The organism is Nocardiopsis eucommiae, from assembly GCF_965344335.1.
GTDB classification, from domain to species: domain Bacteria; phylum Actinomycetota; class Actinomycetes; order Streptosporangiales; family Streptosporangiaceae; genus Nocardiopsis; species Nocardiopsis eucommiae.
In genome coordinates this window covers 1-55,936 of sequence record NZ_CBDRIY010000020.1, presented here as the reverse complement: position 1 = coordinate 55,936, position 55,936 = coordinate 1, and the positions used below count along the sequence as shown (strand labels likewise).

General features: G+C 72.2%; 49 protein-coding genes, 1 pseudogene, 1 CRISPR repeat array and 1 riboswitch (1 of these 52 cut by a window edge). Of the genes and pseudogenes, 27 read left to right on the top strand and 23 right to left on the bottom strand.

What is annotated here, in order from left to right; genetic code table 11:
- The 3 genes from ACRWK8_RS14905 to ptsP all read left to right on the top strand — a co-directional run.
- Positions 1–159 carry the final stretch of a PTS mannitol transporter subunit IIA gene (locus ACRWK8_RS14905; protein ID WP_378737817.1) on the top strand. The gene continues 282 nt to the left of window position 1, outside the view, so the window shows 159 of its 441 coding nt (coding positions 283–441); its start codon lies beyond the left edge, outside the window; its stop codon occupies positions 157–159.
- Positions 160–234: 75 nt separating this feature from the next.
- Entirely contained in the window at positions 235–1,275 is a 1,041-nt protein-coding gene (locus tag ACRWK8_RS14900) for a zinc-dependent dehydrogenase (RefSeq protein WP_378737815.1), read from the top strand.
- Positions 1,276–1,365: 90 nt separating this feature from the next.
- Positions 1,366–3,054 carry a phosphoenolpyruvate--protein phosphotransferase gene (gene ptsP / locus ACRWK8_RS14895; protein WP_431870960.1) on the top strand — a complete coding sequence of 563 codons (1,689 nt, stop codon included), beginning with the start codon at positions 1,366–1,368 and terminating at the stop codon, positions 3,052–3,054.
- Positions 3,055–3,170: 116 nt separating this feature from the next.
- On the opposite strand, the gene ACRWK8_RS14890 is transcribed toward ptsP, so the two are convergent.
- Together ACRWK8_RS14890 and ACRWK8_RS14885 are read right to left on the bottom strand one after the other, a co-directional pair.
- On the bottom strand, positions 3,171–3,506 hold the full coding sequence (locus ACRWK8_RS14890; RefSeq protein ID WP_431870958.1) for a glyoxalase superfamily protein: 336 nt from the start codon (positions 3,504–3,506) through the stop codon (positions 3,171–3,173).
- The gene (locus ACRWK8_RS14885; RefSeq protein ID WP_378737809.1) at positions 3,496–4,134 is read right to left on the bottom strand and encodes a TetR/AcrR family transcriptional regulator; all 639 of its coding nucleotides are present in this window, start codon (positions 4,132–4,134) and stop codon (positions 3,496–3,498) included. The genes ACRWK8_RS14890 and ACRWK8_RS14885 overlap by 11 nt, the downstream gene beginning before the upstream one ends.
- A gap of 163 nt (positions 4,135–4,297) precedes the next feature.
- On the opposite strand from ACRWK8_RS14885, the gene ACRWK8_RS14880 reads away from it, so the two are divergent.
- Positions 4,298–5,905 (top strand): MFS transporter, encoded by a 1,608-nt coding sequence (locus ACRWK8_RS14880; protein ID WP_431870956.1) that lies wholly within the window; start codon positions 4,298–4,300, stop codon positions 5,903–5,905.
- An 82-nt stretch (positions 5,906–5,987) separates the two neighbouring features.
- On the opposite strand, the gene argJ is transcribed toward ACRWK8_RS14880, so the two are convergent.
- A complete protein-coding gene (gene argJ, locus ACRWK8_RS14875; RefSeq protein ID WP_378737805.1) occupies positions 5,988–7,148 on the bottom strand; it encodes a bifunctional glutamate N-acetyltransferase/amino-acid acetyltransferase ArgJ in 1,161 nt (386 codons plus the stop codon).
- Between the two features lie 247 nt (positions 7,149–7,395).
- On the opposite strand from argJ, the gene ACRWK8_RS14870 reads away from it, so the two are divergent.
- Positions 7,396–8,427 carry a serine hydrolase domain-containing protein gene (locus tag ACRWK8_RS14870; RefSeq protein ID WP_378737803.1) on the top strand — a complete coding sequence of 344 codons (1,032 nt, stop codon included), beginning with the start codon at positions 7,396–7,398 and terminating at the stop codon, positions 8,425–8,427.
- Here ACRWK8_RS14870 and otsB read toward each other — a convergent pair.
- Entirely contained in the window at positions 8,396–9,241 is an 846-nt protein-coding gene (gene otsB, locus ACRWK8_RS14865) for a trehalose-phosphatase (protein ID WP_378737801.1), read from the bottom strand. The genes ACRWK8_RS14870 and otsB overlap by 32 nt on opposite strands.
- 289 nt (positions 9,242–9,530) lie before the next feature.
- Positions 9,531–9,815 carry a DUF3263 domain-containing protein gene (locus ACRWK8_RS14860; RefSeq protein ID WP_431870953.1) on the bottom strand — a complete coding sequence of 95 codons (285 nt, stop codon included), beginning with the start codon at positions 9,813–9,815 and terminating at the stop codon, positions 9,531–9,533.
- Between the two features lie 228 nt (positions 9,816–10,043).
- Between ACRWK8_RS14860 and ACRWK8_RS14855 the strand changes: the two genes are divergently transcribed.
- The 3 genes from ACRWK8_RS14855 (at position 10,044) to ACRWK8_RS14845 (ending at position 12,875) form a co-directional block, all read left to right on the top strand.
- Positions 10,044–11,207 (top strand): S8 family serine peptidase, encoded by a 1,164-nt coding sequence (locus tag ACRWK8_RS14855; RefSeq protein WP_431870951.1) that lies wholly within the window; start codon positions 10,044–10,046, stop codon positions 11,205–11,207.
- 160 nt (positions 11,208–11,367) lie between these two features.
- Complete coding sequence (locus ACRWK8_RS14850; protein ID WP_431870949.1) at positions 11,368–12,159, top strand: class I SAM-dependent methyltransferase; 792 nt, start codon at positions 11,368–11,370, stop codon at positions 12,157–12,159.
- Between the two features lie 113 nt (positions 12,160–12,272).
- Positions 12,273–12,875, top strand: a complete 603-nt coding sequence (locus tag ACRWK8_RS14845; protein ID WP_431870947.1) for a GrpB family protein — start codon at positions 12,273–12,275, stop codon at positions 12,873–12,875.
- A 402-nt stretch (positions 12,876–13,277) separates the two neighbouring features.
- Here the strand turns inward: ACRWK8_RS14845 and ACRWK8_RS14840 are convergent, their stop codons facing one another.
- A complete protein-coding gene (locus ACRWK8_RS14840) occupies positions 13,278–14,723 on the bottom strand; it encodes an alpha,alpha-trehalose-phosphate synthase (UDP-forming) (RefSeq protein ID WP_378737791.1) in 1,446 nt (481 codons plus the stop codon).
- A 270-nt stretch (positions 14,724–14,993) separates the two neighbouring features.
- Positions 14,994–15,134, top strand: a riboswitch (SAM riboswitch).
- 13 nt (positions 15,135–15,147) lie between these two features.
- Here ACRWK8_RS14840 and thrC point away from each other — a divergent pair.
- The 3 genes from thrC to groL all read left to right on the top strand — a co-directional run bounded on the left by thrC (position 15,148) and on the right by groL (position 19,338).
- Positions 15,148–16,407 (top strand): threonine synthase, encoded by a 1,260-nt coding sequence (gene thrC / locus ACRWK8_RS14835; protein WP_378737789.1) that lies wholly within the window; start codon positions 15,148–15,150, stop codon positions 16,405–16,407.
- Between the two features lie 44 nt (positions 16,408–16,451).
- The gene (locus ACRWK8_RS14830) at positions 16,452–16,730 is read left to right on the top strand and encodes a ubiquitin-like small modifier protein 1 (RefSeq protein WP_378737787.1); all 279 of its coding nucleotides are present in this window, start codon (positions 16,452–16,454) and stop codon (positions 16,728–16,730) included.
- A gap of 247 nt (positions 16,731–16,977) precedes the next feature.
- A CRISPR array of direct repeats spans positions 16,978–17,312; the repeat unit is 29 nt; unit sequence CTGCTCCCCGCGCACGCGGGGATGGTCCC.
- 394 nt (positions 17,313–17,706) lie between these two features.
- The gene (groL, locus tag ACRWK8_RS14825; protein ID WP_378737781.1) at positions 17,707–19,338 is read left to right on the top strand and encodes a chaperonin GroEL; all 1,632 of its coding nucleotides are present in this window, start codon (positions 17,707–17,709) and stop codon (positions 19,336–19,338) included.
- Positions 19,339–19,470: 132 nt separating this feature from the next.
- Here groL and zwf read toward each other — a convergent pair whose 3' ends face one another.
- The 3 genes from zwf to ACRWK8_RS14810 all read right to left on the bottom strand — a co-directional run bounded on the left by zwf (position 19,471) and on the right by ACRWK8_RS14810 (position 22,124).
- Positions 19,471–20,892 carry a glucose-6-phosphate dehydrogenase gene (gene zwf / locus ACRWK8_RS14820; RefSeq protein WP_431870944.1) on the bottom strand — a complete coding sequence of 474 codons (1,422 nt, stop codon included), beginning with the start codon at positions 20,890–20,892 and terminating at the stop codon, positions 19,471–19,473.
- Between the two features lie 338 nt (positions 20,893–21,230).
- A complete protein-coding gene (locus tag ACRWK8_RS14815) occupies positions 21,231–21,725 on the bottom strand; it encodes an NUDIX hydrolase (protein WP_431870942.1) in 495 nt (164 codons plus the stop codon).
- A gap of 75 nt (positions 21,726–21,800) precedes the next feature.
- Complete coding sequence (locus tag ACRWK8_RS14810; protein WP_378737775.1) at positions 21,801–22,124, bottom strand: hypothetical protein; 324 nt, start codon at positions 22,122–22,124, stop codon at positions 21,801–21,803.
- A 502-nt stretch (positions 22,125–22,626) separates the two neighbouring features.
- On the opposite strand from ACRWK8_RS14810, the gene ACRWK8_RS14805 reads away from it, so the two are divergent.
- The gene (locus tag ACRWK8_RS14805; RefSeq protein ID WP_378737773.1) at positions 22,627–22,914 is read left to right on the top strand and encodes a ribbon-helix-helix domain-containing protein; all 288 of its coding nucleotides are present in this window, start codon (positions 22,627–22,629) and stop codon (positions 22,912–22,914) included.
- 196 nt (positions 22,915–23,110) lie between these two features.
- Here the strand turns inward: ACRWK8_RS14805 and ACRWK8_RS14800 are convergent, their stop codons facing one another.
- The 3 genes from ACRWK8_RS14800 to ACRWK8_RS14790 form a co-directional block, all read right to left on the bottom strand.
- Positions 23,111–23,866, bottom strand: coding sequence for an SAM-dependent methyltransferase (locus tag ACRWK8_RS14800; RefSeq protein WP_378737771.1), 756 nt, complete (start codon positions 23,864–23,866; stop codon positions 23,111–23,113).
- 290 nt (positions 23,867–24,156) lie between these two features.
- A complete protein-coding gene (locus ACRWK8_RS14795) occupies positions 24,157–25,995 on the bottom strand; it encodes an ABC transporter ATP-binding protein (RefSeq protein ID WP_431870940.1) in 1,839 nt (612 codons plus the stop codon).
- The gene (locus ACRWK8_RS14790; protein ID WP_378737767.1) at positions 25,992–27,710 is read right to left on the bottom strand and encodes an ABC transporter transmembrane domain-containing protein; all 1,719 of its coding nucleotides are present in this window, start codon (positions 27,708–27,710) and stop codon (positions 25,992–25,994) included. Before ACRWK8_RS14790 ends, ACRWK8_RS14795 begins: the two co-directional genes overlap by 4 nt.
- Before the next feature lie 131 nt (positions 27,711–27,841).
- Here ACRWK8_RS14790 and ACRWK8_RS14785 point away from each other — a divergent pair, with 131 nt between their 5' ends.
- The gene (locus ACRWK8_RS14785) at positions 27,842–28,705 is read left to right on the top strand and encodes a CPBP family intramembrane glutamic endopeptidase (RefSeq protein WP_378737765.1); all 864 of its coding nucleotides are present in this window, start codon (positions 27,842–27,844) and stop codon (positions 28,703–28,705) included.
- Here the strand turns inward: ACRWK8_RS14785 and ACRWK8_RS14780 are convergent.
- Positions 28,702–29,130 carry an NUDIX hydrolase gene (locus tag ACRWK8_RS14780; RefSeq protein WP_378737763.1) on the bottom strand — a complete coding sequence of 143 codons (429 nt, stop codon included), beginning with the start codon at positions 29,128–29,130 and terminating at the stop codon, positions 28,702–28,704. The two genes, ACRWK8_RS14785 and ACRWK8_RS14780, sit on opposite strands and share 4 nt — an antisense overlap.
- 123 nt (positions 29,131–29,253) lie before the next feature.
- Here ACRWK8_RS14780 and ACRWK8_RS14775 point away from each other — a divergent pair, with 123 nt between their 5' ends.
- Both ACRWK8_RS14775 and ACRWK8_RS14770 read left to right on the top strand, forming a co-directional pair.
- Entirely contained in the window at positions 29,254–30,354 is a 1,101-nt protein-coding gene (locus ACRWK8_RS14775; RefSeq protein ID WP_378737761.1) for a zeta toxin family protein, read from the top strand.
- A gap of 11 nt (positions 30,355–30,365) precedes the next feature.
- Positions 30,366–30,953: an LURP-one-related/scramblase family protein gene (locus tag ACRWK8_RS14770; RefSeq protein WP_378737759.1), complete on the top strand. Its 588-nt coding sequence runs from the start codon at positions 30,366–30,368 to the stop codon at positions 30,951–30,953.
- A 10-nt stretch (positions 30,954–30,963) separates the two neighbouring features.
- On the opposite strand, the gene ACRWK8_RS14765 is transcribed toward ACRWK8_RS14770, so the two are convergent.
- A complete protein-coding gene (locus tag ACRWK8_RS14765; protein ID WP_378737757.1) occupies positions 30,964–31,935 on the bottom strand; it encodes a R2-like ligand-binding oxidase in 972 nt (323 codons plus the stop codon).
- A gap of 215 nt (positions 31,936–32,150) precedes the next feature.
- On the opposite strand from ACRWK8_RS14765, the gene ACRWK8_RS14760 reads away from it, so the two are divergent.
- On the top strand, positions 32,151–32,387 hold the full coding sequence (locus tag ACRWK8_RS14760) for a hypothetical protein (RefSeq protein WP_378737755.1): 237 nt from the start codon (positions 32,151–32,153) through the stop codon (positions 32,385–32,387).
- A gap of 18 nt (positions 32,388–32,405) precedes the next feature.
- Here ACRWK8_RS14760 and ACRWK8_RS14755 read toward each other — a convergent pair whose 3' ends face one another.
- The 4 genes from ACRWK8_RS14755 to ACRWK8_RS14740 form a co-directional block, all read right to left on the bottom strand.
- Complete coding sequence (locus tag ACRWK8_RS14755) at positions 32,406–34,052, bottom strand: DNA repair helicase XPB (RefSeq protein WP_378738301.1); 1,647 nt, start codon at positions 34,050–34,052, stop codon at positions 32,406–32,408.
- A gap of 134 nt (positions 34,053–34,186) precedes the next feature.
- Positions 34,187–34,462, bottom strand: a complete 276-nt coding sequence (locus tag ACRWK8_RS14750; protein WP_378737753.1) for a hypothetical protein — start codon at positions 34,460–34,462, stop codon at positions 34,187–34,189.
- A 332-nt stretch (positions 34,463–34,794) separates the two neighbouring features.
- Entirely contained in the window at positions 34,795–35,211 is a 417-nt protein-coding gene (locus tag ACRWK8_RS14745; protein WP_378737751.1) for a hypothetical protein, read from the bottom strand.
- Positions 35,212–35,283: 72 nt separating this feature from the next.
- Entirely contained in the window at positions 35,284–37,740 is a 2,457-nt protein-coding gene (locus ACRWK8_RS14740) for a helicase-associated domain-containing protein (RefSeq protein ID WP_431870935.1), read from the bottom strand.
- A gap of 92 nt (positions 37,741–37,832) precedes the next feature.
- Here ACRWK8_RS14740 and ACRWK8_RS14735 point away from each other — a divergent pair, with 92 nt between their 5' ends.
- The 5 genes from ACRWK8_RS14735 (at position 37,833) to ACRWK8_RS14715 (ending at position 44,232) form a co-directional block, all read left to right on the top strand.
- The gene (locus ACRWK8_RS14735) at positions 37,833–38,165 is read left to right on the top strand and encodes a CPBP family glutamic-type intramembrane protease (RefSeq protein WP_431870933.1); all 333 of its coding nucleotides are present in this window, start codon (positions 37,833–37,835) and stop codon (positions 38,163–38,165) included.
- Entirely contained in the window at positions 38,162–38,923 is a 762-nt protein-coding gene (locus ACRWK8_RS14730) for a hypothetical protein (protein WP_431870931.1), read from the top strand. The genes ACRWK8_RS14735 and ACRWK8_RS14730 overlap by 4 nt, the downstream gene beginning before the upstream one ends.
- Positions 38,924–39,414: 491 nt before the next feature.
- Positions 39,415–39,798, top strand: coding sequence for a cold-shock protein (locus tag ACRWK8_RS14725; RefSeq protein WP_378737743.1), 384 nt, complete (start codon positions 39,415–39,417; stop codon positions 39,796–39,798).
- A 330-nt stretch (positions 39,799–40,128) separates the two neighbouring features.
- Positions 40,129–40,884 carry a DUF3027 domain-containing protein gene (locus tag ACRWK8_RS14720; protein ID WP_378737741.1) on the top strand — a complete coding sequence of 252 codons (756 nt, stop codon included), beginning with the start codon at positions 40,129–40,131 and terminating at the stop codon, positions 40,882–40,884.
- Between the two features lie 225 nt (positions 40,885–41,109).
- Complete coding sequence (locus tag ACRWK8_RS14715) at positions 41,110–44,232, top strand: sacsin N-terminal ATP-binding-like domain-containing protein (RefSeq protein ID WP_431870928.1); 3,123 nt, start codon at positions 41,110–41,112, stop codon at positions 44,230–44,232.
- A gap of 114 nt (positions 44,233–44,346) precedes the next feature.
- Here the strand turns inward: ACRWK8_RS14715 and ACRWK8_RS14710 are convergent, their stop codons facing one another.
- Positions 44,347–45,192: an MOSC domain-containing protein gene (locus ACRWK8_RS14710; RefSeq protein WP_431870926.1), complete on the bottom strand. Its 846-nt coding sequence runs from the start codon at positions 45,190–45,192 to the stop codon at positions 44,347–44,349.
- A 124-nt stretch (positions 45,193–45,316) separates the two neighbouring features.
- On the opposite strand from ACRWK8_RS14710, the gene ACRWK8_RS14705 reads away from it, so the two are divergent.
- Together ACRWK8_RS14705 and ACRWK8_RS14700 are read left to right on the top strand one after the other, a co-directional pair.
- Positions 45,317–45,883: a TetR/AcrR family transcriptional regulator gene (locus ACRWK8_RS14705; RefSeq protein WP_431870924.1), complete on the top strand. Its 567-nt coding sequence runs from the start codon at positions 45,317–45,319 to the stop codon at positions 45,881–45,883.
- Positions 45,880–47,442, top strand: coding sequence for an MFS transporter (locus ACRWK8_RS14700; protein ID WP_378737733.1), 1,563 nt, complete (start codon positions 45,880–45,882; stop codon positions 47,440–47,442). The genes ACRWK8_RS14705 and ACRWK8_RS14700 overlap by 4 nt, the downstream gene beginning before the upstream one ends.
- On the opposite strand, the gene ACRWK8_RS14695 is transcribed toward ACRWK8_RS14700, so the two are convergent.
- The 3 genes from ACRWK8_RS14695 to ACRWK8_RS14685 form a co-directional block, all read right to left on the bottom strand.
- Entirely contained in the window at positions 47,409–48,086 is a 678-nt protein-coding gene (locus ACRWK8_RS14695; protein WP_431870922.1) for a DUF6518 family protein, read from the bottom strand. The genes ACRWK8_RS14700 and ACRWK8_RS14695 overlap by 34 nt on opposite strands.
- A 126-nt stretch (positions 48,087–48,212) precedes the next feature.
- On the bottom strand, positions 48,213–49,709 hold the full coding sequence (locus ACRWK8_RS14690) for a DUF7059 domain-containing protein (protein WP_378737729.1): 1,497 nt from the start codon (positions 49,707–49,709) through the stop codon (positions 48,213–48,215).
- A 52-nt stretch (positions 49,710–49,761) separates the two neighbouring features.
- Positions 49,762–50,049 carry a DUF2530 domain-containing protein gene (locus ACRWK8_RS14685; RefSeq protein ID WP_431870920.1) on the bottom strand — a complete coding sequence of 96 codons (288 nt, stop codon included), beginning with the start codon at positions 50,047–50,049 and terminating at the stop codon, positions 49,762–49,764.
- A gap of 221 nt (positions 50,050–50,270) precedes the next feature.
- Here ACRWK8_RS14685 and ACRWK8_RS14680 point away from each other — a divergent pair, with 221 nt between their 5' ends.
- Both ACRWK8_RS14680 and ACRWK8_RS14675 read left to right on the top strand, forming a co-directional pair.
- The gene (locus ACRWK8_RS14680) at positions 50,271–51,722 is read left to right on the top strand and encodes an NCS2 family permease (protein WP_378737725.1); all 1,452 of its coding nucleotides are present in this window, start codon (positions 50,271–50,273) and stop codon (positions 51,720–51,722) included.
- Positions 51,723–51,931: 209 nt separating this feature from the next.
- Positions 51,932–53,362 carry an MFS transporter gene (locus ACRWK8_RS14675; protein WP_431870917.1) on the top strand — a complete coding sequence of 477 codons (1,431 nt, stop codon included), beginning with the start codon at positions 51,932–51,934 and terminating at the stop codon, positions 53,360–53,362.
- Here ACRWK8_RS14675 and ACRWK8_RS14670 read toward each other — a convergent pair.
- Positions 53,273–53,896 (bottom strand): annotated as a pseudogene (locus ACRWK8_RS14670) (TSUP family transporter); the annotation flags it as partial. The gene ACRWK8_RS14675 and the pseudogene ACRWK8_RS14670 sit on opposite strands and share 90 nt — an antisense overlap.
- Positions 53,897–53,977: 81 nt before the next feature.
- On the opposite strand from ACRWK8_RS14670, the gene thpR reads away from it, so the two are divergent.
- A complete protein-coding gene (gene thpR, locus ACRWK8_RS14665) occupies positions 53,978–54,568 on the top strand; it encodes an RNA 2',3'-cyclic phosphodiesterase (RefSeq protein ID WP_378737721.1) in 591 nt (196 codons plus the stop codon).
- A 141-nt stretch (positions 54,569–54,709) separates the two neighbouring features.
- Positions 54,710–55,906: an MFS transporter gene (locus ACRWK8_RS14660; RefSeq protein WP_431870915.1), complete on the top strand. Its 1,197-nt coding sequence runs from the start codon at positions 54,710–54,712 to the stop codon at positions 55,904–55,906.
- Positions 55,907–55,936 lie beyond the last annotated feature (30 nt).

Below are 55,936 nucleotides of genomic sequence, written 5' to 3'. Positions count from 1 at the left end.
GTGCACGTCGCCATCGGCATCGCCGCCTCCGGTGACGAGCACCTCAAGGTGCTGTCCTCGCTGGCCGGGGTCCTCACCGACCCCGAGCGCGCGGCGCGCCTGCGCTCCGCCACCAGCGTGGACGACGTCCTCGAACTCCTCGCACCCGCCGCGGGCTGAGCCCGCACCACAGCACGCTCCACCGGCCGGGGCGGAGGACCCGCCCCGGCCAAGCCCCACCAGAAAGGCCCGAACATGCTCGTCGCCCGCTTCTACGCCCCAGGTGACATCCGTCTGGAGCAGGCACCCGAGCCCACCCCCGGACCGGGGCAGCTCAAGATCGCCGTCGCCAACTGCTCCACCTGCGGCACCGACGTGAAGATCTCCAAGCACGGCCACCACCACATCCGCCCGCCCCGGGTCATCGGCCACGAGATCGCGGGCCGGATCGTCGAGGTCGGCGAGGGCGTCGACGGCTGGGCCGAGGGCGACCGGGTCCAGGTCATCGCGGCCATCCCGTGCGGGAAGTGCGTGGAGTGCTCCGACGGTCGGTTCACGGTCTGCTCCAACCAGGAGTCCATGGGCTACCACTACGACGGCGGTTTCGCCGAGTACATGATCATCCCCGAGGCCGTCCTCGCGGTGGACGGCGTCAACCGGGTGCCCGACAACGTGGACCTCGCGGAGGCCTCCGTGGCCGAGCCGCTGGCCTGCGTGCTCAACGGCCAGGAGATCGCCGGGGTGGGCGAGGGCGACACGGTCGTGGTCATGGGCGCCGGTCCCATCGGCTGCCTGCACGTCCGGCTGGCCCGGGCCAAGGGCGCGGCCAAGGTGTACCTGGTGGACCTGAACCGGGGCCGCCTGGACATGTCCGCCGCCCTCGTGGAGCCGGACGCCTCGATCTGCGGCGAGGAGACCGACGCGGTCGCGGAGGTGCGCCGCCTCACCGGCGAGCGCGGCGCGGACGTGGTCATCACCGCCGCCGCCTCCGGGAAGGCGCAGGAGGACGCGCTCCAGATGGTGGCGCGCAGCGGACGCATCAGCTTCTTCGGCGGGCTGCCCAAGGACGCGCCCGTCATCCAGCTGGACGCCAACGTCGTGCACTACAAGGAGATCTCGATCTTCGGCGCGAACGGCTCCAGCCCCGAGCACAACAAGCGCGCCCTCGAACTGATCTCCACGGGCGCCGTCCCCGTCTCGGACCTCATCACTGAGCGGATGCCGTTGTCCGACGTCCACAAGGCGATCGAGACCGTGGCCTCGGGCACGGCCGTCAAGGTGACCATCGAGCCCTGACGCTCGTCGCACGGATCCCGGATCGACCCTGGCGTCGCACGCCGTTTCCGGGTTGGCTAGTCGAAAACAGACCCCCTCAGGAGAGCACACATGGAGCAGACGAACCCCACCCGGGCACTGGAAGGCATCGCGGCTGGTCCGGGTGGGGCCGTCGCTCCGGTGGCCAGGATGGCGGCCCCGCCCTCCCTCCCGGACGTCGAGCCCGAGGTGGCCGACGTCGGGGCCGAGCAGGAGGCCGCGCGTGACGCGCTGGAGAGCGTGGCCACCGACCTGGAGGGACGCGCCGCCGGGCTCGACGGTGAGGCCGCCGCGGTGCTCAACGCCCAGGCGCTCATGGCCCGGGACCCGGAGCTGCGGCGCCAGGTCGAGGAGGGTGTCGCGGGCGGCCGCGCCGCCGCCTGGGCGGTGCGGGAGGCCTGCGGCCGCTACCAGGACCTGCTCCTCGCGGCCGGCGGCTACCTGGCCGAGCGCGCCGCCGACCTGGCCGACATCCGGGACCGGGCGGTCTCCGTCCTCCTGGGCCTGCCCATGCCCGGGCTGCCGGACCCCGGTCACCCGCACGTGCTGGTGGCCGAGGACCTGGCGCCCGCCGACACCGTGCGTCTGGACACCGACCAGGTGAAGGCCATCGTCACCCGCCTCGGCGGGCCCACCAGCCACACCGTCATCCTCGCGCGTTCCCTGGGCCTGCCCGCCGTGGTGGGCTGCCCGGGGGCCGCCGACCTGGCCGACGGCACCGTCGTGGCCGTGGACGGGGACCAGGGCACCGTCGAGGTGGACCCGGACCCGGAGGTGGCCGAGCGGGTGCGCCTGCGGGCCGAGCGGCGCCGCGCCGTGCTGGCGGAGAGCTCCGGCCCCGGCCGCACCGCCGACGGTGTCGCCGTGTCCCTGCTGCTCAACGCGGGCGAGGGCGACCCGGACGAGGCCGGTGCGCACGACAGTGAGGGCATCGGCCTGCTGCGCACCGAGTTCCTGTTCCTCGACCGGGCGGAGCCGCCGACGGTCGCCGAGCAGACCGAGTCCTACACCAACCTGTTCCGCGCCTTCGAGGGCCGTACGGTGACCGTGCGGACCCTGGACGCGGGCTCGGACAAGCCGCTGGCCTTCGCTGACACCGGCGAGGAGGACAACCCCGCGCTGGGTGTGCGCGGTTTCCGCACCGCGCGGGTGCACCCGAACCTGCTCTCCGACCAGCTCACCGCCATCGCGGCGGCGACGAAGGCCTGCGAGGGCACCCGGGTGCGGGTGATGGCGCCGATGGTGTCCACGCCCGCCGAGACCGAGGAGTTCGCCACCCTCGCCCGCTCCGCCGGGATCACCGAGGTCGGCGTGATGGTGGAGGTCCCCGCCGCCGCGCTGCTGGCGGACCGTCTGCTGTCCCGGGTGGACTTCGTGTCCATCGGCACCAACGACCTGGCGCAGTACACGATGGCGGCCGACCGCACCCTGGGTTCGCTGCCGGACCTGCTGGACCCCTGGCAGCCCGCGCTCCTGAGCCTGATCGGCCAGGTGGGGTCGGCCGGGCAGCGGGCGGAGCGCTCCGTGGGGGTGTGCGGCGAGGCCGCCGCCGACCCGCTGCTGGCGCTGGTACTGGTGGGTCTGGGCGTGACCAGCCTGTCGGCCGCGCCCCCGGCACTGCCCGCCGTGCGCTTCGCCCTGGCGCGGCACACCGAGGAGGAGTGCCGGGCGCTGGCCAGTCTCGCTCTCAACGCGGAGACCCCCGCGCACGCTCGCGAGTCGGTCCGGAAGGCGGCCCACGCGGAGGTCACCGACCTCTGATCGCGGGAGGTTCAGGGATCGTCCGGATTCCTGAACCGCCGTAGCCCCCGAAGAGGCCCCGGGTTCCCCGGGGCCTCTTCGCGCGTCCGCCGGGGACCGGCGGGCGCGCGGCGTAGCTAGGCCTTCGGGGTGCCCACGCGCAGGCGATTCCCGTCCGGGTCGCGGAGTTCGGTCTCGCGCGCCCAGGGAGCCTCCTCCACGGCGGCGCCGAACTCGGCGGCGACGGCGTCCACGTCCCGCACCCGCAGGTAGACCAGGGTGTCGGGGCGGGCGTCGCCCGTGTGCTCGGACAGGAAGAGCCGGATCGGCCCCCGTCCGATCTCCATGAAGGTCGGAAAGCCCGGCTCGAAGCGGTGCTCCCACTCCAGAGCGAAGCCGAGCCGCTGGTACCAGCGGAGCGCGACGGCGGCGTCGGTTACGCGCAGGACGGGGACGACCTCCTCAGCCACCATCCCGGCCCCAGTTCCCGCAGACGGCCTCGGGGACGAGGTCGAGCTGTTCGAGGAAGCACCGGAGCAGGCCGTCGGTGTTGTCGCCGCACCCCGAGTCCGCCCAGACCTGGAATCCGTTGTTGAGCGTCGCGTAGAAGACCGCCGCCACCAGGGCGGGCCGGTGGTCGGCCGGGTCCACTCCGGCGCGTTCGGCGATGACGCGCGCGAGACGGGACTGGCGGCGGGCGCAGTAGCGCATGTTCACCTCGATGAGCTCGGGGCTCCGTGAGATGAAGTTGGCCGCGCTCCCCTGGAGGTGCAGCTCCTCGCGCTCCAGCACCTCCCAGTGGTCGCGCATCGCGTTGCGCAGCGCGCGGAAGGGCGGCTCGTCGGCGGGACGTTCGCGCACGAACGAGCAGAGGAGTTCGTCGACCTCCTCGATCGCCTCCAGGACCACGTTCTCCTTGGAGGCGAAGTACCGGAAGAACGTCCGCTGGGAGACCCCCGCGCAGGCGGCGATCTCCTCCGTGGTGGTCGCCTCGTACCCCTTCTCGTGGAAGAGGCGCAGCCCGGAGTCGATGAGGGTGGTGCGCAGCTCCGCCTTCTTGCGCTCACGCAGTCCGACGTTCTCGGGGCTCGTCGTGCTCATGGACGTGCCTCCACTCCCGGCTGAGACGCCTGCTTCCTGTCCCTGGAGGATACACGCGGACCGCAGTGATGTCAGTCACTGACAAATGTCAGCGATTGTCTAATGTCAGCGACTGACATAATCTCGCCTGGTACGGGAAGTCGGAAGAGAACACGGGGCGCACATGACCACCCAGGCCGAGCAGAGTCCACGAGACCCGAGGGACCAGCACCCTCCGGTCGCGAACGAGGCGAAGCCCCGCTTCACCGAGAGCCCCTGGGCCACCCTCGTCGCGATCGCCTTCGGCGTCATGATGGTCGCCCTCGACGGCACCATCGTGGCCGTCGCCAACCCCGCGATCGGCGCCAGCCTGGGCGCCTCCCTGGCCGAGCTCCAGTGGGTCACCCACGGCTACCTGCTCGGACTCGCGGTCTTCCTCATCACGGCGGGCAAGATCGGTGACCGCTTCGGCTACCGGAACACCTACCTGGTCGGCGTGATCGGGTTCGTGGTCTCCTCCGTGGCGATCGCCCTGTCGTCCGGTGTCATCATGCTGATCGCGTTCCGGATCGTCCAGGGGATTTTCGGGGCCCTGCTGCTGCCCTCCGCCATGGGGCTCCTGCGGGCCAGCTTCCCTCCCTCCAAGCTCGGCCGCGCCTTCGGCGTGTTCGGCAGCCTGATCGGCGCGGCCACCGCCGGCGGCCCGATCCTGGGCGGGCTCCTCGTCGGCGCCCTCAGCTGGGAGGCCGTGTTCTACATCAACGTCCCGGTGGGCGCCGTCGCTCTGGCCCTGGGCCTGTGGCTGCTCGCCGCCAACCGTCCCACCGACGCCGGGTCCCGCATGGACGTGCCCGGCATCGTCCTGGTGAGCGTCGCGATCTTCGCCCTGGTGTGGGCGCTGGTCGAGGCGCCCAGCATCGGCTGGGCGCACCCCGTCACCCTGGCCTCCCTGGGCGCGGCGGTCCTCTTCTTCGCCGCCTTCCTCGTGTGGGAACGCCGCCCCGAACAGCCGCTCGTCCCGCTGGCCCTCTTCGCGCACCCCTCACTCTCGATCGGTGTGGTCCTGACCGTGGCGATGGCGCTGGGCCTCATGGGCTCGCTGTTCTTCATCACCTTCTACCTCCAGGGCGTGCGCGGCCTCAGCCCCGCCCAGACCGGTCTCCAGCTCATCTCCATGACCGCGATGATGGCGATCACCTCGCCCATCGCGGGGCGCCTCCTGGACCGGGTCGGCGCCCGCCTGCCCACCACGGCGGGCCTGCTGTCCGCGTCGGCGGGCATGTTCCTGCTCTCCCGGCTGGAGGCCGACACCGGCGTCCCCTACGTCTCCGTGGCCTTCGTGCTGCTGGGCGTGGGCCTGAGCCTGGTGATGACCGGGGCCACCGCCGCGATCATCGGCAACGCGCCGGTGCGGTACGCGGGGGTCGCCGCCGCGCTCCAGCAGGCCGCCATGCAGCTCGGCGGCTCGCTGGGCACGGCGGTCCTGGGCGCGGTGATGTCCGCGACCATCGTCTCCACGCTGCCCGGCCACTACGCCGACGCCGGTCTGGCAGAACCCTCCTCCGGCGACCTCTCCGGGATGCAGAGCACCGTCGCGCAGGGTGGGGCGGTCCTGCCCGAGGGCGCGGACGCCGCCACGGCCGCCGCGGTCACCCAGGCCAGCAACCTCGCCTTCCTGGACGGGCTGCACCTGGCGTTCGGGATCGCCGCCGTGGTCATGCTGGTGGCCGCCGGGCTGTCCCTGTTCATGCGGGCGGGGCGGATGACGGACGGCCCCGCCGTGCACATCTGATCCAGTCGCGTGTGTGCCCGTCGGAACGCGTGAAGGCCCTGGTGGAGCTCCCACCAGGGCCTTCGTGTGTCCGGGACGCGACTCAGGTCGTGTAGTCGGCGTTGATCCGGATGTAGCCCTCGGTGAGGTCGCAGCCGTAGACCGTGAAGGCGCCCTCGGAGATGCCCAGGTCGACGCTGATCACCACCTCGTCGCCCTTCATGTGGCGGGCGGCGCGCTCCAGGGTCTCCTCCGTGGCCTGCTTCGGGAAGGTCTCCACGTCCCCGAACACGATCCGCACGTTCTCCGGGAACACGTCGGTCTCGTCCGAGCACTTGCCCACCGCCATGGCGACCCGGCCCCAGTTCGGGTCCGCGCCGTGCACCGCCGTCTTGACCAGGGGCGAGTTCACCACGGCCTTGCCGATCCGCTTCGCCTGGGCGTCGTCGCGCGCACCGGTGATCCGCACCTCGATGAGCTTGCCCGCGCCCTCGCCGTCGGAGGCGATCATCCGCACCAGGCTCAGCGCGACCCCGTACAGGGCCTCCTCGAACTCGGCGACGTCCACCGGTCCGGCCAGCCCGTTGGCGAAGATCGCGGCGGAGTCGCTGGTGGAGGTGTCCGTGTCGATGCTCAGGGCGTTGAAGGTCCGGTCCACCACCCGGCGGAAGACCGCGTCCAGGACCGGCTGCTCCAGTGCGGCGTCGGTGAAGAACCAGGTCAGCATGGTCGCCATGTTGGGCTCGATCATGCCGACACCCTTGGCGATCCCGGTCAGGGTCGCGCCGCCGACCGTCGCGCTGGCGATCTTGGGGTGCGTGTCCGTGGTCATCATGGCCGCGGCGGAGCGGTCCAGGTCGGCCGGGGGGAACTCGGTCGGGAGCTCCTCCAGGTAGGAGCGGACGCGGTCCATGGGGTAGGGGCGGCCGATGACCCCGGTGGAGGCGATCAGGATCTCGTCGGGGTCGACCCCGGCCGCGCGGGCCACGCCCTCCTGCACCTCGCGCGCGTCGGCGGTGCCGATCTGGCCGGTCGCCACGTTGGCGTTGCGGGCGATCACGGTGACGCCTCGGGCCCGGCCGTCGGCGGCGGCCTCGCGGCTGAGCCGCACGCTGGGCCCGGCGAACCGGGACTGCGTGAACACGGCGGAGACCGCCGTGGGGACCTGGGAGACCACCGTGAAGAAGTCGTCCTGGGGGTCCTTGATCCCGATGTTTCCGGCCACGCCGACGAAACCGGCGGGAACGGGGGTCTTGCTGCTCATCGTCCTCCTCGGAACTGCGTGGCGCCAGCCTACTTCGCCCCGCCCGCGGAGCCCGAGGCCGGAGCGGTGCGCGGGGCCCGCTCCGGCCCGTGCGTGTGGCCTGGGACGACGCCACGCCACAGCGGTGTGGTTACGGCCATGACCTGCGGGGGTTTCGTACTGTTCGGAGACGGCACGGGTGTGACAAGCCGGAGTGAACGGGGTATCCGCCGAGAAGTGGGGGAGACCGCTCGGGGGGAGGCGTGTTGTGCGTGATGGTGACTGGCTCACGGAGACTGGGGCGCGGATCCGTGGCGTCCTGAAGGTGATGGTGGACGCGGACTGGTTGCCCGGTGGGGCCGCCGTGGTCGGCACCGGTGGGATGTGGGAGTTCGTGGCGGTCGGCCGGACCGACGGTGAGCACGACACCGCGCCCGACGTCGCGTACGACGTGGCGAGCCTGACGAAGGTGATGGCGACCTGGCCGCTGGTCGGGAGGGCGATCGCGGAGGGGGTTCTGGACATCAACGCCCCGATGTCCGAATACTTTCCCGGCGAGGACCTCCCCGGGGCCTGGGTGACCACCCGGCAGATCCTCACGCACACGAGCCGCCTCAACCAGGTGGCCTGGATGGAACGGTACGTGGGCACCGACCAGGACCTGGCCGAGGCGATCCTGTCGGACCCCCTGGAGGAGCCCGGCTACCAGTACATCGACCGCGGGTTCATCCTGCTCGGCCTGCTCCTGGAGCGCCTGTACGGCAGCACCCTGGACCGGCTGGCCGACGACCTGTGGGCCGACCTCGGCCTGCGCTCCACCACCTACGGACCGCTCGCGAGGTCGCCCAGCGTGGCGCCGACCGAACGGCGCCTCGTCGGCGCGGCGCCCTCCTGGGGCGTGGTGCACGACGAGGCGGCGGCGCTGATGGGCGGGGTCTCCGGGCACGCCGGGGTGTTCAGCAACGCCATCGACCTCGGAGCCTTCGCCCGGGAGGTGCTGCGCCTGCACGACGGCGAGAGCGGGGTCATCCCGGCGTCGTTCGTCCGGGAGAGCTGGTCACCGCAGGTCGACGCGGGGGCGCGGCTGTCCAGGGGGCTCGCCTGGCTGGTCACCCCGGAGGGCGTGGTCTACCACAACGGGTTCACCGGCACGAGCCTGTTCCTGCACCCCGAGAGCGGGCGCTACGTGGGCGTGCTCACCAACGCGGTGCACTACGGGCGGGACCGGACCGGCCTGGTGGACCTGCGCACGGCCGCGCGTTCGGCGCTCACCCCGCAAGCCCACGAATCCTCGTCGTGAGTCGGCCGAGCAGGTCGGTCAACCCGGCGGGTCCGGGGACGACGAGGTCGGCGGCGTCCGCGACCGCGGTCACCTCGTCGGAGGAGGAGCACACGGTGAGTCCGGGGACCCCCTGACCGCGCAGGGCCGCGACGGCGGCGAAGGCGGGCAGGTCGCCCAGGTCGTCACCGGCGAACAGGACACTCCGGGCGGACCTCTCCTCCACCAGGGAGGTGAGCGCCGCGCCCTTGTCCACACCCTGTGGACGGAGCTCGATGACCAGCCGACCGGGCTCCACCTGGAGGTCGGCCCGCTCCGCGAGCGCGGAGAGGGGGCCGGACAGCAGTTCCAGGGCTCGCTCGGGGTCCTCCGCGCGCCGGGTGTGCACGGCCAGGGAACGCCCCTTGTCCTCGATCCACGTGCCCGAGGGCGCGCCTGAGGCGTCGATGAGGGCGGGGAGCTCCTCGCGGACCAGGGCCACGCCGGGTGGCGGGTCGGCGGCGACCACGCGCCCGTCCGTCCAGCGTTCGGCGCCGTAGTGGCCGAGCACGACGATCCCCGGCACCCGCTCCAGGCCGCCGAGCCGCACCACGGTGGCGGCTGGGCGGCCGGTGATCACCGCGACGGTCCCCAGGCGGGACGCCAGCGCGGCCAGCGCCTCCACGATCCCCGGCTGGGGCGCGGAGTCACGCGGGTCGGCGACGATGGGCGCCAGTGTGCCGTCGAAGTCGAAGGCGACCAGAGCCCCCGAAGGGTCCGAGACCAGTGCCGCGAGCGCGGCGCGCCCGGCCTCGGTGGTGGGTACGGGCAGGGCGTCTGCTGGGGACGAGGGCATGCGTGGACCTTGTCGGTGTCGGCTGCGCTGTGGTGTTTCCTGGGCGGGTGCGGCACCCGAGCGGTGGCCTGCCCTCCGGAGTCCCCGGAGGCCCCGACCGTCCTAGGCCGTGTTTTGTGGATCATTCCGCGCTCGCGACCACCAGGCTGCCTCTCGCCGCGCCGATGAAGCTCGGACAGCCAACCCCGGGCTGGCCTTCGCTCCTCGTCTTGCGAGAGATGGCCTGGACGGCCCGCTCGCATCGACGGCGGCTCCGCCACCACCGGCGAAAGCATCCAAAAAACACTCCCTAGAGCTGGATGCCCAGCTGACGGGCGTTGCGCTGACGTCTGCGGTCGGCACGCAGACGGCGCAGGCGCTTGACGGTCATGGGGTCGAAGGCGAGCGCCTCGGGGCGCTCGACGAGGCCGTTGAGCAGTTGGTAGTAGCGGGTCGCGGAGAACCCGAACTCGTCACGGATCGCCTGTTCCTTGGATCCCTCGAACTTCCACCACTGGCGTTCGAAGGCGAGGATTCGCTGTTCGCGTTCGGCGAGGGCCGACGGGCCGTCGTCGGACGGACCGATATTCGGCATGGGACACCCCCTGGACGGGTCTTTGGTTTGTCCGGATCGGCGCGACTCATGCTAGCGACTCGACATGCCGGATGAGGAGCGGAGAACCCAGGACTGGCACCAGGGATACAGTTACGTTCCCTACCCCCTGGTGTCTTGTCCAAGCCTGAATCCTGTGCACATGACAGAATCGCGAGGGTCCGGGGAGGCCCGGCGCAGCACCGACCGCAACGTTCGAGGGAGCCTGACGTGCTCGGGGGCAACAGCCGTAGCAGGACACACCAGCGCCACGTGTTGGGCGCGACGGCGGGCGCCTGCGCGGCGCTCGCCGTACTGGGACTGACGGCGGTTCCAGCCGCCGCCGACGACGTCCCCGACTTCCGGCCGGACCAGTGGGCCCTGGCCTCCATCGGAGCCCAGGAGGCCTGGGACACCAGCCAGGGGCAGGGCGTCACCGTGGCCCTGCCGGGGGTCTCCGTGGACGAGGACCACCCCGACCTGCGGGACAACCTGGTGGTCGACACCGAGTTCGGGGGCAACGGCGGCGACACCGACACGGGCACGGCGCTGGGCGCCCTGGTCGTCGGTCACGGACACGGCATGGACGCGGACGGCGGAGTTCTGGGCGTGGCCCCGCGCTCCGGACTGCTGGTCCTGCCCACCGGCGACGGCGGCCCGGCCGAGGCCATCGACCACGCCCTCGGCCAGGGGGCCCAGGTCGTCCTGCTCCCCGACGAGGTGCAGCAGGACGAGGACCTCCAGGCGGCCACCGCTTCCGCCGCGCGGAGCGGCACCCTGGTCGTCGCTCCGGCGGGCGGGGAGGCGGACCCGAACGTCCTGGCCGTGGGCGGAGTGGACGAGGAGGGCGTGCTCCTGCCCGACTCGCCGCCGTCCGCGTCGATCGAACTCCTCGCCCCCGGCGCCGTCCTGTCCACGGCCGGTCCGGACATGGGCCAGACCGACGTGACCGGCACGCCCTACGCCGCCGCCGTGGTCGCCGGTTCCGCCGCGCTGCTGACCTCCGAGTACCCGCAGCTCAGCACGGACCAGCTCCGGGCCGCGCTGGTCGAGGGCTCCCAGCAGGGCACCGGGGGACTGCCCTCCCTGTACCTGCCCTCGGCCGTGGCGCAGGCCTCCGGGGACGCGCAGGACATCCCGCTCATCGACGACAACCTCGTGGAGGACGACTCCCCGGCCGTGCCGGTGTGGATGTGGTTCGCCCTGGTCGGCGTGGTGCTGGCGCTGATCGTGATCGGGCTGGTGCTGTGGGTGCGCCGGACCACCAAGGACCCCTACGGGGTGGCCGCCGAGCGGCAGGAGGAGGACCAGCGGATCGCCGCCGAGCGCGCCGAGCAGGCCCGCGCCGAGGAGCGCCCCTCCCGGAGGAAGGGCGGCCGCCGCCGCAAGAAGTAGACGCGTGTCTGCGCGCGAGGTCGCGCTAGGTGACGCGCGTGCCGTGGACCGAGGGCCGTGGCGGATCGGACGAAAGTCCCGTGACGCCACGGCCCTCGGTTGGCTAGGGTCCCTTCCGCACCACCTTGACCCGGCACACACCTCGACGGCGGGAGACGGCATGGTTCGGATGCGGGACGGAAGCGCGGGAGACGCGGACTACGGGGTGATCGCCCGTACGTACACCGACCACCGGAAACCGGAACCGAGGATCGCCGCACTGCTGCACGCAGCCCTCGGCGGGGCCCGGACGGTGCTCAACGTCGGGGCCGGGGCCGGATCCTACGAACCCTCCGACCGCGACGTCACCCCCGTGGAGCCCTCGGCCAGCATGCGGGCCCGGCGCCCCGCGCACCTCCCCGCGGCGGTCGACGCCACCGCCGAGTCGCTGCCGTTCCCCGACGGCTCCTTCGACGCCGCCATGACCACCTTCAGCGTCCACCAGTGGTCCGGCCTCTCCCGGGGCCTGGCCGAGGTCCGGCGGGTGACCACGGGGCCCGTGGCGGTGCTGACCTGCGACCCCGCCCTGGTGCGCGACTTCTGGCTGTACGAGTACTGCCCGAAGGTCCTCGACACCGAGGCGAGCCGCTACCCGGAGCCGTCGGCCCTGGCCGAGGGGCTGGGCGGCACGACCACGGTCACTCGGGTGCCGATCCCCCTCGACTGCTCGGACGGCTTCAACGAGGCCTACTACGGCCGCCCCGAGGCGTTGCTCGACCCCGGGGCCCGGCAGGCCTGTTCGGCGTGGAGCTTCGTCGACGAGGCGGCCCACTCCCGCTTCCACGAGGACCTGTCCCGCGACCTGCGCGACGGCACGTGGGACGCGCGCCACGGACACCTGCGCGCACTGCCCGAGTTGCGGGGCTCACTCGTCCTCGTGGTCTCCACCCCCGACGGACCGAACGGGCCCTGACCGTCGCGTACGGTCATGCCGCTCCGACGGTCCGTGGCGCCCGGATGCGCGTGCATATGTAAGGCACGTCGAAAGCCTTGACGCGGGTACGCCGGACGACAAGGCTTTGTGGAATGTCGCCCCTCGAATCGCCCTCTCTGCCCTCACGAGGAGACAGGCGGGTCGCCACCGACCCCATGGCACGCAACCTGGTGAACGGTCGCGTGCGCCTCTCCGAAGCCGACCCCAAGTGGCCCTACCTGTTCCGGCAGGAGGAGTCCCGCGTCCGGAGCGCCCTCGGGGACCGCGTGCTCTCCCTGGACCACGTCGGCTCCACCTCGGTGCCGGGTCTGGCCGCCAAACCCTGCGTGGACCTGCTCATGGTGGTCGCGGACTCCGCCGACGAGCCCGCCTACCTCCCCGACCTGGAGAAGGCGGGATACTCCCTGGTCATCGCGGAACCCGACTGGTTCGAACACCGGGTCCTCAAGGGCCCCAGCGTCAACCTCAACCTGCACGTCTTCAGCGAGGGGTGCGAGGAGGCCGACCGCATGCGGCTCTTCCGCGACTACCTCACCGCGGACGCCGGGGCCCGGGAACGCTACACCGCCGTCAAGCGCGACCTCTCCGAGCGCACCTGGAAGCGCATCCAGGACTACGCCGACGCCAAGTCCGACATCGTCCTGGAACTCCTCGCTGAGGCCGAGGCCTGGAGGGCGCTCTCCCGGAAGGACTGACCGAACCCGGCCGGACGACCGGTGACGAACCGGATGACCGGAGTCCGACCGCCACGCGACCCCGCCGAAGGGCGTGTCCAGCACGGGACACGCCCTCGCGTCGTTCCGGCGGCCTAGGCCGTGTTTTTTGGATCATTCCGCGCTCGCGACCACCAGGCTGCCTCTCGCGGCGCCGATGAAGCTCGGACGGCCAAACCCGGGCGGGCCCCCGCTGTGCGAGGCTGCGGAGCTTGCGTAGCAGCGCACAGTAGGGGCAGCTTCGCTCCACGGCTTGCGAGAGATTGCCGGGCCCCCGCTGTGCGACACTGCGGAGCTTGCGAAGCAGGGCACAGTAGGGGAGACGGCCGCTCGCATCGATGGCGGCTCCGCCGCCACCGGCGAAAGCATCCACAAGAACACGGCCTAGCCGTGCGCGCCCAGGGCGCGCAGCTGCTCCTGGAACCAGCGGCGCGGCGGCAGCGCCACGGCGGCCTCGGCCAGCCGCTCCCGGCGCTCCTTGCGCTCACCCTCGGACATCGACAGCGCCCGGTGCAGCGCCTCGGCGGTCTCCACGGTGTCGTAGGGGTTGACCAGCAGCGCGTCGTCGCCCAGCTCGTCCGCCGCCCCCGCCTCACGCGAGAGCACCAGCACCGAGTCGCGCTCGGAGAGCACCGGGCCCTCCTTGGCCACCAGGTTCATGCCGTCCCGGATCGGGTTCACCAGCAGCACGTCGGCCATCTGGAACGACGCCAGCGAACGCGGGTAGTCGTCGTTGACCTCCAGCACCAGCGGGGTCCACTCCGGGGTGGCGAACTCCTCGTTGATCTCCTTGGCGGTCCGCAGCACCGCGTCCGTGTACTCCCGGTACTCGGGTACGTCCCCACGGCTCGGGTAGGCGAACGCCAGGTGGGTGACCCGGCCCCGCCACTCCGGGTGCGCCGTCAACAGCTCCCGGTACGCCTCCAGCCCGCGCACGATGTTCTTGGACAGCTCGGTGCGGTCCACCCGGACGATCAGCCGGGTGTCGCCCACGGCCTCGCCCAGCGTGCGCCGGCGGTCCGCCACCGCCGGTTCCGAGGCGCTCTCCCGCAGGTCCTCCTCGTCCGCGCCCAGGGCGTGCACACCCACCTCGACGACCCGGCCGCCGTACTCCACGGTGCGGCGTTCGAGGTCGACGTCGGCACGGAGGATCTCGGCGCAGCAGCGCAGGAACGCGTCGGCCCAGCGCGGGCTGAGGAACCCCAGCCGGTCCGCGCCGAGCATCCCCTCCAGCAGTTCCCGCGCCATCTGGGCGGGCAGCATCCGGAAGTACTCGGGCGGGGCCCAGGGGGTGTGCGAGAAGTGCGCGATCCGCAGGTCGGGGCGGCGGGCCCGGAGGATGCGCGGCACCAGGGCCAGGTGGTAGTCCTGCACGGCCACGCGCGCGTTCTCGGCGGCACCGCTGACCAGCGCCTCCGCGAAGGCGTTGTTGTAGGCCGCGTAGTCCTCCCACAGGCTCCGGAACTCCGAGCCGAAGGAGGGGCTGTTCGGGGTGTCGTACAGCATGTGCTGCACGAACCACAGGGTCGAGTTGGCGACTCCGGTGTAGGCGCCCGCGAAGGTCGTCTCAGGGAGTTCCAGCATGTGGACACGCATGCCGTCGAGATCGTGCGCGAGGTCCAGACGGGCCCCCGGCGCCTCGGCGGCGGCCCGACGGTCGGCCTCGGACAGGGCCGCGCACACCCACAGTCCGTCGATCTCGGTGGCCACGGAGATCATCCCCGAGACCAGCCCGCCGCCGCCCCGACGGTGTGACAGCGAGCCGTCGTCGGCGGTGGAGAAGGAGACCGGGCCCCTGTTGGAGGCTATGAGGATCTGAGCCTTGTCCACGTGGTCGTCCTCTCGACGAAGGATGGTCCGGGGATCACGCATTCCCCCTAGGTCTCGCCTGCGGGCAGCGGCCCCAAACCCCCTCGGGGTCAACCGTGGACACCGTCACACGGGCGGGCGAGCCGCTCCCGGGTCGCGCCCCACGTGGACGGTGTCGTCTCACCATGCGAGCCGGATTGTGTAATCCGGATCACCCGGCGTGGAAAATCGGTCAGCACCTCAGTTACAGTGACGGTGCGTTCTCGGAGAAGAACCGCCACAACTTCATATTGCTCATCCAGAGGGGTGGAGGGACCGGCCCTGCGAAGCCCCGGCAACCATCTCGACATGTGGAACCGCGATCACCGCGGCCCGTCGAGACAGGTGCCAACTCCGGCCTGGGGTCAAGGTGGCCACCAGGAAAGATGAGGGGAGACGCCTCGCCATGGCGATTGCCGCCGCTGAACCCACCTCCGTCCGCGCCTTCGGCCCCGGGACCGCCCTGTCCTGTCGGGAGTGCGGTGAGCGCTACGACCTCGCCCCGATCTTCGCCTGCCAGTTCTGTTTCGGCCCCCTGGAGATCGCCTACGACTTCGGGACCGTCACCCGCGAGCAGATCGAGAGCGGCCCCAAGAACATCTGGCGCTACCGCTCCCTCCTCCCGGTCCCCGACAACGTGGCCGACCTGCCCAACATGAACCCCGGCCTCACCCCCCTGGTCAGGGCCGACCGCCTCGCCGCCGAGCTCGGCCTGCGCTCCCTGCACGTCAAGGACGACTCGGCCAACCCCACGCACTCCTTCAAGGACCGCGTGGTCGCGATCGCCGTCGAGGCCGCCCGCACCTTCGGCTTCACCACCCTCTCCTGCTCCTCCACCGGCAACCTCGCCGGAGCCGTGGGCGCCGCCGCGGCCCGCGCCGGGTTCGACTCGTGCGTGTTCATCCCGGCCGGTCTGGAGGAGGGCAAGGTCGTGATGGCCGCCGTGTACGGCGGCAAGGTCGTGGCCATCGACGGCAACTACGACGACGTCAACCGCTTCTGCTCCGAGCTCATCGGGGACGAGGCGGGCGAGAGCTGGGGCTTCACCAACGTCAACCTGCGGCCCTACTACGCCGAGGGCTCCAAGACGCTGGCCTACGAGATCGCCGAGCAGCTCGGCTGGCGCCTGCCCGAGCAGATCGTCATCCCGATCGCGTCCGGCTCCCAGCTCACCAAGATCGACAAGGGCTTCCAGGAGCTGATCCGGGTGGGGCTGGTCGAGGACCGGCCGTACAAGGTGTTCGGCGCGCAGGCCACCGGCTGCTCGCCGGTCGCCCGGGCCTGGGCCGACGGGCATGACGTCATCCAGCCGGTCAAGCCGGACACGATCGCCAAGTCGCTGGCGATCGGCAACCCGGCGGACGGCCCGTACGTGCTGGACATCGCCACCCGGACGGGCGGTGCGATCGAGCACGTGGGCGACGACGAGATCGTGGACGCCATCAAGCTGCTGGCCCGCACGGAGGGTATTTTCGCGGAGACCGCGGGCGGCGTGACCACCGGCGTCCTGCGCAAGCTCGTCCGCGAGGGCACGCTCGACCCCGAGGCGGAGACGGTCATCGTCAACACGGGTGACGGGCTCAAGACCCTCAACGCCGTCGACTCCGGGGTCACCGCCACCATCAAGCCGTCCCTGGAGGCCTTCAAGGCCGAGGGACTGGCCTGAAGCGCGTCCCCTCCCACCACCCACGTCCCAGGAGTACGAACACCATGAGCGTCAGCGTCCGCGTGCCCACCATCCTGCGCACCTACACCAACGACGTGTCTGAGGTGACCGCCGAGGGCGGCACCCTGGCCGAGGTCCTCGACGACCTGGAGGCCAACCACCCGGGTATCCGCGCCCGCGTGCTGGACGACAACGGCAAGGTCCGCCGCTTCGTCAACGTCTACGTCGGTGACGAGGACGTCCGTTTCGAGAAGGGCCTCCAGACCGAGGTCCGCGACGGCCAGCAGATCTCGATCATCCCCGCCGTCGCCGGGGGCTGCTGACCCGAGGCACCACAGGGACGGGGCGGGCGCCGGACGGCACCCGCCCCGCCCGTGTGTCCGGACCCTCGTAACCTGGGCGGAGGATTCTTTCGGGGACGAGGGCGGCGAAGTGGAGTGGGACCGACGTCAGGTTCCGTGACTCGGAGGCGAAGCCGTGTGGCGCGTGGGGTTTTTGTCCTCGGTGTCCAACTTTCGAGAAGTTGGAAAAACAAGCCCTTGCCGTTGGTAAGTTGCCTGTTCAAGAAGTCTGCTCCCCGCGCACGCGGGGATGGTCCCGCGCCGATGGTGACCAGCTGCCCCCGCACCAGCTGCTCCCCGCGCACGCGGGGATGGTCCCCGGTCCAGGACTGAGGCAGCGGCCCTGCGGCTCTGCTCCCCGCGCACGCGGGGATGGTCCCCTCTCGCCGTCTAGGAGCGCTTCACTCCAGCGCTGCTCCCCGCGCACGCGGGGATGGTCCCTTCGAGTCGCCGGAGGTCGATCCCCGCGACGTCTGCTCCCCGCGCACGCGGGGATGGTCCCACGGAGTACACCCCCGGGGAAGTCACCACCCAGCTGCTCCCCGCGCACGCGGGGATGGTCCCCTCATAGTCGCGTCCTCTCTGGATCGGGGGAACTGCTCCCCGCGCTGCGGGGATGGGCCCTGGTCACGGGGCCGGTACGGACCTGGCCACCAGGTCAACCGGGGGTTCGTCTTCTGTTCGCCGAGCGCTCAAACCGGTGTGGGGTGGGAAGTCCAGCCTGGTCAGGGCTGTTTTCGCAGCTGGGGAAATCGTGACCACATCGTTTGCACTCTCCATGGTCGAGTGCTAAAAAAGGGAGTGGTTAGCACTCACCTTTGCCGAGTGCTAACCGGATCGAGGCTGCGAGACCGTGGACCTTCGGCAGCAGGGTTGCCGGAGAGGAAGCGGTCGTCCGTCGCGGGCGCACGCCTCGTCCCATCGCGTATCAGCCCGGTCACGGGAGGACAAGAACTCAATGGCAGCCAAACTGATCGCGTTCGACGAGGAGGCCCGTCGCGGCCTCGAGCGCGGTATGAACCAGCTCGCTGACGCCGTCAAGGTCACGCTCGGCCCGAAGGGTCGCAACGTCGTCCTGGAGAAGAAGTGGGGCGCCCCCACGATCACCAACGACGGTGTCTCCATCGCCAAGGAGATCGAGCTCGAGGACCCGTGGGAGAAGATCGGGGCCGAGCTGGTCAAGGAGGTCGCCAAGAAGACGGACGACGTCGCCGGTGACGGTACGACCACCGCCACCGTCCTGGCCCAGGCCCTCGTCCGCGAGGGGCTGCGCAACGTCGCCGCCGGCGCCAACCCCATCGGCCTCAAGCGCGGCATCGAGGCCGCCGTGGCCCGCATCAACGAGGAGCTCGGCAACCTCTCGAAGGACGTCGAGACCAAGGAGCAGATCGCCTCCACCGCCTCCATCTCCGCTGGTGACACCCAGATCGGTGAGACCATCGCCGAGGCGATGGACAAGGTCGGCAAGGAAGGCGTCATCACCGTCGAGGAGGGGCAGACCTTCGGGCTCGAGCTGGAGCTCGCCGAGGGCATGCGCTTCGACAAGGGCTACATCTCGCCCTACTTCGCCACCGACCTCGAGCGCATGGAGACGGTCCTCGAGGACCCCTACATCCTCATCGTCAACTCGAAGATCTCCAACAACAACGAGTTCCTGCCCGTTGTCGAGAAGGTCCTCCAGTCCGGCCGCCCGCTGATGGTCATCGCCGAGGACGTCGCTGACGGCGCCCTCCAGACCCTCGTGGTCAACAAGATCCGCGGCACCTTCAAGTCCGTCGCCGTCAAGGCTCCGGGCTTCGGTGACCGCCGCAAGGCCCAGCTCGGCGACATCGCCGTGCTGACCGGCGGCCAGGTCATCACCGAGGAGGTCGGCCTCAAGCTGGAGAGCACCGAGCTCGACCTGCTCGGCCGCGCCCGCAAGGTCGTCGTCACCAAGGACGAGACCACCATCGTCGACGGTGCCGGTGACGCCACCGCCATCGCCGGTCGCGTGAACGAGATCCGCAACGAGATCGAGCGCACCGACTCCGACTACGACCGCGAGAAGCTCCAGGAGCGCCTCGCGCGTCTGGCCGGCGGCGTGGCCGTCATCAAGGCCGGTGCCGCCACCGAGGTGGAGCTCAAGGAGCGCAAGCACCGCATCGAGGACGCCGTCCGCAACGCCAAGGCCGCGGTCGAGGAGGGCATCCTGCCCGGTGGTGGCGTCGCGCTGCTCCAGGCCAGCGTCCCCGCGTTCGAGAAGCTGGACCTCGACGGTGATGAGGCCATCGGCGCCGACATCGTGCGTCGCGCCATCGCCGAGCCGCTCAAGATGATCGCGGTCAACGCCGGTCTCGAAGGCGGCGTCGTGGCGGACAAGGTCAAGAACCTGGAGCCCGGGTTCGGCCTCAACGCCGCCACCGGTGAGTACACCGACCTGTTCAAGGACGGCGTCATCGACCCGACCAAGGTCACCCGTTCCGCTCTGCAGAACGCGTCGTCCATCGCTGGTCTGTTCCTGACCACCGAGGCCGTCATCGCCGACAAGCCGGAGAAGGCCGCGGCTCCCGCCGGCGACCCGACCGGTGGCATGGGCGGCATGGACTTCTAGCAGGTCCGTGACACCGAGCGTGAGCCCGTAGGCGCCTGAGGTCCGGATACGCGACCTCGCCCGCGACGACCGGGCGGTCCCCCAGGGGACCGCCCGGTTTCGCACGTTCCGGGGCCTGGTTCTCCGTGGGGCTCAGCCCGGGGAGCCCCCGGGCGGGCGGATCGCGTCGGCCAGCGGATGCCAGCCCCGGGGCCCCGGCAGGACCTGCGCCGACTCCGGCCCGTAGGAGCCCCGGGGGTAGGGTTCGGGCTCCGTCGACGGGTCCATCAGCGGGTCGACGATCCGCCACGACTCCTCGACCACGTCGAAGCGCACGAACTGCTCGGGACTGCCCACCACGGCGCCGTGGAGCACATGGTCGTAGGCCTCGTGCCCCCGCCCCAGCTGGCGTTCCACGTCGGCCCCGAGCACGAGGTTCGCCGCCGACTCACTCTCCGCGCCGGGTTCGTTGAGCAGCATCTCGAAGGTCACCCCGGACCACGGCTCCAGCTGGAACCGGACCAGGTTGGCCGGTCCCGGGTAGAGGTCGGCGGCGGGGCGTCTGAGCTCTGCCACCACCTCCCACGAGGTGAGGGGCAGGTGCTTGCCCGACCGCACGTAGAACGGCACGCCCGCCCAGCGAGGGTTGTCCACCCACATGCGCAGCGCGAAGAAGGTCTCCGTGGTGGAGCCGGGCCGTACCCCCTCCGTGCCGAGGTAGCCGTCGTAGCGGCCCCGGACGGCGTCCGCCGGTTCGAGGGTGCGCACGGCGCGCAGCAGACGCAGCTTCTCGTCCTTGACCACCAAGGCGTCGGTGGAGACCGGCGCGTCCATGGTGAGCAGGGCGAACAGCTGGAGGAGATGGTTCTGGAACACGTCGCGGACCGCGCCCGCCGCGTCGTAGAAGGAGCCCCGGTCGTCCACCCCGAAGTCCTCGGCCATGGTGATCTGCACGTTGTCCACGAACGCCCGGTTCCACACGGGCTCCAGCAGGGTGTTGCCGAACCGGGTCACCGGCAGTCCCCGGACGGGTTCCTCACCGAGGAAGTGGTCGACCAGGTAGAGGCTCTCCGAGGGGAAGCAGGCCAGGAGCGCCCGGTGGAGTTCGCGGGCCGAGGCGAGGTCGTGGCCGAAGGGCTTCTCCACGACCAACCTGGCGTCGCGGTTGAGCCCGGCGTCCGCCAACGCGCGGGCCACCATGGTGAACAGGGCCGGAGGGACCGCCAGGTAGTGGGCGGTGTGGGTGCCGTCGGGCAGGACCCCGGCCAGGTCGGCGTAGGTGCGGGGGTCGTTGAGGTCGCCGGTGACCATGGTCATCCGGTCGGTCAGGGCCCGCATGACGGACTCGTCCACGGGGGTGGACCCGTCGGTCTCCGCGAGGTGCTCGGCGACCGCCTCGCGGGTCCGGCGCCGCAGCGCGTCGGTGTCCCAGTCCGAGAGGGCCACCCCGACGATCCGGGCGCGCAGCTCCCCCCGTTCCACCAGGTGGTAGAGGGAGGGGAGGAGGTACTTCCTGGCGAGGTCACCGGTCACCCCGAAGATCACCAGGGTGTCGGCGTTGGGTCCCGTGGTCATGCTGTCCCCTCGTCGGCGGCCGGTGCGCGGGCCGCGCACGTTGGCGGAGGTACCCGGTTCGGGGAGGTGCCGTGCCCAAGGGCGGGCCAAGAATGGGTGACCCGGGGCGATCCGGGGCGGCGGCGCGAGGGCTCCTCCCCGCGTCCAGGAGCCCTGGGGCGGCGCGGGGGCGCGGGGGATCAGTGCGGGTGAGCCACCAGGTGTCGCACCCACGCCCGGGACGTCGCACGCGCGGCGGGCCGCCGTCCGGCGCACCACCCACAGGGGAGGGCGGTCGTCGTCACTTACGGATGCCGTCGGTCGGCGGTGTGGGTCGCCGCGCCGTGGGCGCCGCCGGTTCACGGACGGGGAGAGGGTGCCGCGCCCCGGGAGTCGAGCCAGGCGCGGACCGCCGCCTTCACCTGCGGGGTGAGGTCGGTGTCCGCGTACTCCTCCGCAGGAACCCAGCGGAAGTCCGTGTGCTCCTCGGAGAGCACCACGTCCTCCCCGTCGTGGGGGAGGGCGAAGGTGAACTGGCGCTTGCGGTACCCGTGCCGGGACACGTGGTCGAACCAGGTGACGAAGGGTTCCAGGAGGAGCGGTCCGGGTGCCCGGCCGATCTCCTCCCGCACCTCCCGTGCGAGCCCGTCCAGGATCGACTCGCCGGGGTCGACCCCTCCCGAGGGCAGGCTCTCCGCTCCGGGAAAGGAGGTGTCGTCGTCGCGGCGGCGCAGCAGCAGGATCTCCCGCCCGGAGTCCCGGTGCACGATCGCCCCCGCCGAGTACCGGTCGATCCCGTGCGCGCGGGCCCGCGCGGCGAGGTCGGCGAAGGCCGTGTGTTCCGTGGATTCCATGGGAGGACCGTACCTAGAGCAGCGGGACCGGCTTGGGACCGGCTCCGGCGGGGGACCGGAGCCGGCCCCGACGGTCTACCGGGAACCGATGATGCGCAGGGCCACCAGGGTGGCGAGCATCCACGCGACTCCGGCCACGACCAGCGTGACGGTCGCCGGTGCTCCGACGACGTGGGCCAGGCCGCCGAGCGCGAGAGGGGGAAGAACGGTTCCGCCCAGGGCGAGCAGTGCGGCCGACGCCCGCTCCGTCGGGGAGCCCGCGCGGGCCCGCCCCTTGAAGCGGGCCGAGACTCCTTCGGCGCTGAGGCTCGCCTCCATCCCGTAGGTGAAGGGGGTTCTGTCGATGTCGACGTCCGCCCGCGAGCGCGGTGCCTCCTCGTCAAGACGGAGCTCCGTCACCTCTGGTTCTTCCCGAGTTTCCCGCTCCCGTGGGAGCCGTGCCCGGGGGTCTCCCATGAACGAACCTCCAGCCGTTGGCGTACAGGGGGATGGTGCCGCTCTCTGGGTCGATGGAGGTCCAGGTCGGCACCGGTGACGCCGTAGCGCCGAGTGTCCACGCTCAGTAGCGTATCATCGAGGCGATGAAAGCGCATCAGATGCGATGATGAATGATGTATTGACGATGCTCACCTGTCACCTGTTAGGATCTTGTTAGCCTTACCAAAGATGCGGAAGTGGGGGAACGCCGATGGTCGGGATCAACTCGTGGACGTGTCCCGGCCCGTGCCGCTGCCGGAGCCGCCGCCGTGTCGAGGCGGCCGACCCTCCGTGCGAGCCCTGTCGTTTCCCCGTGCCGCCCGCGCCGTCCCCCGCGCGGTGTCTCCGGCACGCTCCGAGTTCGTGTTTCCCGCGACTCCTCGCGGACGCCCACCGCAGTCAAGCCAGAGATCGAGGTCGTGTCATGTCACCCAAGGGCACAGGAACTGAACTGACCGACGCCTCCCAGGGTCGGGGCCGGTCCGCCGGGAGGCGAGTCGCCGGGTCCCCGGCGCGTGTCACCGTCAACCTGACGTCGCGCTCCACCAAGGCGCTGGACCAGGCCGTGGCCGCCACGGGCGACACCCAGACCGACGTCATCAACCGCGCCCTCCAGGTGTACGCCTACCTCGAGTCGGTCATGGCCGAGGGCGACCGCGTTTTCGTCGAGAACCCGGACACCAACGAGCGGGAGCGTCTGCGCTTCTTCTGAACCCCTCCCTTCGTCGCGCCCGGAGTCCCCGGGCGCCCACCGCCCGTGCCCCGACCGTGAGCACCGAGTGTCCACACCACCGCAGCCCGGTCGGGCGCACGCACGTCGACGGTCGACGGAGGACGAACGCCCCCGCTGACCTCCGCCCCGACGAAGTACACCGTCGCCCCGCCCCGGGTCCGGAGGCCGCCCCGCCTCAGACCCGGAGGAGGGTGAGGTAGGCGAAGCCCAGGGTCTCCCGCTGGCCGTGCACGCGCGCGTGACGGTGCCGGTCGGCGCGGTCGCGGACCTCCTCGAAGTCCGGCGATCCGGGATTCTCCAGGAGCCAGTCCTCCCAGCCCAGGCAGTGCAGGTTCTCGAACTCGTCCCACTGGTCCACGGTGGTCTCGGCCAGCGCGATCAGCCGGAACCCGTGCGCGAGGGCGAAGTCCACCAGCTCGGGCAGGGAGCGGTACTGCTCGCGCGGGATGAACGGCATGGCCGCCATCTCGATGTCGGTCGGGGGCCGCCTCCAGTAGCACTCCGCGAACGCCGCCCGCCCCCCGGGCCGGGTCAGGTCGGCCAGCGCCGCCAGGGCGTTGGCGGTGTGCGCCACCGGTTCGCCGCCCCACACGTGGCTGGCACCGATGTTGAGCACCACGTCCGAGGGCTCGCCCCGCCACGCGCCGACGTCCCCGGCCACGAGCTCGACCCGGTCGGCCAGCCCCCGCTCCTCGGCGTTGGCCCGGCCGAGCCGGACGTAGTCCTCGCTGAGGTCGATGCCGAACCCCGTCGCGGTGGGCTCGGTGGCCAGTGCGCGGAGCAGGAGCTCCGCCCAGCCGCAGCCGACGTCCACCACGTGGCGTCCGGCCAGGGGGCCGAGCGAGCGGATCAGCCGAACGGCCCGCTCGTCGTCGAGCGGGCCGTTGAAGTCGACGTCGCGGTACATGGGGGGAATCTCGGGGGTGGTCATCCGAGGATGATCACCCGAGCGGAGCCGCGCCGTCCACCGGTTTTCGCCGAGGAGCCGGGCGGGAGGGCGGGCGCCCCCGGGGAGCGTGGAGTATCGATCAGCCCCGAGTCCCGAGCGCCAAGCCCCGAGTCCCGAGCGCCAAGCTCCAAGTCCCGAACCCCGAGTCCCGAGCGCCAAGCCCCAAGCCCCGAGCGCCAGACTCCGAGCCCCGCACTCCGACCCGGGCTCGGACCCGCTCCCGGACCCGCCTCAGCCCCGGCCGGGCCCGCTCCCCACCGGACCCCGCTGACTCAGCCCTCCCCGTGCCAGGCGTTCCACAGCTCCGCGTAGGAGCCGCCCCGGGCGAGGAGTTCGTCGTGGGTGCCGAGTTCGACGATCTCGCCTCCGTCCACCACGGCCACCCGGTCCGCGTCGTGCGCGGTGTACAGCCGGTGGGCGATCGCGACGACGGTGCGGCCCGCCAGGACCCCGGCGAGCGAACCCTCCAGACGGCGGGCCGAACGCGGGTCGATCATCGAGGTCGCCTCGTCCAGCACCAGGACCTGCGGGTCGGCCAGCACGACCCGAGCGAGCGCCAGCTGTTGCACGTGGGCCGGGTCCAGGGCGTCCTGCCCCGAGCCCACCCGCGTGTCCAGCCCCTCCGGCATCGACCGCACCCAGGTGGCGGCATCCACCGCCTCCAGCGCCCGCCACAGCCGTTCCCGGTCCGCGCCGTCGTCCTCCAGCGCCAGGGCCAGGTTCTCCGCGAGGGTGCCCCGGAACACGTGGCTCTCCTGGCTGAGCAGGATCACCCGTTCCCGGCGTTCCTCCGGGGAGAGTGCGGCCAGGTCGACGCCGCCGACGCGGACGGTCCCGGCCCCGGGCAGGTACACCCCGGCCAGGAGCTTGCCGAGGGTGGACTTCCCCGCGCCGCTCGGCCCGACCATGGCCAGACGCTCCCCGGGGCGCAGATCCAGGTCGACGCCGCGCAGCACCTCGGTTCCGGGCGCGTATCCGAACCGCACGCCCTCGACAGCCACGGCTCCGGGTTCCCCGGTCTCGGGTTCGGCGCCGGTGCCCGGGGTCTCCTCGGTGCCCTGGACCCCCAGCAGGCGCCGCATCCCGGTGAAGCCCACCATCACGTTGTCGATCTGGTCGATCATGTGCTCCAGCGGCCTGGACATCTGCACCGTCAGGAACACCGCCGTGGCGATCTGCCCCAGGGACAGCTCGCCCTGGACGTACAGGAACCCCGCGACCAGGAAGGTCGTCGCCGAGGTGAACATGTACGAGAACTCCAGGGGCGGGTACCACACGGTGCGCAACCAGAGCGTGTACCGCTCGGCCAGGTACGCGCGGCGCACGTCGGCGTCGGTCCGCAGGTCCTGCCACTCCTGGCGGCCCAGCGCCTCCAGGGTGTGCGCCCCCTCCACGGTGTCGGAGACGCCCTGGGTGAGCCGGGAGTAGGTGCCCATCTCGGCCAGGTAGCCCTCCGGGGCCCGCCGGGCGTACCAACGGGTGCTCACCCAGATGATCAGTGCCGACGGCAGCCACGCGAGCGCGAGAGCCGGGTGCAGGAAGACCTGGGCCACCAGGATGACCAGCACCGTCGCCCCACCCGTGGCGAACACGGGGAGCGACTCACGGACCATCACACTGAGGGAGTTGACGTCGCGCCCGGTCCGCGACACCAGGTCGCCGGTGCCCGCGCGCTCCACGGCGCCCAGGGGCAGCCGCAGGACCGACCGGACGAACTCCTCACGCAGTTCGGCCAGCAGTCCCTCACCGAAGCGGATGGACTGGGCCACGGCGGCCAACAGCAGGGCGGCGTTGACCAGCAGCGCCGCCACGATGGCGAGGGCCATGACGTCCACACGCGCCGGGGCGGCGCCGTCGCGGACGGCGTCGATGATCATCCCGAGCACCCACGGGGCGACCAGGGCGGCCCCCGTGGCCAGCGCGTACAGCACGACCACCAGGAGCAGGAGCGGTCCGTGGTCGCGGCCCGCGCGGCGGAGCCTGCGCCACACCAGGGGCGTGGGCGCCACCGGGAGGGCGGTCGGATCCACCGGGGCGGTGGGCGGTCCGCCGGGAAGGGAGGGCGCCGCGGGTCGGTCGGCCGGGGGCCGGGGTTCGGCGGTCCGGGTCATACCGTCTCCTCCTCCAGGGTCGTGCGCAGGACGGTGGCGGCGTAGGCGTCGTGGGTGCGGAGCAGGTCCCGGTGGGTGCCCTCGGCGGCCACCCGGCCCTCCACGAGGAACTGGACGTGGTCGGTGCGGTCCAGCAGGAGCGGGCTGGTGGTGACCACTCCGGTGGTGCGGTCGGCGCGGACCCCTCGGAGCCGTTCCGCGACGGCCGCCTCCGAATGCGCGTCCACGGCCGAGGTCGGTTCGACGAGGATCAGCACGTCCGGGTCCCGGAGCAGGGCGCGGGCCAGTCGCAGGCGCTGCTGCTGGCCGCCGGAGTACTCGCGGGCGCGTTCGGTGAGTTCGACGTCCAACCCGAGGGGGGACTGGGCGAGCACGTCCTCCGCCGAGGCGGCGCGGAGCATGGCGGTGACGTGCTCGTCGGTGCCCGCGCCCCCGGGGTCGAGCTCGTCACGCAACCGACCGGAGAACAGGTGGGCGTCGTTGGCGGCGACCAGCACGCGGCGACGGACCTCCCGCAGCGGCAGCGCGTCCAGGCGGACGCCGGACAGCTCCGCGCCGCCGCCGTCCCGGTAGCGGCCCAGCCGTTCGACCACGGGCGCCACGTCGGTCTGGTCCGCGCAGACCACGCCGGTGACCCTTCCGTGTGCCAGGAGCACCCCGCTCGTGGGGTCGTGCAGGTCGTGGGGTCCGGCGGGGGCCTCCGCCGGGGCTGCGGGCTCGGTGAGGTCGTGCTCCATCCCCAGGACCCGCACCACGCGGGCGGCGGCGACCCTGGCGGTCACCACGTCGGAGGAGAAGAGCATGAAGTAGCGGACGGCCGTGGACAGGGCGCCGGTGTAGCCGTAGAAGGCGACCAGCTGTCCCACGGTGATCTCACCGACCAGCGCCAGTCGGGCTCCGTACCAGACGATCCCCACCAGGAGCAGGCCCGGATACAGGGTGCGGACGGCCTCCAGCGCGGCGTCCATCCATCCGACCCGGACCCCGGCGGCCCGGACCCGCTGCGACTCGGCGCGGTACCGCTCACCGGTCGAGCGTTCACCGCCCACCCCGCGCAGGACCCGCAGCCCGGCCACGAGGTCGGTGGCCCGCGTGGTGAGTTCGGCCTGGCGGTCGCGGTGGGCGTGCGTGCGGTGGTTGAGCGGACGCAGCAGCGGGACCATGCCGACGACGATCAGCGGTACCGCAACCAGGACGATCAGACCGAACGTGACGTGCGACGTGAGCATGAGGAAGGCGACCACCAGGACCGCGACCACCGACGAGACGAACAGGTTGGAGCGCTCGTAGACCTCACCGATCCGGTCGATGTCGTCGGTGCCGACCGCCACCACCTCGCCTGTGGGCAGCCGCCGGGTGAGCGTCGGCCCCAGCCGTGAGGAACGGCGGGTGATCACCTGCATCGTCCGGTAGGCGCAGGCGTACCAGTTGAAGCAGCTGGCCCGCTCGTACAGGGGGGTCAGTGCCGCGCCTCCCACGGCGCACAGACCGATGAGCGCGAACCAGTACAGCAGGGTGCCGTACCCGCCCTCGGCCAGCCCGGCGTCGAGCGCGGCGCCGAGCACGAAGGACACCAGGATCGTGCAGAGGTAGTACGCGGAGGCGACCAGGGAGGCCCAGGTCAGGGAGGGCCACTCCGTCCGGGCGAGCCAGAGCAGGAAGCGGTCGGCGGAGCGGTGGTCCGGGTCGCCCGGAGGCTGGGGAAGTGCGCGCACGATTACCGAACCTAACCAGGGAGACCGGAGGAGGCCACTGGTTTTCTCGCGTCCCGCGCCATGGTGGCTCAGGGGATTCTCCGGGTGTTCCCGGATGGTGCGCGGGGGTGCCGGGAGGTGAGGCTGGTGTCATGAACGACATCCCCTCCGCCCGGCCGGGCCTCCCCCTGCGGATCGGGGCCGTCACCGCCGGTGCCGTCCTGCTGTGGTCCGGGCTGCTCCTGGTCAACGACCTGTTGCTCACCGAACCGGGGAGTCGGGGCAACGCCGCGCACTGGGCCAACGCCGTGGTCATCGCGGTCCTCGGGACCGCGCTGGTCTGGGCGGCCCGTCGGTACCTGGACCGCCGTCCGTGGTCCGGCCTGGGACTGACCGGCCCGCGCGACGCCTGGTGGCCGTTCCTCGTGGGCGCGCTCTCCTGGCTGCTGCCCGCGGCCGTGGGCCTGGGGGTGGCACTCGCCCTTGGAGCGTCGGTCACCCCGGCCGTGCCCCTGACGGAGATCGTGCTCTCCCTGGCGGCCCTCACCGTCCTCGTGCTGCTCTACGAGGCGGTCCCGGAGGAACTGATCTTCCGTGGCTACCTGTTCCGCAACCTCACCACCGCGATGTCGGCGTGGGTGGCGATGTTCGCGCAGGCGGCGCTGTTCACCCTGTGGGGGACGGGTCTGTGGGTCCTCACCGGAGGGTGGGACGTCCTCGCCGAGCGGCTGCCGTTGTTCCTCGGCATGGGCGTGGTGCTGGGCTGTCTGCGCGTGGTCACCGGGAACGTCTGGGCCTGCGTGGGCTTCCACCTGGCCTTCCAGGTCGCGGCCCAGGGGCTGCTGAACTGGGACCTGTTCGAGGTCGGCGGCCTGGACACGGTCATGGGCACCGTCTTCCTGCTGCCGTTCGCGCTCGGGGTCACCGTCACCATGCTGTTCCTGCGCGACACCGGTACCTGGTCCGGTCGGGTTCCCGACCCCGTGTTCGCCCCGGGGGAGCGGACCGCGCCCTAGGGGAGTTCGCCGCGCTGGTGGAGGAGCTCGACCAGGTCGCGCACGGCCGGGGCGCACTGGTCGCGTTCGGCGTGGGAGATCCACACCGCCTCCACGATCTCGTTGTCCGGCACGATCTCACCGTCGTGCTCGGCGGAGTAGCAGACCAGCCGCACACGGGTGCCGGGCGCCTGGGCGTGCGCCTCCTGGTCGATCTCCGCGACCAGGCGGAAGGTACCGGGCCGCAGGACCACGCTGACCTCCTCCAGGGTCTCGCGGGCCACCGCCTCCTCGTCGGTCTCGCCCGGCTCACGCTTGCCGCCGGGGACGTACAGGAGGTCCCTGTCCTCGGGGCGCACGCACAGCAGGCGGCCGTCACGGACGTGGGCCCAGGCCAGGGCCTCGATGACGGCGGGGGGCGTTGAGGGGAGCGGGTTCGCTGACATGTGGCCACTTTAGGTCGCGGTGCGTGAGGGCGAACCGCCGACCCGTGGTGACCTGAGCCACTAATCTTGTCATGCGTACACCCACGGCCCGCACCGGCCGGGCCACGGCGAGAGTGGACGAACATGGCAGCCTCCCCTTCCGGAACCGGGCCCGGTACGGGCCCCGACCCCTCGGCCGCGCGATCCGAGGAGGACGTCCTCCCCCTCCTCGCGGAGAGCTCCTGCGGCGGTGTGCCGCCCCAGACCACCGAGCAGCGTGAGGAGCGCGAACGCGCCCACAACCTCCACAGCGCGGCGATCGGCGCCTGCCTGGCGCGGGCGGAGAAGGACCCCGCACTGGTCGAACGGGCGCGGCTCCTGCTCTCCGAGGAGGCGCGCCTGCCCTTCATGACGGCCGACGAGGTCGCCCGCGCCAACGCCGAACTCTCCCGGACCCTCCGTGAACTCCGCGCAGACCCCGCGCCGCGGCCCTCGGGTGCCACCCCGGAGGATCTCGGCCGCGAGCTCACCGACGCCGAGCAGGACGCCCTCTTCGACCTCGCGCTGCGCGACCGACTCACCGGGGTCCCGCGGGAACACCCCCGGCTGCTGCTCCTCGGAGGCCAGCCCGGCTCCGGCAAGTCCACCCTCCAGCGACTCCTCCTGCCGGTCCTGCCGCCGGGGACGGTCAGCTACGACGGTGACGACCTGCTGCCGCTCTCGCCCGACTACGAGTGGTCCATGACTGTGGACGACCGAGCCGCCTCCACCTCGGTGTCCGCGCAGGTCGGCGGGGTGCACCGGCGGGCCATGGAACACGTGCGGCGGGGCCGCCACGACGTCGTGTGCAGCCACCCGCTGGGGCGCGCGGACTGGGCCGCCCAGTGGGTCCACGGTTTCCGGGAGGCCGGGTACCGGGTGGAGGTCGGCTTCGTGGCCACGCACGCCTCCAACAGCCGGTTCTCGATGGTCGACCGCCACGAGCGCGCCACCCGCGACCAGGGATTCGGCCGCTGGCTCCCGGAGATCCACCACGACCGCTTCTACCTGGGTGTGCCCAACACCATCGAGTTCCTGGAGACCCACCACCTCGCGGACTCGGTGTACGTGCTCTCCCGTGAGGGCGAGGTCCTGTACGCCAACCACCAGCGCGGGGGCGCGTGGCGCTCGGAACCCTTCGGGCGGATCGCACTGGAGGCCGAAAGGGGCAGACGCGAGCTCTGGCGCTCGGAGGACGCGCCCTAGGATCGCTCCCCATGGACATCTTCTCCGCGAACCCCCTCCTGGTCCGCCAGCCGAAACGCTTCATGGTCGACGTCTCGGACTACGAGATCCACGACCAGTTCGGACGACAGATCGCCTGGGCACGGGAACAGGGCGCGGGCGGCGGCGTCCAGGTGCTGCGGCAGCTCTCGCGCAACACCGGCGGCTTCGAGAGGCTGGTGCACGTCACCGACCTCCACGGGGCGGTCCGGCTCGTCATCCGGAAGCACTGGTCCTGGATGACCGCGACCACCAGCGTGAGCCTGCCCAACGGCCACCCGGTGGGCAGCATCGAGCAGGACCTGAAGTTCTTCGGGGCCGCGTTCACGCTGATGGACGCGTGGAAGAGGCAGATCGGCGCGATCGAGGGCGACTTCGTCAGCCGGGACTTCCGGATCAACGACCACAACGGGCACGAGGTGGCGCGGGTCGACCGCAGGCTGCCCGACCTCGGAGAGATCCTCACGGCCGCGGACAGCTACGCGCTGCACCACCGTTACCCCTCCCTCCCGGATCCGTTGCGGACCCTGGTGGTGGCCTCCGCGATCGCGATCGACCTGGTCCTGCGTGAGGGAAAGTGATCCGGCCGGCCTAGTTCTCCAGGCGGGCCATCGCGGCGCGGTCCTCCTCCCCGAACCGCTCCTCCAGCTCCTCGGGTGAGGCGTCCAGGTCGATCCGGGAGAGCGGCACCCCGCGCGCGGACTCGATGGCGCCCAACCGTCGCAGGGCGCGGTCGCTCGCGTACTCCAGGAGCTCGCCCGGGGGGAGCTCGTAGCGCTGGGCGGCCGGGTCGCTCGGCGGGACGTCGCCGTCTCGGACGGTGCCCATGACGTGGGGCAGCAGCTCGTCGAGGCGCTCGCTCACCACGTCCCAGTTGCGGTCGTCGGCGGCCACGTGGCGCCGACAGGTGAAGGTGCCCCAGGCCATGTGGCGGCGCTCGTCGTCACCGATGTGCCTGATGATCCGGCGCATGCCCGGGAAGATGTCGCGGACGGTGCACACGTGGTTCCAGGCGTAGTAGCCGGTCAGCGCGAGGGACCCCTCGATGACGTGGTTGTAGGTGACCGAGGCGCGCACCTGGTTGCGGGGACCGGGGTCGTCCAGGAGGGCGTCCAGCGAGCGGGGGAGCTCGTCGTAGAACAGGGCGCGGTACCCGGGGTTGGTGTCCACGTACGCGTGGAGGTCCTCGCGGACACCGATGGCGTCCAGCCAGAGCCGGAAGGCCTGGACGTGCCTGGCCTCCTCGAAGGCGAACTGGGTCAGGTACATCTCGTCGCCCAGGCGGCCCTCGGCGGCCATGGCACGCAGAAAGGGCTGGAGGTCCTCGGTGACCGCTTCCTCGCCCGCTGCGAAGAGGGCGCACAGCCGCAGGACGCGGGTGCGCGCCTCCTCGTCGAGGCTCCGCCAGTCCTCGGCGTCCTGGGAGAGGTCGATGTCGGCCGGGTTCCAGAACCGCGCGTTGCCCTTGGCGAACAGCCGGAGGGGGAGCGAGTCCCAGTTGAGTCCGCCGCCGCGAAGGGAGTGGAAGCCGTCGCGGCGCTCGGTGGCCGGTGCCTCGGTCATGAGGGGTACCTCCGTCGGGTGTACTGCCCCTCATGATTGGACACGGAAGGGGTTCGTGTAAAGCCCTGGAAGTGTCCTGGGTCACCCGAATCGCGAACCCGGTTCGGCTCCCTCGGGCGGCCCCGATACCGGCTGTGGCACCCGGCGATCCGGCCCCGCCGAAACGGTACGGTCAGGGGAGTACGACCGCATGAACGATCCGATCGGGGGACGACGTGTTCTGTGGTGATCCCGGCAGTTCCGGCTACGCCGCGTGCGCCGCCCAGTCCCAGCTCTTCGCGCTGGCCTCGGTGATCCCGGCGCTGCTCGGCCTCGCCCTGCTGTTGGCCGCCTTCACCGCGCCCTCGGTCCGGGGCGACCGCCTGCTGCGCACCCGGACCCTCACCTACTCCCTGATCGCCTGGGGCATCGCCGCCGGTACCTACGTGATCGGCGTCCTGCCCTCGCTCTGACCCGGGCGTGTCACCCGCTCAGTTCTCCTCCTCCGCGAGTAGGTCACCCGCGTCCGCGATCCGGTACGCGTACCCCTGCTCGGCCAGGAACCGCTGCCGGTGCGCGGCGTAGTCCTGGTCCAGGGTGTCCCGGGCGACCACCGCGTAGAAGCGGGCGGTCCGACCGTCCGCCTTCGGGCGCAGCACACGGCCCAGCCGCTGCGCCTCCTCCTGACGGGAACCGAACGACCCCGACACCTGGACCGCCACCCCCGCCTCGGGGAGGTCGATCGAGAAGTTGGCGACCTTGGACACCACCAGGGTGCGCAGCTCACCCGCGCGGAAGGCGTCGAAGAGGCGCTCGCGCTCCTTGTTGCGGGTCTCGCCCTTGATCACCGGGGCGCCCAGCCGCTCACCGAGTTCGTCGAGCTGGTCGATGTAGGACCCGATCACCAGGACCTGCTCCCCCGGGTGACGCTCCACGATCTGGCGCACCACGGTGGTCTTGGTCTCCGAGGACGCGCAGAACCGGTACCGGTCCTCCGGCTCGGCGGTCGCGTACGCCAGCCGCTCGGACTCGGTCAGGTCCACCCGGACCTCCACGCAGTCCGCCGGGGCGATCCACCCCTGGTTCTCCATGTCCTTCCACGGGGCGTCGTAGCGCTTCGGCCCGATCAGCGAGAACACGTCGCCCTCCCGGCCGTCCTCACGGACCAGCGTGGCGGTCAGCCCGAGGCGGCGGCGGGCCTGGAGGTCGGCGGTCATCCGGAAGATCGGCGCGGGCAGCAGGTGCACCTCGTCGTAGACGACCAGGCCCCAGTCCCTGGCGTCGAACAGCTCCAGGTGCGTGTACACGCCCTTCCGGCGCGCCGCCATCACCTGGTAGGTCGCGATGGTGACCGGCCGGATCTCCTTCCGGGTCCCCGAGTACTCACCGATCTCGTCCTCGGTCAGGGACGTCCGCTTCAGCAGCTCGGTCTTCCACTGGTGCACCGACACGGTGTTGGTCACCAGGATCAGCGTCGTCGCCCCGGTCATCGCCATCGCGGCCGCGCCGACGATGGTCTTGCCCGCGCCGCAGGGCAGCACGACCACGCCGGAGCCGCCCGCGTGGAAGCTCTCGGCGGCCTCACGCTGGTACCCGCGCAGTTCCCAGTCGCCGTCCGCGAGGTCGATGGCGTGCGCCTCGCCGTCCACGTACCCGGCCAGGTCCTCGGCGGGCCAGCCGATCTTCAGCAGGGCCTGCTTGAGGTTGCCGCGCTCGCTGGGGTGGACGGAGACCGAGTCCTCGCTGAGTCGATCGCCCAGCATGCCCTTGACCTTCTTCGCCCGGACGACCTCCTCCAGGACGGCGCGGTCCGAGGACTCCAGGACCAGGCCGTGCCGGGGGTCACCGACCAGTCGGAGCCGCCCGTAGCGGTCCATGGTCTCCGCGATGTCCACGAGGAGCGAGTGCGGCACCGGGAACTTGGAGAAGCGGATGAGCGAGTCCACGACCTGCTCGGCGTCGTGCCCGGCGGCGCGCGCGTTCCACAGGGCCAGCGGCGTGATCCGGTAGGTGTGCACGTGTTCGGGGGCGCGTTCGAGTTCGGCGAACGGCGCGATGGATCGGCGGCACTCCGGGGCGAGTTCGTGGTCGATCTCTAGCAGGAGCGTCTTGTCGGACTGGACGATCAGGCAGGACACACGGGGCCTTCCGGCGGGAACGGGCACGGTCACGGGGACGAGGGTGGCCCCAGGTGCAACACGGGAACCCCTCCGATCATGCCCGTCCCGGGGTGGGGTTCGTTACGGAACGCCCCGGCGGAGGTCGGCGCGGGTCAGGCCCCCAGATAGAGGAGCATGGACGCGATCACCATCACCGGCAGCAGGAACACCACCGAGAACGCGGTGTAGGCGAAGGTGCACGTCCACGTGTAGCGGATGTACCGCTCCACCGCGTCCGTGTCGGGCACCTTCGTCAGGGCCATCACGCCCAGGACGATCCCGGGGACGTTGGCGAAGAGGACGAAGAACCACAGGCCCAGGGCGACACCGAGGACCTGGACGACCAGTGTGCTCACCGCCACGAGCAGGGCCGCGACCGCGCCGCCCACGCGGGGAGGCGGGCCGGACGGGGGCGGGGGTCCCGCCGGAGGTCGGCGTACCGGAGCGACGGTCTGGTACGCGGCCGGGCCGGACGGGGGCGGCGGGGGCGTCGGGGTCGCCCGGTCCGGTGGCGCTGACGGGCGCGCGGCGGGTGTGTTCGCGGGCAGGCCCGACCCGGAGACGGAGGTCCGCCCCCGCTCCCAGAAGGCCCTGGGGTCGTTCCGGTCACCGTTCACCGCTGGTCCGTGCCCCCTCCCGCCGATCACCGTGTCTGTGGTCGCATACCCGCCCCACTCGGGTGGGACGCGGACGAACCCGTACGCGTTGCCCCAAACCGGGGTCAGAAGTTGACCACGGGAACGATCTGCTGGATCCAGCCGCCCGCCTGGGTGAACATCACGAAGGTCAGCACGAGCATCACGAAGAACATCACCCCCGCCGCCCCGAGGCAGTACCAGGAGTAACGGGTCAGGACCTCGGCCTGATCGGGGCGGCCCCGGTCGCGGGCGTGCGCGGCCCGCACCGCGAAGGTGATCCCGGCGATCCCGAAGATCCAGTTCATGCAGCACAGCGCGGTCGCCGCGTGCAGGATGAGCGCCATCGTGGAGCTGTTGGCGCCGCCCGTCGAACCCGAGGGGGCCGGTGCGTGCCGGTCGTCGTCGCGCTCGGGCGCCCGGTCCCGGCCCTCGGAGACGCGGTCCTCGCGCGCCCGATCACGGGGGGAGGAGGCTCCGGGGGGCAGCGGTGCGTTGCTCATGGGGTGTCCCTCGGTGTCGGTGATCGACCTACGCCACTCTAGCCCGCCGACCCCGTCGGCGTTCCGGACGCGTCAGTCGGAGGGGGCCAGCTCGGCCACCCCGGTGATGCGGTGGATGGCGAAGCGGTGCACGGCGTCCCGGGTCGTGTCGTAGGCCGTGAGGAAGCCGCCGTCCACGCTGGAGGGCTCGACGATCCGACTGACCTGGCGGCCGTCGGTGTCGGTGTAGCCGATCCACACACGGCGCTCGGCCACGGCGGCCTCCGAGAGCACCTCCATGACGGCCGAGGCCCGGGACCCGGCGGTGCCCCCCTCCGGCAGGGCCACCGGGACGCGGGCGACGTTGGCGGCCTCGTCCCCGGCCCGAAGGGCGCGCACGGCGGCCCGGGTGAGCTCGGGTGTCGGAGCGCCCTCCACGGTGGACGAGGGGTCCGGTTCGGCCCGGCGTACCTCGGGGCGGTTGAGGCGCATCGTGCCGTCGCCGCTCTCCGGCACCGGGTGGTAGCCCAGCTGGCGCAGGCGCTCGGTGAGCGCGGCGCGGTTCAGCCCGCTCACCACCACGGTCGGCGCCAGGAGCAGGAGTTCGAGGTCGGCGGCCCGGCGGTCGGAGACCAGCTCGGTCAGCAGCGCGGGCTCGTCGCAGCGCAGGTAGCTGGCGGCCGTGCCGGTGCGCAGCCTCCCGTGCCTGCGACCGGCGTCCGAGACCAGGTAGCGCAGGGCCTGCGGCAGCGGGGTACGGGAGTGGCGTTCCAGCAGCGCGGTGATGTCGGAGACCCCGCGCCCGGCGTCCAGCGCACGGCGCACGGAGTCCTCGGTGAAGCGGTACACGGTGGCGCCGCCGGTGGACTCCACGTCCGCGACCAGCGCGAGCTCCCGGGCGAGCTCGGGGACGAGCGGCCCCGGCGCCACGGCGGTGAGGTCGCCCTGCACGAGCACGTAGTCCAGGGGCTGTGGCAGCTCGGCGGAGAGCAGGCGCGCGGCGGTCTCCTCGGCGTCCTCGGCGAGCCCGAGCAGGGGCCGCGTGTGCTCGGCCAGTGCCCCCAGCCCGGTGAGGCCGAGGGCGGCCGCCTCGGTCAGGGCGGCTCCCACGAGATCGGTGTACACGGGGGACTGGCGGCGGGGGCGGTGCCAGGCCAGCCGCTCCCGGAGCGAGTCCTCGCTCGGGGCCAGGTCCGGGCCGGCCTCGCCCAGCTCGGTGAGGAGGTCGCGCCGGGCCTGCGGGGCCGCGGGTCTGACCAGCCCGGGGCCGAGCACGTTGCGCACGCGCCCGCCCGCGTCACGGGAGCCCGTCAGCGAGGCCACCCGGTCCGAACCCAGCCACGACCGGACCAGGAGCAGCCACCGTCGTTCCGGGGCGCGCTCGCGCCACAGGTCGTACTCGCGGGTCGGCAGCCACTCGCCCGCGACCCGGTGGTCGGTGCCGATCAGCCCGGCGGCGCGGACCACCTCCAGGTACAGGGCGGCCGTGTCCTCGTCGGTGTCCATGGCCTGCGCGGCCCGGCGCAGGTCGCGAACGCCCAGCCCGCCGTTGCGCAGGACGGCGGCGGGCTCCTCGGTCCACCGCTCCAGCAGCTCCTCGACAGCCCGCAGCACGGTGAACGCCTGTCCGGCGGCGGCGCGGGCGACGGCGTCGGGCGGGACCGGACGCCCCTCGAAGGCGGGCGGGGCGGTGTCGACCTCGCGGAACAGCACGCCGGAACGCAGGTGGAGGCCGACCTCGCGGGGCAGGGTCAGGGTGTCGTCACCGGTCGCCACGAGCAGGCCCCGGGCGATGAGGGTCTCGACCGGGGAGGCGGCCGTGGCCAGGTCGACCTCCCGGCGGGCGTCGCTGACGGTGCCGTTGGGCGGTCCCCAGGCCAGGTTGTCCAGCAGGCGCCGCGCGGGCGCCCCGACCTGGCCGGTCAGGGCGGCGAGCCGTCCGGGGTCCGACAGCGCTGTGGCGACCGTCTCCACGGCGCTGCTGGCGGTGCTGTGCGGGACGAGGTCGCGGGCCAACCGGCGGACGGCCTCGTGGGGGAGCGCCGCCAGGAGGGCCCGTGCGGGCGGCCCCAGCTGGGCGGGGTGGGGCAGGAGTTCACGGAGCACCTGGACGGGGCGCAGCCGCCCGTGGTCCGGCCAGATCAGGGCGAGGGAGAGCAGGGTGTCCAGGGCCGCGTCCAGCGGTTCCGTGCCCCGACCGTCGCCGGGGGACAGCCCGAGCCCGTGGGCGAGCTCCGCGGGCTGGGCCCCCACGGGCTCGGAGAGCCGGTCGTCGCCGAGCGCGACCACGGACTCCAGGACCTGGAGCGTGAACCGGTCGAGCCGTTCCAGCGCGCGCAACGCCGCGTTGCGTGAGGTCGCGCGGTGGGCCAGGGCTCCGATGTCGGCCGGGACCGGCTGCGCCAGGTCCGGACGCGCGTCCAGGAGGGCGGTCAGCTCGTCGTCCGAGCGTGAGCGCAGCCAGGCAGTGAACGTGGGGGGCCGCCCCGGCGGATCGCCGTCGGGGCCGCCCGTGCCCCGGTCGGACCCGGGTGGCGCGTAGTCGGTCATCGGATCAACGCTAAGTGATCGGGCGGGGAGGAGCACACCCCCACGCGCGAACCCCCGGTGCGGCGGCGACCACACCCGTCGCGGGTGAGTGGGTGGAGGAGGGCACCCGGGCCAGCCGCGCCGCCGGAGCCGGGGCCCTGCCCCTTGCCCTGACGGTGCTGACCCTGGCGGCGCTCACCACCCTTGGTCAGGAGTTCCTGTTCCGCGGGGTCGTGACCACGGTGCCGCTGCGCCACGGCGCGTTGGTCGGTGTCGTGGGCAGCGCGGTGGTGTTCGCGCTCATGCGCGGCGTCAACGGGCAGGTCGAACGGGTGCCACCCCGGGAGGCGCTCACGCGGTGTGAACCGTATGGGGGAGAATTCCTGGACCGAAACGGAGGGGGAGGGTTAAAAGGCAGGTCAATGTCGGCCAATATGGGGCCATGACCCAGCGCTCGGAACAAGTGGTACTCGACTATCTCTCCGAGGTCGGACTCGCGCTGTACGGTCGTGTGACGCCCCGGGAACGGACCGCCTACCTCGCCAGCCTGCGGGCGCGCATCGACGAACGTCGCGAGGCGGCCGACCTCGACGACGTCGACACCGTACGGCGTATCCTCCGTGGCTTCGGATCCCCCGAACACCTCGTGCGGGAGGAGCTCACCGGCCAGGCGGTCGACCTCGAGGACGACGAGATGATCCCGCCCAAGCCGCGGCACGCCGACCGTCCGCCACCGCCCTGGCGGGGCGGCCCCAACCAGGGGTTCATGTCCCTGCTGGAGGGGCCCAGCCAGACCGACCTGCGCATGGACGGCAGGGTCGCCCGCAAACCCGGGGTGACCCGCAACGGCCTCATGATGCTCCGGCACCACCCGCCCGAGGCCGTGGCCCTGCTCATGCTCGTCCTCGCCGGAGTGTGGTGGGACGTGGCCTTCCTGTGGGTGCTCGGCGCCGCGCTCATCGTGCTCAGCCAGGTGTGGAACGCCCGGGACAAGTGGGTCGGTGTGGGGCTCCCCCTGCTGGCCTGCGTGGTCGGCACGGCGCTGTGGACGGGTGAGGCGAAGTTCGTCGACCAGTACATCCAGCAGGCCCTGCCCGCCACCGGGGTCCCCGCGCTCGGTCTCACCTCGCTCGCGTGCGTGCTGTACCTCTTCCCGAAGGCCGCCCGCGCGGCCCGGGTCGCGGACCGTTCCGTGCGGAGCTGATCGGTCGGGGAACCCGAACGCCCCCGAACCGGTCCGTTCCGTCATTGGTTGGCAAACCCTGGGGAATAACCTTTTCCGGTCGGCCCGTTGGCGCGTATCCGCGGACGTCGGGTCGGGTATTCATGTCGGTACACCGCCGCTGTCGCATCGAGGCGGTGCACGACAGGTGGTCCGGCCTCCAGCTCGGGCACCGGCTCGTCGACGACGTCCCTGACTCCGCCGAGTCCCGTCCCACACTCCGCACCCAGCGGTGACGGGGCGCCGTCGACGCCACGAGGCCCGGGTGAGCCGTATCCGGGCCTCGTTCCGTGTTTCCGGGCCAGGGGCGGAGCGGTGGAATCGGACCCGCCCATAATCCCTCGCCTTGGTGAGCCCTCGGGCACTAATCTGGAACCACCCATGGAAACCAGGGGCCGCCCGGGGCGGGGGAACAGGTGGACCATCGTTTCCTACGTCGCGCGCGCCCGTCAGTGAAAGCATGAGGTCTCTACGTGCCCACCGGCAAGGTCAAGTGGTACGACGGCGACAAGGGTTTCGGCTTTCTCACCCAGGACGACGGCGGTGAGGTGTTCGTGCACTCCACCTCGCTGCCGACCGGAACCACCACCCTGAAGCCCGGCCAACGGGTCGAGTTCGGCGTGGCCGACGGGCGCAAGGGCGCCCAGGCGCTCCAGGTCAGACTCCTGGACACGCAGCACTCCGTGGCGAGGGCGCGCCGCAAGAAGCCCGACGAGATGGTGCTCATCACCGAGGACCTCATCAAGCTCCTGGAGAACGTCTCCAACGGCTACCGGCGCGGCCACCACCCCGACAGGCGCGAGGCGGCCCGGGTCGCCGCCGTGCTGCGCGTGGTGGCCGACGACCTGGAGGCCTGACGACCCCCGGGGTACCTGGTCAGGGGCCGTGGCGGACGCGTTCGGCGTCCACCACGGCCTTTTCGGCGCCTCGGGACCCTTCGATCGCGCCCGGTGTCCGCTGGCCGAAAAAACGGGTGACTTTCTGTCCCGAACCCCCGGAATCACGGTCGGTGGGCGCCCAGATCACCCGTATCCGCCGTCCCTGGTGGCACAAGACTCCGTCATGAGGTCGTATCGGCCGAACCTTGACCCGCGTTATGGTCAAATCGGTGCCCGCGATCAGTGAGAATGGTGAACGTGAGCCCTTCTCGACGTTCTCCTGTACCGGACAAAGCATGTGTCGACGCGGTGGATCTGGCCCGCTCGGTTGCGGCGGAGGTCGGGCGACCCGAATGGGTCGGTGAGCACCTCACCGCCCAGGTCGAGGACACGCGCCTGGTCACCCACTACTTCCAGTGCCTGGACCCCTCCTACCCGGGATGGACCTACTCGGTCACCGTCGTCCGCGCCTCGCGCGCCAAGGACGTCACGGTCAACGAGGTCGTCCTGCTGCCCGGCGAGGGTGCCCTGGTCGCTCCGAACTGGGTGCCCTGGAAGGAACGACTGCGCCCGGGCGACGTCGGTGTGGGGGACCTGCTCCCCACCGAAGAGGACGACGAACGCCTCGTCCCCGGCTACGCGCAGGTGCCCGACAGCGAACTCGACGCCGAGGGCATGGACAAGCAGATGGTGTGGGAGCTGGGACTGGGCCGACGCCAGGTCCTCTCCGAGGTCGGCCGCGAGCAGGCCGCGGAGCGCTGGTACAACGGCGAGCCCGGACCCCGCAGCCCCATCGCCACGGCCGCTCCGGCGGCCTGCGCCACCTGTGGGTTCCTGACCCCGCTCGCCGGTGAGCTGCGCCAGATGTTCGGCGTGTGCACCAACGAGTACGCGCCCGACGACGGCAGGGTCGTGTCCCTCGACCACGGTTGCGGAGCCCACTCCGAGGTCCGCCGCCCCGGCCCGCAGAACGAGCCGGTCGCACCGGTCGTCGACGAGATGGGGTACGACCACATCGTCTTCGACGACACCACGGAACTGGAACTGGTCTCCAGCGACTCCTGACGAGCCGACCAACACGGGCAGATCCACCTGAACAACGGGCCCCGTCGCACACGCGGCGGGGCCCGTTCCCGTCCCCGCCCGGCGCGCACGCCACGCGGTCCCGACCGGACCCGAACCGCCGCGGTCGTGGGCTAGGGTCGACCTACCACCAAGCTCGCCCTGTCGCTCCCGGCACACCCGTGTCGGGTTGATCGGACCGCGCGCCCAGCGCAGGAGGAGACCACCATGGCCGATCCGGTGACCGCTTCGGTGGACGACACCTTCGACACGGCCGAACTGCGCCGCCGCGTGCTGTCGGCGTGGGCCGACGCGCCCGCCCGCTTCCGGGAGGACGCCAACGCCGAGGAGGACTTCGCGCTCGGCGGGTACCGCGACCGGGTCGTGGTCGAGCTCGCGCAGAACGCAGCCGACGCCGCCCGCCGCGCGGGAGTTCCCGGCAGGCTCCTCCTCGCCCTCGACGGCGACCGCCTCACCGCCGCCAACACCGGCGCCCCGCTGACCTCGGAGGGCGTGGAGTCCCTGGCCACGCTGCGGGCCTCCAGCAAGCGCGACGACCACGGTTCGGCGGGCCGGTTCGGGGTCGGCTTCTCCGCCGTGGTGTCACTCAGCGACGACGTCACCGTGGACTCCGGCGGCACCGCCGTGCACTTCTCCGCCGAGCGGGCCCGCGCGGTGGTCACCGACCTGCTCGACGCCGACGGCACCCACGCCGACCTCGCGGACGAGGTGGGCCGCCGTGCCGGGCACGTGCCCATGCTGCGCCTGCCGTTCGCCGCCGACCTCGTGCCCGAGCGCCCCGAGGGCGCCTACGACACCGTCGTCACGCTGGTCCTCCGCGACGAACGGGCCCGCGAACGGGTCCTGGAACTGCTGGACCGCACGGGGGAGGCGCTCCTGCTCGCCCTGGAGGGGATCTCCGAGGTGCGCGTCGTCGTCGACGGCGAACCGAGGACGCTCACCCGCGCTCCCGGCGACGACGGCAACGACCTGGTCACCACCCACAGCGACGCCGGGGGCAGCCGGGTCACGCCCTGGCGTGTGCTGCGCCGGTTCGGCGAGTTCGCCGCGCACCTGCTCGCGGACCGCCCCACGGAGGAACGCGAACGTTCCACGTGGTCGCTGACCTGGGCGGTGCCCGTGACCCCTGACGGAAGCGTGGCCACGCTGCCCGCCGACGTCGAGCACGTCGTGCACGCGCCCACCCCCACGGACACCGAACTCGACCTGCCCGCCGTGCTCATCGGCACGTTCCCGCTGGGCGCCGACCGGCGCTCCGTGCAGCCGGGCGCCGCCACGGACCTCCTGCTCATGGAGGCGGCCGACGCCTACTGCGCGCTGCTGCGCCGCTTCGCCCCCGCCGCCGCCCTCGACCTCGTGCCCGCCACCCGGGTGGGCGGCGGAGCCGTCGACGCGGTCTTCCGCACCCGCGTCTCCGAACCGCTCCAGGACACCCCGTTCCTGGCCACCGCCGCCGGTCACCCGGTCGCCCCCCGCGACGCCGTGCTCGTGGACACCGGGGGAGCCAGCGGTGCCGCCGACCTCGTCGACCTGCTGGTCGACCTCGTTCCCCCGGTGCTGCCCGGCTCCTGGAGCCCCCGCCACCCGGCCCTGGCCGCGCTGCGCGTACGCCGTCTGGGCCTGGCGGACCTCGCCGACCTGCTGGGGGACACCCAGCGTTCGCCGGAGTGGTGGCGCGGGCTCTACGCGGCCCTGAGCACCGCCGGGAACGGCGGTGCCGACCTGGACGAACTCGGCTCCCTGCCGGTCCCCCTGGCCGACGACCGCCTGGTCCGTGGTCCGCGCTCGCTGCTGGTGCCCACCGACGACTGGGCGCGGGTCGCGGACGCCGAGGGCAACCGGCTCGACCCCGCCGTCCTCGCCACACTGGGCGTGCGCGTGGTGCACCCCGAGGCGGCCCACCCGCTGCTGCTGCGCCTGGGCGCGGTGGAGGCCGGTGCCGCCACCGTCCTGGCCGACCCCCGCACCGAGGCGGCGGTCCGGGACTCCTTGGACGCCGAGGACCCCGAACCCGTCGCGGAGGCCGTCCTCGACCTGGTGGCCGCGTCCGGCACGACGGTCCGGGACGCTCCCTGGCTGTCCGAGCTGGCCCTGCGCGACGACGAGGACGGTTACTCGATCGCCGCCGAACTCCTCGTGCCCGGCGCTCCCCTGGCCGACCTGCTGGTGGACGACGCCCCGTTCGGCACGGTCCACGACGACCTCGTCCAGCGGCACGGCACCGACGCCCTCCGGGCCGTCGGCGCCCTGTGGGAGCTCACCGTGGTGCGTGCCGAGGAGGCCGCCCTCGGTGAGGCTCCGCTGGCCTTCGAAGGAGCCGGAGACGAGGGCCCGGACGGTCTGGACGACTGGGCCGACGACGTCCTGGAGCGCGTGGGCGACCCCGAACTGCCGCCGGTCGTCCCCGAGCTGGTGTGTGTCGCGGACCTCGACTACGTCTCCGACGACGCCTGGCCGCAGGCCCTGGCGATGCTCTCCCGGGAGCCGCTGCGCGAGGCGGTGGTCGAGCCCGCCCGCCTGCTCATGCCGGACGGTCGGGTGGTCGACGTGCCGTCCTACACCGCCTGGTGGCTGCGTACCCGGGCGCTCCTGGGCGGACGCGCTCCTGTGGAGCTGCGCACCGCCGACGCCGAGCCCGCCCTGAACGGGCTCTACGACGAGGTGCCCGCCGACGTCGACCCGGAGTTCGCGCGGGCGCTGGGGGTTCGCACGACCCTCTCGGACCTGCTCGCGGACCCGGACGGCCCGGACGATCTGCTCCAGCGGTTGGCCGACCCCGCGCGGCACGTGAGCCGCACGGCCCTGCGCCGCCTGTGGACGGCGCTGGCCGAGGTCGACGCCGACCTCGTCTCCCCGCCGTCGCTGGTGCGTGCCGTGAGCGAGGGGGCGATCGTGGTCGCCGACGCCGAGGACACCGTCGTGGTGGACTCGCCGGACCTGCTGCCCCTCGTGACGGACCGGCCGCTGGTGCTGGCCGAGGCCGCCGCCGCCGAGCGGCTGGCCGACGTGCTCGACCTGGACCTGGCGTCGGAGAGCGTCACGGGGAAGGTGAACTCGGCAGGGCGTGTCCGCGCGGTCCCCGACGAGGCCGCCCTGTTCCTCGCCGGGGAGTCGGACCGCACGTACCTGCACCACCAGAAGCTGACCGTGGACGGTGTGGAGGTGGAGTGGTTCGTCGGGGACGGCGCGATCCACGCCTCCGGGGCGGAGGGACTGGCCCGGGCCCTGTGCTGGCGGGCCGGCCAGTGGTCCCGCCGCCACCTGCTCGCGGCCGTCCTGCGGGACCCGTCCTCCGCCGCGCGCCTCCTGGCCGAAGCCGACCTGGAGTAGCTCCGTCGCGGCGTCCACCGCCGTCGCGCCCGGCGTCCACCGCCCGGCTCTCCAGGACACGTGGTCGTCCGGGGGCGTGCTCCCCGCTCCTGGGGACGCGCCCCCACCACGCGACTACGCCTCGGGGCTCTCGGCCCACTCCGTGACGTCCAGGGCGTCGCCCACGGACACCGTGCCCGGGCCGGTCACCGCGAACTTCGTGCAGAAGGCCACCCCGCCGTCCGCGACGCGGCGGTACGCGGCCAGGGCGCGCAGCGGCTGGGGGCCGCGCTTCTCCCCGGTCTCCTGGTCGATCGTGGTGACCGTGCAGCGGGTGCACATCTTCGCGTAGCCCAGCTCGGCGGTGCCGATCCGGACCCGGCGGATCAGGTCCTCGGTGTGCGGCTCGGGCCAACCGGTGACGATGACGTTGGGTCGGAACCGGGCCATCGGCACCGGACGCCCACCGTCGGCGACGATGCGCTCGTTGAGCTGGTCCAGGGAGGTCATCGAGCCGATCACGGCGGCGTGGCCGTCCGCGAAGCCCGCGGTGCCGGGGGTGACCCCGGTGGTCACGCGCCGGTTGTCGTCGGGGACCCGGACCAGGCGGCTGGCGCGGCCGAACAGCTCGGTGAGCCACCCGGCGACCTCGTCGCCCTGGTCCACGCCCACGAGGGGGTTGTTGTGCACCGTCACGTCGAGCCGGGGGCCCTCGGGGTCCACGTCCACCTTGACCGGTGAGAACCCCTCGGTGCTCAGGACCAGCCGGGAGCCGTCCGGGGTGAGGTCGGGCACGATCCGCGCCATGTGCGGGTCCCTGCGCTGGCTGCGGAAGTCGCCGGAGTCGTCCACCACCATGAACGAGCGGTCGTGGGTGATCCCGGCGGAGGTGAACTCGGCGGTGCCGAGGGGGAGTCCGGCGCATCCCTTGACGGGGTAGACGGCGAGGGAGGACACGCGGGCGGTCGGAGTGGCGCTCATGACGACGACGCTACCGGCCCCCTCCCGGAGCGGCGGACGAACCCTCGCGGAACCTCGTGGGGCTCGGCGGTGTGGTTCACCTCACACACCGTAACTGTACCTTCTGGAAGGTACAGTTACTCCCATGCGACCCAGTTCCCGCACCCTCATCCTCGACGCCGCCGTCCGGGTGACCGAACGGCAGGGCATCACCGCGCTGACCCTCGACGCCACCGCCGAGGAGGCCGGACTGACCAAGGGCGGCCTCCTCTACCACTTCCGGACCAGGGACGACCTGCTCCTGGCGATCCAACGCCACCTCGTCCAGGGCCTGGAGGAACAGCTCGTCGCCGAGCTCGGTGTCCCCTGGGAGGGGGCCACGCCCGTGGAACGAGGCGGCGCCTACGTTCGCGTCATGATGCGCGGCGAGGTCCGCCACGCCGACCTCGCGTTCATGGTGGAGTCCGAGTCCAACCCCGAGCTCGCCCGGATCTGGGACGAGCTGATGGAACGCTGGGTGCCCGTCCCTCAGTCGCTCGACCCGCGCGGACTGGACCTGTTCCTCGCGCGTCTGGCCGCCGACGGGCTCTGGATGTTCAAGGCCACCCCGGGGAACCCGCTCTCCGAGGAGGTGGCGCGGGCCCTGCGGGACCGCCTGGACCGACTCACCACGGCGGAGCCGCGGCCCTCCGACACCAAGGAGGACTCATGAGCGACGCGCACGAGGTCGGGACCGCACCCGTCTCCCGAGCCAGACGCTGGCTCGTGCTGGCCGCCGTCTCCGCCGGGCTGCTGCTCATCTCGGTGGACATGACCGTGCTCTACACGGCCCTGCCCACCCTCAGCTCCGACCTTCGGGCCAGCGCCTCCGAACGGCTCTGGATCATCAACGCCTACCCGCTGGTGATGGCGGGCCTGCTGCTCGGCGCCGGGACCCTCGGGGACCGGGTCGGCCACAAGCGGATGTACCTCGTGGGACTCGTGCTGTTCGGCGCGGCCTCCCTCGTGGCCGCCTACGCGGTCAGCCCCGCCATGCTGATCGCCGGGCGCGCCTTCCTGGCGGTGGGCGCCGCCGCGATGATGCCCGCCACGCTGTCGCTGATCCGCGTCACCTTCGTGGACGAGCGCGAACGCGGGATCGCGATCGGGGTCTGGGGCACCATGGCCATGGTCGGCGCGGCGGTCGGGCCCATCGTCGGCGGGGCGCTGCTGGAGTTCTTCTGGTGGGGTTCGGTCTTCCTGGTCAACGTGCCGATCGTGCTGGTGGCGCTCGTCCTGGCCGCCGTGGTCGCGCCGGGCGGTTCGGGCAGCTCCGACCGCCCCTGGGACCTGCTCGCGTCCGTGCAGGTCATGGTCGGCCTGGTGGGTCTCGTCTACACGATCAAGGAGCTCACCGGCCCCGAGCCGTCGGTCCTGGCGGTGACGGTGGCCCTGGGCGCCGCCGTGGCCGGGATCTGGAGCTTCGTACGACGCCAGCGCGGGCAGGCCTATCCGCTGGTCGACTTCGCGCTCTTCCGAGACCCGCGCATCCTCATCGGTGTGCTGGCGGCCGGAATGGCGATGTTCGCGCTGGCCGGGGTGCAGCTGGTCCTCACCCAGCGCCTCCAGCTGGTCCTGGGGTTCACCCCGTTGCAGGCGGGCACGACCGTCGCCGCCATGGCCCTGGGCGCCCTGCCCGTGGGTGTGGTCGTCGGAGCGCTGCTGTACCGGGTGGGCACCCGGCCGATGATCGTCGCCGGGCTGCTCACCTCCACCGTGGGGACCGTGGTGGTGCTCCTGACGGCCTCCGCTCCACTGCCCTGGACCGTCGCCGGGCTCCTGGTGATCGGCGCGGGCACCGGTGCGGCCATGACCGCCGCGTCCGCCGCGATCGTCGGCAACGCCCCCGCGCACCGGGCGGGCATGGCGGCCTCGGTGGAGGAGGTCTCCTACGAACTGGGCAGCCTGACCGGGGTCGCGATCCTGGGCAGCATGATGGCCGCCGTGTTCGCGCGGACCGTCGTCCTGCCCGACGGGGCGCCCGCCTCGGCGGCCGAGGGTATGGACGAGGCCCTCGCCGCCGCCCGCGACCTGGACGCCGCGAACGCCGCCGAGCTGGTGTCCGCCGCCGCCCGTGCCTTCGACAACGGCTTCCTGGTCACCCTGGCGATCGCCGCCGCCGTCCTGCTCGCCTCGGCCGCGTTCGCCTTCCTCCACAAGCGCGGCTGGAACGACGAGGCCGTCGGTGCGTCCGCCGGTCAGGGGAACTGCACCAACAGGTCGATGGAGTAGACGAACGGGAAGACGGTGGCGACCACGGCGGCGGCCGCCACCGCGCCCGAGGCGGGGAGGAAACGGGGGAACCGGCGGACCACGGCCCAGACGAGCAGGGCCGCGCCCGCCGCAACCGACCCCCACCAGTACGCGGCTGGCGTGGTGGCGGCGATGACCGTGAGGCCGTACACGCCCTCACCGACGAGCAGACCGCTCACCGCGCCAGCCGCGAGGGGCACGTACCCGGAGCGCGTCCTCAGGGCGTGGGCGCCCCACCCGAGGAAGGGGCCGACGACGACCGCCGCCGTGCACCAGAAGAGTGACGAGCCCAGGGAGGGGTGGAAGCCCCTCAGAACCGAGGCCAGGTCGTACCCGGCGACCATGGCGAACAGGGTGAGCACACCGGCCGCGATCGCGAACCCCCGCCGCCGGGCGGGGTAGGCGAGGAGGAGGGCGGCCACGCTCCAGGACCCCGACGAGTTGGCCAGGGGCGCCAGGACCTCGGGGAGCAGCCCCTGCGCGTACGAGGTGAGGACCCCCACCAGCAGCCCGCCGCCGACGGCGAGGGCCAGGACGAACCACGGAGACCGCTCCCCAGCGGGCGCGGGCCGGGCTCCGGGTTCGGAAGCGGTCTCGTCGGGGCCGGTGTCGGTCGTGCTCACGGTGGGGTCCTCGGTGCGTCGGTGACGGGACGTGTCGGCCCCGTGAGGCCGACTCCTGGGTCCTATCGCCGGGTCCCGCCCCGCCGGTTCACCGGTGGGAGACCGGACCGCCCAGGCCCCGGCGCGTCACCGGGCGACGCGGAAGAAGCCCTCGGAGATCAGCGTGCGCAGCGCCTCCGGGGTGCGCTCCCGGATCATCACCGGGTCCTCACCCATGAGGTCCGCGATGGCGTCCAGCAGCGGACCGACCGGCATGGTGCCGTCGCAGACACTGGCCAGCGCCGCCTCCACGGTGCCGATCCGCGCCACGCGGCGCAGACCGTCGCGCTGGCGCAGCAGGATCTTCTCCGGGTCGGGCGCCCCCGGCACGGCCACGCGCTCCTCGACCACGTTCGGCGCCAGGGCCACGTGCGCGGCCAGGAGGGCGGCGTCGGTCAGGCGGTGGGCGGTCATCGCGCCGTCCACCACGTCCGGCAGGTAGGGGCCCACCGGCTGCTGGACGTCGTGCCGCAGCTCCTCCACCCGCACGGTGGCGTCCTGGGCGACGTCGTTGCGCAGGCTGATCCAGCCGAAGCCGATCCCCTTGATGCCCTCGCGGTCGAAGTAGTCCAGCCAGGCGTCGTAGCGGCGCGTGTACTCGGGGGTGCCGTGCTCGCAGGAGTCGCGCAGCCACAGCTCCACGTACTCGGCGGGGTCCTGGACGTCGCGCTGCACGACCCAGCCGGAGCAGCCCGTGCCGGTGATCCAGCCGCCCACCCGGTCCTGCCAGTCGTCGGAGTCGGTGTGCGTCCAGTTGGCGAGGAACTGTCCCCACCCGCCCTCGGTGAGGTGGGCGGGGGCCTGCCGGACCAGCTCGGCGCAGACGGTGTCGCCGGGCAGGTCGGACTCCCGGTAGGTGTACCGGGCCGTCTCGGGGGTGATCACGAACGGCGGGTTGGACACGATGAGGTCGAAGCGCTCGTCCCGGACCGGCTCGAAGAGCGAGCCCTGGGCCAGGCGGGCGCCGGTGATCCCGGACAGGGCGAGGCTGATCCCGGCCAGTCGCACCGCGCGCGGGTTGAGGTCGGTGGCCACCACCTCCCGGGCGCGGGAGGCCAGGTGGAGGGCCTGCACACCGCAGCCGGTGCCCAGGTCGAGGGCGCGTTCGTAGGGGCCGTCGACGATCAGTCGGGAGAGGTTGGCGGAGGCGCCGCCCGCGCCGACCACGTGGTCGGCGCCGGGTACCCGCCCGCTGCCGGGCCGGACCTTGGGGTCGGAGACGACGAAGCCGGGGCGGCCGTCCTCCAGCTCCCAGGGGCCCAGGTGGACGAGGGCGCGGACCACCGGGCCGTCGGCCCCCTCCTCGACGGTGACCAGCCCCGCGTCCGCGAGCTCGTCGACGGGGAGGATGGCACGGGCCGCGCGCGCCGGAATGGGGGCCTGGAGCCACCACAGGCGCAGGAGCAGTCCGAGGCGTTCCTCCCCGCCCGTGGCGCGGAGTGCGGGCACGAGCTGCTCGCGGGCCAGGGCCTTGGCGGCGGCGTCACCGAGGCGGTCGCGGACCCCGGACACCGTGTAGTCGGCGTCGATCAGGGTGCCACGGAGCCGGTCGGCGAGTCCTCGCGGGAATTCTGTCTCAGACACCAGCCCATTATCGGTCAGGTGACGAGGTGCCCCGGTGCGCCGGTGGCACGGTTCAGGGGGTTCCGGGCTCGCGGGGGGCCTCCTCGGCCGACCGTCCGACCGCCCGATCCGCCGCCTCGTCGCGTTTGCGGAACAGGTACGGGATGTAGAGGAACCCGAACACCCCGAGGGCGATCCCGGTCACACAGACGCCGATCCACCACTTCTCGGAGGAGGGCAGGCCGTCTCCCATGACGAGGAGCACCACGAGGGCGATCGTCCACGCGACCGTGCCGATGGCGGCGGGGACGCGGTAGTCGCTCTCGTGGACTTCGGGGTCGGGCTGACGAGGTTTGGGCACGGATCCAGGCTATCCGCTGGCACCCGGCGGGCGCGGTAGCGGTGCGATGACGCGAGGTCAGCGGGGAGATGCCTTGGTCACACCCGATGATCCGATCTCCCCTTCATATGGCGATTTCTATGAAATTGATGTGAAACGGGTGTCGGGTGTTGTACGAAGATGCAACTAATCTGGCGCAGAATCCTTGTTGTCCAGTAACACGACCAGGTCAGGCTGACGACGTGAACGCACCGACTCCCTCCTCCACTGACGAGCAACGACGCCCCAAGGGCGCGGTGGACCGCTACTTCCGCGTGTCCGAGCGCGGCTCCACCATCGGCACCGAGGTCCGCGGTGGCATGGCGACCTTCTTCGCCATGGCGTACATCGTCGTCCTCAACCCACTGATCATCGGTACCGCCGAGGACGTCAACGGCGACACCCTGGGCATCCCCGGCGTCGCCGCGATGACGGCCCTGGTCGCCGCGCTCTCCTGCGTGCTCATGGGCGTGGTCAGCCGTTACCCCTTCGCCATCGCGGCGGGCATGGGCCTCAACGCCGTGGTCGCCTACGGCATCGCGCCGCTCATGTCCTGGGCCGACGTCTTCCTGCTGATCATCATCGAGGGCGTCGTCCTGCTCATCCTCGTGCTGACCGGCTTCCGCACCGCGGTCTTCGCCGCGATCCCGCCCGGTCTCAAGGTGGCCATCGCGGTCGGTGTGGGCCTCTTCCTGGCACTCATCGGACTGGTCAACGCCGGTTTCGTGCAGGCCGGTGAGGGCACCCCGGTCCAGCTCGGCGACGGCGGCCTCAACGGCTGGCCGATCCTCATCTTCGTCATCGGCCTGCTCCTGAGCATCGGCCTCTACGTGCGCAACGTGCGCGGCGCGCTGCTCATCGGCATCGTGGCCACCACGTTCGTCGCCATCGCGGTGGAGACGCTCCTCGGTGACGGCGCCGACGCCCTCGGGTGGGGCCTGACCGTGCCGAGCCTGCCCACCAGCCCCGGCGACCTGGTCGCGCTCCCGGACGTCTCCCTGCTGGGCCTGTTCCTCGACGGCGGGCTGGCCGGTCGCTTCTCCGACGTGGGCGTGGCCACCGTCGTCATGCTCATCTTCACCCTGCTGCTGGCGGACTTCTTCGACACCATGGGCACCATGGTCGGTGTGGCGCACCAGGGCGGGCTGGCCGACGAGGACGGCAACATCGAGGGCACCCGTGAGGTGCTGGTCGCGGACTCCCTGGGCACGGTCCTGGGCGGCATCGGCTCCGCCTCGGTCGCCACCCTCTACGCGGAGTCCGCCGCCGGTGTCGGTGAGGGCGCCCGAACGGGTATCGCCCCGATCGTCACCGGTGCGATGTTCCTGGTCGCGACCCTGTTCACGCCGCTGGTCACCCTGGTTCCGTTCGAGGCGGCCACCCCGGTCCTGGTGATCGTGGGCTTCATGATGATGACCCAGGTGACCAACATCGACTTCAAGGACCCGGCCATCGGCATCGGTTCCTTCCTGGCGATCATCATGATGCCGTTCACCTACTCGATCGCCAACGGCATCGGGTTCGGCCTGCTCGCCTTCGCCTTCGTCATGCTGGTCACGGGCCGTGGCCGCCGCGTGCACCCGCTCCTGTGGCTGATCTCGGTGATCTTCCTGATCCACTTCGCGGAGGCGCCGATCTACGCGCTGATCGGGTGACCTCCTGATCCGCTGAGCCGTGTCGGACCCCGGGCCGACGTCCCCGAGCGGGGGCGTCGGCCCGAGTCGTGTACCAGGGGAGGGGAATGCGGGGCGGGGTGGGTATCGTTGCGTGAAGTGATGAGTCAACGCCGTTTACTTCTCTGCCCCCGAAACCACGTCCCGGTGGTCGCCTCCGCCCCTCCCCGGTGTCCGACGGGGAGGGACTGATGCGCCGCATCGCGATGTTCCGTTCCCTGGGCGTGCGCAACTACCGCATCTACGCGCTCGGTCAGCTGGTCTCCAACCCCGGCACCTGGATGCAGCGCATCGCCCAGGACTGGCTGGTCCTCCAACTCAGCGGAGGCAGCGGTATCGCGCTGGGAATGACCACCGCGCTCCAGTTCCTGCCCATGCTCTTCCTCGGGCTGTGGGGCGGCGCGATGGTCGACCGCTTCGACAAGCGCAGGCTCCTGATCATCACCCAGGCCAGCATGGGCGTGCTCGCCGTCGGCCTCGGTGTCCTGGCCACGCTCGGCGCGGCCGAGGTCTGGCACGTCTACCTGTTCGCCCTCGGCCTCGGCCTGATCACCGTGCTCGACAACCCGGGGCGTCAGGCCTTCGTCCCGGAGATGGTCGACCGGGACCTGCTGCCCAACGCGATCGCCCTGAACAGCGCCAGCTTCCAGCTCGGCCGCGTCACCGGTCCCGCCGTCGCCGGAGTGCTGATCGGCCTGGTCGGCAGCGGACCGGTGTTCATGGTCAACGGGCTCTCGTTCGCCTTCACCATCGTCGCCCTGCTGCTGATCCGCACCGCCGACCTCAACCCCACCGAACGCGTCCCGCGCGGGAAGGGGCAGATCCGCGAGGGCCTGCGCTACATCGGGGGCAGACGCGACCTGGTGCTGCTGCTGGTCCTCGCCGGGGCCGTGCAGTTCTTCGGCGCCAACGCGCAGAACCAGATCGCCCTCATGGTCAACAACGTGTTCGAGGCCGGGGCGACCGCCTTCGGCGTGGCCGCCGCCGCGCTCGCGGTGGGCGCGCTGGCCGGGGCCCTGCTGGCCGCGCGCCGTGAGCACCCGCGCCTGAAGCTGGTACTGATCGGCGCGATGGGCTTCGGTGCTACCCAGCTCGTGGCTGGCCTGATGCCCGGCTACGTCGCGTTCGTTCTGGTCCTGGTCCCGATGGGCGTGCTCTTCATGACCTTCGTGACCACGCTCAACGCCACCTTCCAGCTGAGTGTGGACCCCCAGATGCGCGGCCGGGTCATGAGCATGTTCCTGCTGGTGTTCATGGGTGTGGCGCCGATCGGCGCGCCCGTGGTGGGCCTGATCGCGGACGCCTTCGGACCCCAGGCCAGCCTCCTCACGGGCGGCGCGGTGACCACCGTCGTGGTCGGCGTGCTCACGGTGCTGCTGATGCGCGTCAGGGGCGTGGCCGCGCGCGACCTGCTGCCCCGGCGGCGGCGCGGATCCGGACCCGCGGGATCAGGCGGTGACCACCCGGGTGACCATGGAGACCGAGCTGACCGCGAGCAGCACCAGCACGGTACGGCGGAACAGCTCGGCGTCCAGCCTGCGGAACAGGCGCTCACCCACGAGGGTGCCGATCAGCAGGGCGGGGACACCGACCACCAGCAGGCCTCCGACCTGCGGCGTTAGCTGACCGCCGAAGCCGAACCCCACCAGCGTCGCCACGCTCGTCGCGGAGAAGGTCACGGCGAGTGTGGCCCGCTGGACCCGGGGTTCCAGTTCGGCCAGTCGCGAGCCCTGGAGCCCGGCCACCATCAGCGGGCCGTCGATCGCCGTGGAGGCGAACGCGGCGCCTGAGAGCGCGCTCATCCCGGCCACCGCCCCCATACCGCCGGGGATGCGCACCCTGCGCCACACCAGGACGGTGCCGAGGACGACCGTCACCGCGATCAGGACCAGCAGGACCTGCTCGGAGAGCACGTTGAGCGCCCACAGCCCGAACGGCACCCCCGCCAGGGCGCACACGAGCAACAGGACGGCGGACCGCCGGTCCACGTGTGCCCGGTCCCGCAGCGCGACCCACAGGTTCAGCGGGACCGCCAGGGTCGCGGAGACCACCACCGCCGTGACCGGGTCCAGGAGCAGGGCCAGCGGCGGCACGGCGGCCAGGGAGAACCCGAAGCCCGCGGTGATACGGATCAGGGCGGCGAGCGTCAGGACCACGAACACACAGGCGAGGACGTACACGGAGGCGGCTCTCAGGACGAGGTGGCGGGCGGCGGGGGTCGAAGGGATGATGATGTCATGACCCTGTTCGTCGCGCTCTGGCCGCCCGACCAGGTCCGGGACCGTCTGGAACGGGCGGTGCGCGCCGCCCGCCCCACCGCGCCGGAACTGCGCTGGAGCCCGCCGGAGCGCTGGCACCTCACCCTGGTCTTCCTGGGGGAGCCCGCCGTGCCCGTCGCGGAGCTCTCCACCGCGCTGGGGCGGGCCCTGGAGGGGTGGCCGCCTCCCGAACTGGCCCTCGACGGCTGGGGCGTCTTCCCCCGAACGGACGGGCCGGGGCACCGCGCGTCCGTCGTGTGGGCGGGGGTGCGGGGCCACGGGCTCCCGGAGCTCGCCGGGGTCCTGACCGACGCGGCCCGTGACGCGGGCGTGCCCGTCTCGTCACGCCCCTTCGTGCCCCACGTCACCCTCGCCCGTGCCCGCCGCCCCCGCGACGTGACCCGGACCCTGCGTGCCCTGGGCCCGGCGCCCGCCACCGGCTGGCGGGCCGACCGGGTCTCCCTCGTCGAGAGCCGCCCGTCGGGGCCGGACCGCTACCGGACCGTCCGGAGCTGGGGACTACCCTGGGGTAGCGAATCCCAACGAGCACCGGAGCGGGGCACGTCATGAGCATGCTCACCAACAACCGCAAGCAGCGCTGGCTGCTGCCAGTGGTGCTCGGTTCGATCATGCTCATCGTGGTCCTGGGAGCCCTCTTCGGCTGAGCCGGCTTGACCCTGACACCGGTGTCAGGGTCCTAACGTCCGGGCCATGACCACTCCCACGCTCCGTTCCGGCTGGCTCGCGTGCCTGGCCCTGACCGCGTTCGCGGTCGGGACCGACGACCTCGTCATCGCCGGACTCCTGCCGGTCATCGCCCTGGACCTCGACGTCGGCGTCGCCGCGGCGGGGCAGCTCGTGACCGTCTTCTCCCTCACCTACGCCGTGGCGGCCCCTCCGTTGGCAGTGGTCACCGCCCGGATGCCCCGCCGCACCCTCCTCCTCGGCGGACTCGCGGTGTTCGCCCTGGTCAACCTGGTCACCGCCCTCGCGCCCACGTACACCGCCCTCATGGCACTGCGGGTGCTCGCCGCCCTGGTCGCCGCCGCCCTCACCCCGGCCGCCTTCTCCATGGCGGCCCGGCTCGCCCCGTCCGGACACACCGGACGCGCGGTGGGCGCCGTCGCCGCGGGGCTGACCGTCGCCCTCTTCCTGGGGGTGCCGATCGGCGCGCTGCTGGGCTCCGCGTTCGGCTGGCGCTCGGCCTTCGTGGCCGTCGCCCTGCTCACCGGCGCGGTCCTGCTCGCCTCCCTCCGGTACCTTCCCCCGCTCCCGGGGGCGCCCGAGGCGGGGCTCCGCGCACAGCTGCGCCACCTGGGCCGTCCCGCGATCCTGACCTGTGTCACCGGGACCGTCGCCGGGGCCACCTGCGGGTTCATGACCTACACCTACGTCGCCCCGATCACCCGCGACCTCACCGGAACGGGCGGCGCGGCCCTGGCCCCGCTGATCGCGGTGGTGGGCGTCGCGGGGGCCGTCGGGACCTTCCTGTGCGGAAGGGCCACCGACCGTTGGGGCGCCGACCGGGTCCTGCTCGGCACCTTCGCCGGGATGGTCGGGACCAGCCTCCTCCTGGTCCTGCTGGCGCTCCCCACCAGCGTGCCGACCTGGGCCCTGGCAGGTGTCCTCGCCCTGTGGGGGTTCGCGGCCTGGGGGTTCGCCGCGCCGATGAGCGCCCGGCTGCTGTTCCTGGCCGGGAACGCGGGCACCGAGGCCCTCGCCCTCAACACCGGAGGGCTGTACGTGGGCACGGCGGTGGCCGGGGCCCTGGGCGGCGCGGTCGTCGCGGGGTACGGGGGAGCGGGGGTCCCGGTGGCCGCCACCGCCGTGGGCCTGGCCGCGCTGGGGTTCATGGCGCTCTCCGTGCGCTGGTTCCCCACCAGCGGGCACCGCGAGAGGGTTTCGTAGTCTGGTGGGGGGGGGGGGGGGGGGGGGGGG

What these genes read in the sequence shown, in the direction of transcription:
- ACRWK8_RS14900 (WP_378737815.1), top strand. Translation starts at nt 235, where the DNA reads ATGCTCGTCGCCCGCTTCTACGCCCCAGGTGACATCCGTCTGGAGCAG.
- ptsP (WP_431870960.1), top strand. Translation starts at nt 1,366, where the DNA reads ATGGAGCAGACGAACCCCACCCGGGCACTGGAAGGCATCGCGGCTGGT.
- ACRWK8_RS14890 (WP_431870958.1), bottom strand. Translation starts at nt 3,506, where the DNA reads ATGGTGGCTGAGGAGGTCGTCCCCGTCCTGCGCGTAACCGACGCCGCC.
- ACRWK8_RS14885 (WP_378737809.1), bottom strand. Translation starts at nt 4,134, where the DNA reads ATGAGCACGACGAGCCCCGAGAACGTCGGACTGCGTGAGCGCAAGAAG.
- ACRWK8_RS14880 (WP_431870956.1), top strand. Translation starts at nt 4,298, where the DNA reads ATGACCACCCAGGCCGAGCAGAGTCCACGAGACCCGAGGGACCAGCAC.
- argJ (WP_378737805.1), bottom strand. Translation starts at nt 7,148, where the DNA reads ATGAGCAGCAAGACCCCCGTTCCCGCCGGTTTCGTCGGCGTGGCCGGA.
- otsB (WP_378737801.1), bottom strand. Translation starts at nt 9,241, where the DNA reads ATGCCCTCGTCCCCAGCAGACGCCCTGCCCGTACCCACCACCGAGGCC.
- ACRWK8_RS14860 (WP_431870953.1), bottom strand. Translation starts at nt 9,815, where the DNA reads ATGCCGAATATCGGTCCGTCCGACGACGGCCCGTCGGCCCTCGCCGAA.
- ACRWK8_RS14850 (WP_431870949.1), top strand. Translation starts at nt 11,368, where the DNA reads ATGGTTCGGATGCGGGACGGAAGCGCGGGAGACGCGGACTACGGGGTG.
- ACRWK8_RS14845 (WP_431870947.1), top strand. Translation starts at nt 12,273, where the DNA reads ATGTCGCCCCTCGAATCGCCCTCTCTGCCCTCACGAGGAGACAGGCGG.
- thrC (WP_378737789.1), top strand. Translation starts at nt 15,148, where the DNA reads ATGGCGATTGCCGCCGCTGAACCCACCTCCGTCCGCGCCTTCGGCCCC.
- ACRWK8_RS14830 (WP_378737787.1), top strand. Translation starts at nt 16,452, where the DNA reads ATGAGCGTCAGCGTCCGCGTGCCCACCATCCTGCGCACCTACACCAAC.
- groL (WP_378737781.1), top strand. Translation starts at nt 17,707, where the DNA reads ATGGCAGCCAAACTGATCGCGTTCGACGAGGAGGCCCGTCGCGGCCTC.
- zwf (WP_431870944.1), bottom strand. Translation starts at nt 20,892, where the DNA reads ATGACCACGGGACCCAACGCCGACACCCTGGTGATCTTCGGGGTGACC.
- ACRWK8_RS14815 (WP_431870942.1), bottom strand. Translation starts at nt 21,725, where the DNA reads ATGGAATCCACGGAACACACGGCCTTCGCCGACCTCGCCGCGCGGGCC.
- ACRWK8_RS14805 (WP_378737773.1), top strand. Translation starts at nt 22,627, where the DNA reads ATGTCACCCAAGGGCACAGGAACTGAACTGACCGACGCCTCCCAGGGT.
- ACRWK8_RS14800 (WP_378737771.1), bottom strand. Translation starts at nt 23,866, where the DNA reads ATGACCACCCCCGAGATTCCCCCCATGTACCGCGACGTCGACTTCAAC.
- ACRWK8_RS14795 (WP_431870940.1), bottom strand. Translation starts at nt 25,995, where the DNA reads ATGACCCGGACCGCCGAACCCCGGCCCCCGGCCGACCGACCCGCGGCG.
- ACRWK8_RS14785 (WP_378737765.1), top strand. Translation starts at nt 27,842, where the DNA reads ATGAACGACATCCCCTCCGCCCGGCCGGGCCTCCCCCTGCGGATCGGG.
- ACRWK8_RS14780 (WP_378737763.1), bottom strand. Translation starts at nt 29,130, where the DNA reads ATGTCAGCGAACCCGCTCCCCTCAACGCCCCCCGCCGTCATCGAGGCC.
- ACRWK8_RS14775 (WP_378737761.1), top strand. Translation starts at nt 29,254, where the DNA reads ATGGCAGCCTCCCCTTCCGGAACCGGGCCCGGTACGGGCCCCGACCCC.
- ACRWK8_RS14770 (WP_378737759.1), top strand. Translation starts at nt 30,366, where the DNA reads ATGGACATCTTCTCCGCGAACCCCCTCCTGGTCCGCCAGCCGAAACGC.
- ACRWK8_RS14765 (WP_378737757.1), bottom strand. Translation starts at nt 31,935, where the DNA reads ATGACCGAGGCACCGGCCACCGAGCGCCGCGACGGCTTCCACTCCCTT.
- ACRWK8_RS14745 (WP_378737751.1), bottom strand. Translation starts at nt 35,211, where the DNA reads ATGAGCAACGCACCGCTGCCCCCCGGAGCCTCCTCCCCCCGTGATCGG.
- ACRWK8_RS14740 (WP_431870935.1), bottom strand. Translation starts at nt 37,740, where the DNA reads ATGACCGACTACGCGCCACCCGGGTCCGACCGGGGCACGGGCGGCCCC.
- ACRWK8_RS14730 (WP_431870931.1), top strand. Translation starts at nt 38,162, where the DNA reads ATGACCCAGCGCTCGGAACAAGTGGTACTCGACTATCTCTCCGAGGTC.
- ACRWK8_RS14715 (WP_431870928.1), top strand. Translation starts at nt 41,110, where the DNA reads ATGGCCGATCCGGTGACCGCTTCGGTGGACGACACCTTCGACACGGCC.
- ACRWK8_RS14710 (WP_431870926.1), bottom strand. Translation starts at nt 45,192, where the DNA reads ATGAGCGCCACTCCGACCGCCCGCGTGTCCTCCCTCGCCGTCTACCCC.
- ACRWK8_RS14705 (WP_431870924.1), top strand. Translation starts at nt 45,317, where the DNA reads ATGCGACCCAGTTCCCGCACCCTCATCCTCGACGCCGCCGTCCGGGTG.
- ACRWK8_RS14700 (WP_378737733.1), top strand. Translation starts at nt 45,880, where the DNA reads ATGAGCGACGCGCACGAGGTCGGGACCGCACCCGTCTCCCGAGCCAGA.
- ACRWK8_RS14675 (WP_431870917.1), top strand. Translation starts at nt 51,932, where the DNA reads ATGCGCCGCATCGCGATGTTCCGTTCCCTGGGCGTGCGCAACTACCGC.
- thpR (WP_378737721.1), top strand. Translation starts at nt 53,978, where the DNA reads ATGACCCTGTTCGTCGCGCTCTGGCCGCCCGACCAGGTCCGGGACCGT.
- ACRWK8_RS14660 (WP_431870915.1), top strand. Translation starts at nt 54,710, where the DNA reads ATGACCACTCCCACGCTCCGTTCCGGCTGGCTCGCGTGCCTGGCCCTG.